Source organism: Microbacterium testaceum StLB037, from assembly GCF_000202635.1.
GTDB classification, from domain to species: domain Bacteria; phylum Actinomycetota; class Actinomycetes; order Actinomycetales; family Microbacteriaceae; genus Microbacterium; species Microbacterium testaceum_F.
In genome coordinates, this window is the sequence record NC_015125.1 from 3,938,118 (window position 1) to 3,982,034 (window position 43,917).

Here is a 43,917-nt window from a genome sequence, read left to right on the forward strand (position 1 = left end):
CAGCGAACGTCCGTTCTTCGGGGTCGGGGATCAGCCAGAGAATGGCCAGCCACCCAGTATAAGACGCGCCCCTGCATGCCCGCCGACAGCCTCGTTTCCGACGACGACGCCCGCCGTCTTCGCCGCCCCGAGCAGACGCGAAAGCCTCGGGCCCGATAGCTCGGCGTCGAGACGATCGCCCGGATTCTCGGCATCCCGGTTTGCGTTCTCACCCGAACCCTGACCTAAACTAAGCCTATCCTTACCTAACACGCAGGAGGCTCTTCGTGTCCCGATTCCGCGCTCTGGCGGCCCTCGCCGTCGGTTCCGCTCTCGTCCTTTCCGGCTGCGCCGGCACATCGGCCGCCTCCGGAGGGTCGGACGCGTCGTCCTCCTCCGCGAGCGACGCCTTCCCGGTCACGATCGACCACGCCTTCGGCGAGACGACGATCCCCGCGGCGCCGAAGCGCGTCGTCACCGTCAGCTGGGGCAACCAGGAAGCCGCGCTCGCCCTCGGCGTCGTGCCGGTGGCCATGCCCAAGGTGACCTGGGGCGACGAGGACGGCGACGGCCTCCTCCCCTGGGTCAAGGACAAGCTCGACGAGCTGGGCGCCGCTACCCCCACCCTCATGGACGAGACGAACGGCTTCGACTACGAGGCGATCGCCGACGCCAAGCCCGACGTCATCCTCGGCGCGTACTCCGGGATGACGCAGGAGCAGTACGACACGCTCAGCAAGATCGCTCCCGTCGTCGCCTTCCCCGAGATCGCCTGGGGCACTTCCTGGGAGCAGATGACCCTGACGGATGCCAAGGCCCTGGGCCTCGAGGCAGAGGGCGAGAAGCTGGTCTCCGACCTCGAAGCCCACGTCACCGACGAGGCGGCGAAGTACCCCGCGCTCGCCGGGAAGAAGACGCTCTTCACGTACCTCGACCCCACCGACCTCAGCACCGTCGGGTACTACTCCCTCAAGGACCCCCGCGCGCTCTACCTCAGCGAGATCGGCATGACGCCGTCCTCCGCCGTCGAGACCTCGAGCAAGGACAGCTCGACGTTCTGGTTCACGCAGAGCACCGAGAACATCGAGACGTTCTCCGACGTCGACGTCATCGTCGGCTACGGCACGTCCGAACTCCTCACCCAGCTGCAGGGCGACCCGCTGTGGTCGCGCATCCCCGCCGTGAAGTCGGGCGCGGCAGCGCTGCTCACCGACAACACCACCCTGGCCGCCGCCGCCAACCCCAGCCCGCTGTCCATCGGCACGAGCTACGGCGACGAGTACATCGCCACGGTCGGCGAGGCCGCCACGAAGGCCGGTTCGTGACCCTCTCGGCACTCCCCGCCCGATGACCGCTGTCATCCCGGCACCGCCCGCCCCCGGCGACGCGCGTTCGCGTCGCCGGGGGCGTCGGCGCGTCGTCTGGGCGGTGGTGCTGCTGGCGGCACTCGTGGGGGCTGTCCTCCTCTCGGTGACCTTCGGTGCCCGCGACGTCGCGCCCCACGACATCTGGGCGGGCCTGACGGGCTCGACCGACACGGCCTCCGCGGCAGCGGTCGGCAAGCGCGTTCCCCGCACCATCCTCGCGATCCTCGTGGGCGCCGCCCTCGCCGTCTCGGGTGCGGTCCTGCAGGGCGCGACGCGCAACCCCCTCGCCGACCCGCAGATCCTCGGCATCAACGGGGGCGCGGCGCTCGCGATCGTGATCGGCATCGCCTTCTTCGGCCTGAGCTCCGCCACCGGTTACATCTGGACCGGCATGGTCGGGGCCGCAGCGGCGGCGATCTTCGTCTACGCGATCGGCTCCCTCGGCCGGGGCGGTCCGACTCCGCTGCGACTCGCGCTCGCCGGAGCCGTCACCGCGGTGGCCTTCAGCTCTCTGCTGAGCGCGATCCTGCTCCCCCGCATCAACGTCATGAACGTCTTCCGCTTCTGGCAGGTCGGGGGCGTCGGCGGGGCGACGGTGGACACGATCCTGCAGGTCCTGCCGTTCCTGCTCATCGGTCTCGTGATCTGCCTGGCCAGCGCGTCCGCGCTCAACACGCTGGCTCTCGGCGATGAGCTCGCCGCCGGTCTGGGCGCCCGCGTGCGCACCGCACGCCTGTTCTCGTCGGCCGGAGCGGTGATCCTGTGCGGTGCCGCCACCGCGGTGGCCGGTCCCATCGGCTTCGTCGGGCTCGTGGTGCCGCACATCTGCCGCCTGCTGGTCGGTGTCGACCACCGCTGGCTGCTGCCCATCTCCGCGGCCGGGGGCGCGATCCTCCTCACCGTCTCCGACGTCATCGGCCGCGTCATCTCGCGCCCGGAGGAGATCGAGGTCGGCATCGTCACCGCGCTCCTCGGCGCCCCCTTCTTCATCGCTCTCGTCCGCCGCCAGAAGATGAGGGCCCTGTGAGCACCGCTACTCTCAGCCCCGGTTCGTCGTCGACCCTCACCGCGGTCGTCGCCGGCCGTCGCCGACGCCGCCGGCGCTGGACGCTGGTGACCGGCATCCTGATCGCGGCCGTCGTGCTCGCCTACGCGGGCTCGCTCATGTTCGGCCAGACGTTCTACTCGCCCGCGGAGGTCTGGGGCGTGGTGACCGGACAGCTCGTGCCCGGAGCCTCGTTCACCGTCGGCGAGCTTCGGCTTCCGCGCGCGACGACCGCGCTGATGACGGGGCTGTGCTTCGGTATGGGCGGTGTCGTGTTCCAGTCGATGCTGCGCAACGCCCTCGCGAGCCCGGACGTGATCGGCATCAACACCGGCGCGAGCGCCGCCGCCGTCATCGGCATCGTCGTGCTCGGGCTCGGCGAGACCGCGGTGTCGGTCATGGCGATGGTCGCCGCCCTCGTCGTGGCCCTCTCCATCTACCTCCTCGCCTACCGCAAGGGCGGCTCGGGGGCACGCCTGATCCTCGTCGGCATCGGGATCGCGGCCATGTGCCAGGCGATCGTGTCGTACGTCATCTCGCGCGCGGCCGAGTGGGACCTTCCCGCCGCCATGCGCTGGATCACGGGGAACCTCAACGACGCGACGTGGGATCGAGCGGTCCCCGTTGCGGTCGCGGTGGTCGTGCTCGGTCCGATCCTTCTCGGACTCTCGGGACGCCTCGAGATCCTCCGCATGGGCGACGACACCGCCGCGGCCGTCGGACTGCCCGTCGAGCGCAGCCGCGTGCTCCTCATCGTCGCCGCGGTCGGCCTCCTCGCCTTCGGCACCGCGGCCGCCGGCCCCATCGCGTTCGTGTCGTTCCTCGCGGGCCCGATCGCCGTGCGCATCCTCGGCCCCGTCGGCTCCCCCGTCCTGCCGGCGGGTCTCGTGGGCGCGCTCCTCGTCCTCGTGGCCGATTTCTGCGCCCAGTTCGCCTTCGGCACCCGCCTGCCCGTCGGCGTGATCACCGGAGTGCTGGGAGCGCCCTATCTCGTCTACCTGCTCATCCGCAGCAGTCGATCCGGAGGGACGTCGCTATGACCGCCTCCTCCCCCACCGAAGGAGTCACGCGATGACCACCGAGCGCACCCTGACCGCGGACGGCGTCACCCTCGGCTACGGCGACCGGACGATCGTGGAGTCGCTCGACCTGGCACTCCCCCCGGGCAAGGTCACGACGATCGTCGGCGCGAACGCGTGCGGCAAGTCCACGCTGTTGAAGTCGATGGCCCGGCTCCTGACCCCGACGTCCGGTCAGGTCCTGCTCGACGGCAAGGCGATCCACCGCCTGCCGACCAAACAGGTCGCTCGAGTGCTCGGTCTGCTTCCCCAGTCGCCGCTCGCTCCGGACGGCATCGCCGTGTCCGATCTCGTCAGCCGCGGTCGACACCCGCACCAGGGCGCTCTCTCGCGATGGACGAGCGCGGATGACGCCGCTGTCGCGCGCGCCCTCGACGCGACCGACACCGCGCACCTCGCCGACCGCCCCGTCGACGAACTGAGCGGCGGGCAGCGCCAGCGCGTCTGGATCGCGATGGCACTCGCGCAGGAGACCGACGTGCTTCTCCTCGACGAGCCGACGACCTTCCTCGACATCAGCCACCAGATCGACGTGCTGGATCTGCTCACCGATCTCAACCGCGAACGCGGCACGACGGTCGCCATGGTCCTGCACGACCTCAACCTCGCCGCACGCTACGCCGACCACCTCGTGGCCATGTCCCTGGGCCGGGTGATCGCCGCCGGCGACCCCTCGGAGGTGCTCACCGAGGCGACCGTCCGCGAGGTGTTCGGCCTCGACAGCCGCGTCGTCCCGGACCCGCTGACGGGCCGCCCCATGGTCGTCCCGATCGGTCGTCACCACACGCTGGTCGAACCGGAGCAGACGCGGATCTGAGCGGCAGGGCGCGGCCCGTCGCTCAGGCCGTACGCTCGCCCTGGCCTTCTCGCCAGTACCCCATGAAGGCGACGCGCTTGCGGTCGACACCGCATCCCTGCACGAGCATCCGGCGCAGCGTCTTCACCATCGACGACTCGCCGGCGATCCAGGCGTAGAACTCGCCCTCGGAGTCGTCGGGGCTGTCCCAGAGCAGGTCGACATCGACGTCGATGTCCTCGAGCACCTGGGGACGCGGCGCCGCCGCGCGCGTGAGGACGTCGCCCGAGACCTTCGTCCACGCCTCGACGGCTTCGATCAGGGCCTCGCCGTGCGAGCGGTCGTCGCGCGCGAGCCAGGTCACGCGCGCGTTCCGGGCGGCGAGGGGAAGCGCGTCGTCGATCGTCGGCACCTCGATGAACGCGTCGACGTCCATCCCGGGCTCGAGTCCTTCGAGGACCGCGCAGATCGCCGGAGCCGCCGTCTCGTCACCGGCCAACAGCAGGCGACGGGCCGTCCCGGGATGGAAGTCGATCCCCTGAGCCGACTCCGGACTCCGGGCATCCGGCCCGACGACGAGGATGCTGTCCCCCGCTGCGGCGACCTCGGCCCATGCTCCCGCCGGGCCGGCATCGTGATGAAGGACGAAGTCGACGTCGAGCTCGCGGGCCACGGGGTCGATCCGGCGCACGGTGTACGTGCGGAACGGCATCCGCTCCCCGTCCGGCAGATCGCGCCACCGGACGTACCACTCGCCGTTGTCGATCGCGGTCGGGTCGTGCTGGCCGATGTCGCACAGCCGTCCGTCCGGCCCGGGCAGCACGATCTTGATCCGCTGGTCGCGCCGATCGGTGCCGAAGACATCGAAGTCGTCGGAGGTGAACGTGATGCGGGCGAAGTGCGGCGAGAGTCGCCGCGCCTCCTTCACCACGGCGACGTACGGGCGGTAGGCAGGACGTGTGGCGGTGGTGGTCACCGAATAAGGATATCCTTACCTATCTCCAGATGCCAGGCGCCCGGCATCCGATATCTCGGAGTCGAGCGACCCGGGCTCACTCCGCGCGTACGAGCCGTCCGATGCGCTCGATCGCGTCGCGCAGCACCTCGGGCGCGCAGCCGACATTGATGCGCACGTGCCCGACACCCTCCGCGCCGAACAGGGGCCCGTGGTGCAGGGCGACTTTCGCCTCGCGTCGGATGAACGGCGCCGGGTTGTCCCCCCACCCGTACGCGGACACGTCGACCCAGGCGAGGAAGCCGGCCTCGGGAACGCGATAGCGAGCGAGCGGCAGGTGCTCGGCGAGCAGGTCGGCGAGCAGCCTTCGGTTGTCGTCGAGGGCCGCGAGCAGCCCATCGAGCCAGGCGTCGCTCTCGGCGGCGAACGCGGCGCGGTTGGCGATCACCCCGAAGAGACCGGCCCGCCACTCGACCTCCCACGGCAATCCCTTCACCACCGCGGCGGTCTCCTCCGACGCGGTCACGATGACCGCGCATTTCAGCCCCGCGAGGTTGTAGGTCTTGCTCGCGCTCGTCACGGCGTACCCGACCGCGGCGGCCTCGGGTCCGGCATCCAGGAACGGGGTGAAGACCGACGGGGCGTGCGTGAGCGGCGCGTGGATCTCGTCGCTGACGACCGTGGCCCCGTAGCGATGAGCCAGGCGGGCGAGGGCTGCGAGCGACTCCCGCGTGTGGACGGTCCCGGTGGGGTTGTGCGGGTTGCAGAGGAGCACCGAGCGCGCTCCCTGGCCCAGGGCTCGCTCGATCCCGTCGAGGTCGAGCGACCAGCGCTCGCCGTCGTCAAGGAGCGGCACGCGTTCGACGACCGCGCCGGCCTCTTCGACGGTGTCGTAGAACGGCGGATACACCGGCGGGGTCACGACCACGCGGTCGCCCGGGTCGGTGACGGCGCGCAGCACCTCGACCACGCCCATCATCACGTCCCCCGTCCACCGGATGCGCTCCGGGTCGGGCCGCCACCCCCAGCGACGCTCCGCGTACGCGGCGAAGTCGAGGTCGATGCCCGGACGCGGCGGGGTGTAGCCCGTGTCACCGATCTCGACCGCCCGGTGCAACGCCGCCGTAATCGCGGGCGCCAGCGCGAAATCGGTCTCGGCCACGAACATCGGGATGACATCGTCGCCGTACGAGCGCCACTTGGTACTGCTGCGCTGACGGAGGAGGTCGAGCGGCAGGGCCTGGAGGGGAGGAACGCTCATCGCAAAAGCCTAATGACGAGCCCGGATGCCGGGGAATCCGGGTGTCAGACGGAGAAACACGGACGGCTCTCGGTACGAAAGAACGCCCACCCCTTGTGCGGGTGGGCGTTCTCGAGACCTCGGATCGGTCCTGTGCTCAGATCGCGAAGCCCAGGGCACGCATCATGTCGCGCCCGTCGTCGGTGATCCGCTCGGGGCCCCACGGCGGCATCCACACCCAGTTGATGCGGAAGCGGTCCACCACGTTGTCGAGGGCCTGAGCCGTCTGCTCTTCGAGCACGTCGGTCAGCGGGCAGCCGGCCGAGGTCAGGGTCATGTGGATGACGAGGGCGTCGTTCTCGTCGTCCCACGCGAGGTCGTAGATGAGCCCCAGATCGACGACGTTGATCCCCAGTTCGGGGTCCATGACGTCTTTCAGGGCCTCGGTGACCTCGTCGTACTTCTCGGGCGCGAGGGTTGCGGTCATGTAACGATCTTACGCGTCGATCGGCGTACCGGCCTCGAGGAAGCGGTCGTAACCCTCTTCCTCGAGTCGGTCGGCGAGCTCGGGCCCGCCCTCTTCGACGATCCGGCCCTTGACGACCACGTGCACGAAGTCGGGGCGGATGTAGCGAAGGATGCGGGTGTAGTGCGTGATCAACAGCACGCCGAGGTCGGTCTGCTCCTTCGCGCGGTTGACGCCCTCCGACACGATCTTGAGCGCGTCGACGTCGAGACCGGAGTCGGTCTCGTCGAGCACGGCGATCTTCGGCTTCAGCAGCTCGAGCTGGAGGATCTCGTGACGCTTCTTCTCTCCACCCGAGAAGCCCTCGTTGACGTTGCGCGCGGCGAACTTCGCGTCCATGCGCAGGTTCTCCATGGCACCCTTGACGTCCTTGGTCCAGCTGCGGATCGCCGGCGCCTCGCCGTCGATGGCCGTCTTCGCGGTACGCAGGAAGTTGGTGACCGTGACACCGGGGATCTCCACCGGGTACTGCATCGCCAGGAAAAGACCGGCGCGAGCGCGCTCGTCGACGCTCATCTCGAGCACGTCCTCCCCGTCGAGCGTGATGGACCCGCTCGTGACGGTGTACTTGGGGTGGCCGGCGATCGTGTACGCCAGGGTCGACTTGCCGGAGCCGTTGGGGCCCATGATCGCGTGGGTCTCACCGGTGCGCATGGTCAGCGTCACGCCGTTGAGGATCGGGGTCGTACCGTTCTCCGTCTCGACCGTCACATGGAGGTCGCGGATCTCGAGGACAGACATGGTGTTCCTTACTCGTAAAGACTGGGGGGTCGTGGGCGTTGTCGTGAGCGGCGCTCAGGCCGTCGCCTTGGTGACGGAAGGATCGATGAGCACGTCGTCTCCGTCGATCACGACCTCGTACACGGGGACCGGCTCGAAAGCCGGAAGGTTCAGGGGGCGGCCGGTCTTCAGCGAGAACGCCGAGCCGTGTGCCCAGCACTCCAGCGTCTCGCCCTCGACGAAGCCGTCCGACAGCGAGATGTCGCCGTGCGTGCAGACGTCGCCAATGGCGTGCACCTCACCATTGCCGTCAAGGACGACGGCGATCGCGACGCCGTCGATCTCGACGCGGTGCGCCTCGTCCTGGGTGAGGTCGCTCAGGCCGCAGGCGCGCGAGGCGCTCACGCCGCAGCTCCCTCGGCCAGCTCGCGCTCGATCGCCGCGATGAGTTCGGTTTCGAGCTCCGGGATGCCGATGCGCTGGACGATCTCGCTCAGGAACCCGAGCACGACGAGCCGTCGCGCCTCTTCCTCGGCGATGCCGCGAGCCTGAAGGTAGAACAGCTGCTCGTCGTCGAAGCGTCCGGTGGCGCTCGCGTGGCCGGCGCCCTGGATGTCGCCCGTCTCGATCTCGAGGTTCGGGATCGAGTCGGCGCGCGCGCCGTCGGTGAGCACGAGGTTGCGGTTGGCCTCGTACGAGTCGGTGCCCGTGGCATCCGGTCCGATGAGGACGTCGCCGATCCAGACGCTGCGCGCGCTCTCGCCCTGCAGCGCGCCCTTGTAGAGCACGTCGCCGACGGTGTGCGGTCCCTTGTGGTGCAGGTAGACCTGCGACTCGAGGTGCTGTCCGGCGTCGGAGAACGACAGACCGTACAAGCGCCCCTCGGCTCCGGCGCCCGAGAGCTCGACCGAGGGGTTCACGCGCACGACACCGCCGCCGAAGCTCACCACGACGTGCGTGAGCTTGGCGTCGCGGTCGACGCGGGCCTGGTGCGACGACGCGTGGATCGCGTCGTCGTTCCAGTTCTGCACCGACACGACGGTGAGCTGCGCACCGTCGCGGACGAGGATCTCGACGTTCTGCGCGTGCTGGGCGGTGCCTTCGTGGCGCAGCACGACGGTGCCGCGCGAGTTCGGCTGCGCCTCGATCACGACGTGCGCGTGCGCAAGGCCACCCGTGCCCGTGAGGCGCACCACGACGGGCTCAGCGAGCTCGACGTTCGCGGGGATGCGCAGCAGGGGCGCCTCGACCTCGTGCGCCCAGGCGAGGGCGGCCGGCAGGTCTTCCGGGCGGAAGTGCTCGCCGCGGGGAGCGTCGCCCACCGCGAGGCGCAGCTGCTCGACCTCGGCGGGTGCCTCGACGTCGACGGCGATGACGCCGGTCGGACCGGCCTCGTCGACGAAGAGCGGCGCGAGCCGGTCGGTCGGGCTGAGCTTCCAGTTGACCTCACGGCCCGTGGGAGTGCCGAAGTCGGCCGGGTCGAACGAGGTCTTCCGCTCCGAGCGCGTCTGCACCGGAACGGCGGATGCCACGAGGGCGGCCGGGTCGATATGACCCGCCGCAGCGGATGCGGGGGTCTGCGTCGCGGTCGTCACTTAACCAACACTGCCTTCCATGCCCATCTCGATGAGCTTGTTGAGTTCGAGCGCGTACTCCATGGGGAGCTCACGCGCGATGGGCTCGATGAATCCGCGCACGATCATCGCCATGGCCTCGTCTTCGGGGAGGCCGCGCGACTGCAGGTAGAACAGCTGCTCCTCGCTGACCTTCGAGACGGTTGCCTCGTGGCCCAGCTGCACGTCGTCGACGCGGATGTCGATCGCGGGGTACGTGTCGGAGCGGGAGATCGTGTCGACCAGGAGCGCGTCGCAGCGCACGGTGTTCGCGGAGTGGTGCGCGTTGGCATCCACTCGCACTTCACCGCGGTAACCGGCGCGACCGCCGCCGCGGGCGATCGACTTCGAGACGATCGACGACTGCGTGTACGGCGCCATGTGGATCATCTTCGCGCCGGCGTCCTGGTGCTGACCGGGACCGGCGAAGGCGACCGAGAGCGTCTCGCCCTTGGCGTGCTCGCCCATGAGATAGATGGAGGGGTACTTCATCGTCACCTTGGAGCCGATGTTGCCGTCGACCCACTCCATGGTCGCGCCCTCGTGGGCGACGGCGCGCTTGGTGACGAGGTTGTAGACGTTGTTCGACCAGTTCTGGATCGTCGTGTAGCGCACGCGGGCGTTCTTCTTCACGATGATCTCGACCACGGCCGAGTGCAGCGAGTCGCTCTTGTAGATCGGGGCGGTGCAGCCCTCGATGTAGTGGACGTAGCTGTCCTCGTCGGCGATGATCAGCGTCCGCTCGAACTGACCCATGTTCTCGGTGTTGATGCGGAAGTACGCCTGCAGCGGGATCTCGACGTGCACGCCCTTGGGGACGTAGACGAACGAACCGCCCGACCAGACGGCCGTGTTGAGCGCGGCGAACTTGTTGTCGCCGGCGGGGATGACGGTGCCGAAGTACTCCTCGAAGAACTCGGGGTGCTCCTTGAGCGCGGTGTCGGTGTCCATGAAGATGACACCCTGCTGCTCGAGGTCCTCGCGGATCTGGTGGTAGACCACCTCGGACTCGTACTGTGCGGCGACACCGGCGACGAGACGCTGGCGCTCCGCCTCGGGGATGCCGAGCTTCTCGTACGTGTTGCGGATCTCCTCGGGAAGCTCTTCCCACGATCCCGCCTGCTTCTCGGTCGAGCGCACGAAGTACTTGATGTTGTCGAAGTCGATGTCCGACAGGTCGGCGCCCCAGGTCGGCATGGGCTTGCGACCGAAGAGCTGATAGCCCTTCAGGCGCGTCTTGAGCATCCACTCGGGTTCGGACTTGAGGGCGGAGATCCCGCGCACCACGTCCTCGTTGATCCCGCGCTGGGCGACCGCGCCGGCGGCGTCGGTGTCGTGCCAGCCGAACTCGTATTGCCCCAGGCTTTCGAGTTCGGGTCGGTCGATGAGTACATCGGACATGGTGATCACTCTCCTTCTCGGGCCTCAACGGTGTCATCCGCCCCGACATTCCAGACTCCGGTCGAAGTCTCAGGAACGTCGCTGGTGGGCCCGCTCGAAGGCGCTGGCTGCGCGCCTAGACTGTCTCTGGTGCCGAACGCGTGAGCGCTGCACCCGGACCCTTTGATTCTACAGGCAAGACCCGCTCCTGGCACGGCAGCATCGCTGCCCCGACGGCCCCGAGCGGCCCGCTGCCAGGAAGCCCGACGCATGTCCTCCGCCTCGACCCCGTCCCCGCTCTCACGTCTGCGTGACGTGCTCACGCGCCTGCGCGACCGACTCCCGACCGCTGTCACGCGCCGTACGCGCGTCCTCGCATGGCTGGTCCTGATCAGCAACGTCGTGATCGTCGGCACGGGCGGCCTCGTCCGTCTGACCGGTTCGGGCATGGGCTGTTCGACCTGGCCCTACTGCACCTCGGACTCGCTCGTCCCGACGCAGGAGCTCGGCATCCACGGGGCCATCGAGTTCGGCAACCGCACGCTCACCGGTGTCCTCGTCGTCATCGCGCTCCTGGCCTTCCTCGCGGTGGTGCGCACCGGCCGACGCGACCTGCGCACGCTCACGCTTGCGAACGGCATCGGCATCATCCTGCAGGCCGTGGTCGGCGGCGTCATCGTGTGGCTGCACCTTCCCCCCACCCTGGTGGGCATCCACTTCGTCATCTCCGCGGCACTCGTCGCGAACGGCGCCGCGCTCGTCGCCCGCGCCTCCTCTCCCGCCGGCCCGCGCGTCCTGGCCGTGAGCCGTCCCTTCGCCGTCCTCTCCCATGTCACGAGCGGTTTCGTCGCGCTGACGGTGCTCGTCGGCATCCTGTTGACCGGCTCCGGTCCCCACGCGGGCGACGACCAGGCCGCGCGTAACGGACTCGACCCCGTCCTCTGGCAGCACATCCACTCCTGGCCGGCCTACGCGACGTTCGCGCTGACCCTGATCCTCGTCGTCGCGTCGTGGCGCACCCCCGCCGCGCTGCGGCTGCGTCGATGGACGGGACTGCTGCTCGGCATCGAAGTGGTGCAGATCGCCGTCGGGCTCTGGCAGGCACGGACCGGCCTGCCGATCGTCCTCGTCAACATCCACATGGTGCTCGCCGTGTCGCTCGTGGCCGCGATGACCGCCGTCCTCATGCACCTGAAGGCCACCGCCTCCGTCGCGGCGTCCGCGGCTCCGCGGGCGGAGACCGCCTCAGCCCGGAGCTGACTGCCCTCCGCGAGACGACCGTTCCGGATGCCGCGACGTCCGACATCCGCGGCGGACACGCCCCTTATACGCTCATAGGTGATTCATCGGCGACCCCTAGCCGACGCCCTGACGTATGCGACACCGTGGAGTGTCCGGTGCACCCCTGCGCCCGGATCCCTGGTGCCGCGGCACCGGAAACCGCATCCGCGCCTCCCCCGGCCGCGGAACGACAAGGAGTACATCTCATGCAGACCCGTCCCCGTCTGGTCACCAACGTCCCGTTCTGGGTCCTCGTGATCGCATCGCTTGCCGCAGTGATCGGCGGACTCGTTCTCGTCCTGCGTCAGGTCGACGCGATCCAGGCCCTGGTCAACGACCCGAACGCCACGGTCGTCACCGTCTACGTCGCCCAGTCGTGGGTGTCCGTCGGTGCCGCCATCCTCGCCGCGGGCGCGATCGGCCTCGCCTCGGCACTCGCCGTCGCCACGGTCGTCTCGACCCGCACGAACCCCGACGTCGCGATCGAGACCATCGATTGGACCAGCGACGACGAATCGGCCGCCGAGCAGATCCCCGCCTTCGCCACGGCCCCCGCTGCGGCCACGCCCGCCGCGCCGATCGCCGTGGAGGACGCCGACATCGAGACGCCCTCGACCGCCCCGGCTCCCGCGCAGGCCGCGCCGCAGAAGGACGACACGGACCCCGCCGCGCGCTGAGCGTCGAGACACGAAAGCGCCCGCCCCGATTCGGGGCGGGCGCTTTTCCGTTGTCAGAACGGCAGCAGCGGGTCGACGGCGATCGCGACGAAGAGCAGCGTCAGGTAGGTGATCGACGCGTGGAAGACCCGCATCGGGCGGGGCTCACCGCCGCGCACCGCACGCGAGTAGAGGCGGTGCGACTCGTAGATGAACCAACCGCCGAAGACCAGGGCCGAGACGGTGTACACGAGCCCCATGGATGCCACCGGGATGAGCAGCAGCGAGCAGGCGACGGTGGCCCACGCGTACAGGATGACCTGGAGACCCACCTGCGATCCGCTGCGGGTCGCGCCGAGCATCGGCACGTCGACCTCGTCGTACTGGTCGGCGTACTTCATCGACAGCGGCCAGTAGTGCGGCGGCGTCCAGAGGAAGACGAGCGCGAACAGGATGAGCGGCGCCCAGGTGAGCGATCCGGTCACGGCCGACCAGCCGATGAGGACGGGGAAGCACCCGGCGATCCCGCCCCACACGATGTTCTGCTCGGTGCGGCGCTTGAGGATCATCGTGTAGATGACGACGTAGAAGAAGATCGCCGCGGCCGAGAGCCCCGCAGCGAGCGGGTTCGTGAAGGCCCACAGCCACACGGTCGAGAAGACCGCGAGCGTCCACGCGAAGATCAGCGCACCGCGCGGTGAGACCTCGCCGGTGACCAGCGGACGGTTCTCGGTGCGCTGCATGTGCGCATCGATGTCGCGGTCGAGGTACATGTTGAACGCCGCGGCGGAGCCGGCGCTCAGCGAGCCGCCGATGACGGTCGCGAAGATCAGCCAGAGGTTCGGCAGACCACCCTGCGCGAGGATCATGACCGGCACCGTCGTGACGAGCAGCAGCTCGAGCACACGAGGCTTGGTCAGGGCGACGTACGCCCGAACGGTTCGTCCGACGGAGCGGCGATCGGTCGTCGCAATGACGTGCGACGTCGTCGAGATGTCCATCGTCCCCCGGGGTAGCGCGTATGAAACCTCAACGATTCTACGTCATGCCCACCACACGACCGGCCGCCTGTCGACCCCCGTCACGGACCGCAACGCACGCGGTCGATCTCGCTATGCTGGCCGTGAACGCGCGCCCCGCGCCGACACCCCACCCCTCTCCCACTCCTACGGTGGTGAGTGCGGCGTCGGAAGTGATCCGGGCGCACAGTATCGAGAAAGGCGACCCTGTTGTCGGACTTCGAATGGGACGAGATCGATCGGCGCGCGGTGGACACCGCTCGCATCCTCGCGGCGGATGCCGTTGAAAAGGTCGGCAACGGCCACCCGGGAACCGCGATGTCGCTGGCTCCCGCCGCGTACCTGCTGTACCAGCGCGTGATGCGGCACGACCCCGCCGACACGCACTGGCCGGGACGCGACCGTTTCATCCTCTCTGCGGGTCACTCCTCGCTCACGCAGTACGTGCAGCTCTACCTCGGTGGTTTCGGCCTCGAGCTGAAGGACCTCGAGGCGCTGCGCACGTGGGGCTCGCTGACCCCCGGCCACCCCGAGTACGGCCACACCGACGGCGTCGAGATCACCACCGGCCCCCTCGGCCAGGGCCTCGCCTCCTCGGTGGGCTTCGCCTACGCCGCCCGCTACGAGCGCGGCCTGTTCGACCCCGAGTCGGCTGCGGGCGAAAGCCCCTTCGACCACTACGTCTACGTGATCGCGGGCGATGGCGACCTTCAGGAAGGCGTGACGAGCGAGGCCTCCTCGCTCGCCGGCCACCAGGAGCTCGGCAACCTCATCGCCATCTACGACTCCAACCAGATCTCGATCGAGGACGACACCAACGTCGCCTTCACCGAGGACGTCCAGAAGCGCTACGAGGCCTACGGCTGGCACGTGCAGACCGTCGACTGGAAGAAGACCGGTCAGTACGTCGAAGACGTCGCCGAGCTCTACGCCGCGATCGAGGCCGCGAAGGGCGAGACGAGCAAGCCCTCGCTCATCATCCTCAAGACGATCATCGGCTGGCCCTCACCCGGCAAGCAGAACTCGGGCAAGATCCACGGCTCGGCGCTCGGTGCCGATGAGCTGCGCGCCACGAAGGAGGTGCTCGGCTTCGACCCCGAGAAGAACTTCGCCGTGGCCGACGACGTGATCGCCCACACGCGCGAGCTCGTCGAGCGCGGCGAGGCCGAGAAGGCCGCCTGGCAGTCGACCTTCGACGCATGGGCCGCCAAGTATCCGGAGCGCAAGCAGCTGTGGGACCGCCTGCAGGCCCGGGAACTCCCCGGTGACATCGCCGACGCACTCCCCGCCTTCGAAGCCGGCAAGGACGTCTCGACGCGTGCCGCCTCCGGAACCGTCATCAACGCCCTCGCCGCCGAGCTCCCCGAGCTCTGGGGCGGTTCGGCCGACCTGGCCGAGTCCAACCTGACGACGATCAAGGATGCCAAGTCCTTCATCCCGTCCGAGTGGTCGACGCACGAGTGGTCGGGCGACCCCTACGGTCGCGTGCTGCACTTCGGTATCCGCGAGCACGCGATGGGCGCGATCCTCAACGGCATCGTCCTGCACGGACCCACTCGCCCGTTCGGCGGGACGTTCCTCATCTTCAGCGACTACATGCGCCCGCCGGTGCGTCTGGCCGCGCTGATGAACATCCCGACCATCTTCGTCTGGACGCACGACTCCGTCGCCCTCGGCGAGGACGGCCCCACGCACCAGCCGATCGAACAGCTGGCCACGCTCCGCGCCATCCCGAACTTCGCCCTCGTGCGTCCCGCGGACGCCAACGAGACGAGTGTCGTGTGGCTCGAGATGCTCCGCCGCACCGCCGGCCCCGCCGGTATCGCGCTCACCCGCCAGAACATCCCCGTCTTCGCTCGTGGCGAGGGCGAGGCATCCGGTGACGAGTTCGCGTCGGCCGCAGGCGCCGTGAAGGGCGCCTACGTGCTCGCCGAGGCGGCCAACGGCGAGCCCGACGTCATCCTCATCGGCACCGGTTCCGAGGTCCAGCTCGCCGTCCAGGCGCGCGAGACGCTCGCCGCCGAAGGGATCCACGCCCGCGTGGTCTCGGCGCCGTCGCTCGAGTGGTTCGCCGAGCAGGACGAGGCCTACCGCGAGTCGGTGCTCCCCGCGTCGGTCAAGGCGCGTGTGTCGGTCGAGGCCGGCTCCGCCCTCAGCTGGCACGGCATCGTCGGCGACGCCGGTCGCTCGGTCGCGATCGAGCACTTCGGCGCGTCGGCCGATTACAAGACCCTTTTCCAGAAGTTCGGCATCACGGCTGAGGCCGTCGTCGAGGCGGCACGCGACTCGCTAGCTGCCGCGAGAGCGGCAGCCGGACAGACGTCCGCCCAGAAGAAGTAATCGAGGAGAACAGACACATGAGCACTCCCACCGAAGACCTGTCCGCCGCGGGCGTCAGCATCTGGCTCGACGACCTCTCCCGCCAGCGCATCCAGTCCGGCAACCTCGCGGAGCTCATCGAGTCCCGCAACGTCGTCGGCGTGACCACCAACCCGACGATCTTCGCCGGCGCGCTGTCGAAGGGCGAGGCCTACGAGGGCCAGGTGAAGGAGCTGGCGGCTCAGGATGCCGGCGTCGACGAGGCGATCTTCTCGATCACCACCGACGACGTGCGCGACGCGTGCGACATCTTCCTGCCCGTCTTCGACGCCACGAACGGCGTCGACGGTCGCGTGTCGATCGAGGTCTCCCCCGACCTGGCCCACGACACCGAAGGCACCATCGCCCAGGCGAAGGACCTCTCGGCTCGCGTCGACCGCAAGAACGTCCTCATCAAGATCCCCGCGACCAAGGCGGGCCTACCGGCCATCACCGAGGTCATCGGCGCGGGCATCTCGGTGAACGTCACGTTGATCTTCAGCCTCGAGCGGTACGCCGAGGTCATCGACGCCTACCTCACGGGTGTCGAGAAGGCACAGGCCGCCGGCCACGACATCTCGACGCTCCAGTCGGTCGCGTCCTTCTTCGTGTCGCGCGTCGACACCGAGATCGACAAGCGTCTCGCCGCTCTCGGCACCGACGAGGCCGCCGCGCTCAAAGGCAAGGCCGGCATCGCCAACGCCCGCCTCGCCTACGAGCTCTACGAGCAGAAGTTCGCCGAGCCCCGTGCCACGGCCCTCCTCGACGCCGGAGCCACCGTGCAGCGCCCGCTGTGGGCCTCGACGGGGGTCAAGGACCCGGCGCTGCCCGACACGCTCTACGTCACCGAGCTCGTCGCTCCCGGCACCGTCAACACCATGCCGGAGAAGACGCTCGAGGCGACCTTCGACCACGGCGTCATCACCGGCGACACCGTCACCGGTGCCTACGCCGAGGCGCACGAGGTCTTCGACCGTCTGGCCGCCGCGGGCGTCGACGTCGCCGACGCGACGCAGACGCTCGAGGACGAGGGCGTCGAGAAGTTCATCGCCTCCTGGCACGAACTGCAGGACACCGTGAAGACCGCTCTCGACGCCGGAAGCGCCCAGGCCGCACAGTGACGTTCGAGGTCAAGGTCACCGGCCACGTCAAGTCGGTCGTCGACGCCGAGCTGCCCGGTCTGGTCGGCTCGCTCGTGGCATCCGGTATCACCGCCGGAGACGCGAGCCTGTGGGGCCCGGCCGCCGAAGACGAGGCGTCTCGTCGGCTCGGGTGGGTGCAGGCGGTCTCCGTCTCGCGCCCGCTCGTGCCCGAGATCACCGCCCTGCGCGACGAGTTCGTCGCGCAGGGCGTGACCCGCGTCGTGCTCGCCGGCATGGGCGGTTCCTCGCTCGCCCCCGAGGTCATCGCCCAGTCCGCGGGCGTCCCGCTGGTGATCCTCGACTCCACGGCCCCCGGCCAGGTGCTGGCCGCGATCGACGGCGACGCCGAAGCCGGCGGGCTCGCCCAGACGCTCCTCGTGGTCTCGAGCAAGTCGGGCTCCACGATCGAGACCGACTCCGCCAAGCGCGCGTTCGAGGCCGCCTACCGCGACCTCGGCATCGATCCCACCGAGCGCATCATCGTGGTCACCGACCCCGGTTCCCCGCTCGAGCAGGCCGCGCGCGCCGATGGGTACCGCGTCTTCACCGCCGACCCCACCGTGGGCGGTCGTTACTCGGCACTCACGGCCTTCGGTCTGGTCCCGGCCGGTCTCGCCGGCGTCGACATCGACGACCTCCTGAACGAGGCGGATGCCACCCTCCTCGAGGTCGCGATCGACTCCCCCGAGAACCCGGCGCTCGTGCTCGCTGCGGCGATCGCGGGCGGCGGCGAGCACCGCCGCGACAAGCTCGGACTCGTGATGGACGATGCTCACCTTCCGGGCCTCCCGGACTGGATCGAGCAGCTCATCGCCGAATCCACCGGCAAGCAGGGAACCGGCATCCTCCCGGTCGTCCTGCTTCCCGTCTCGCCCGAGGTCGAATCCGTCCCCGACGACCTGCAGGTCGCCCGGTTCGTGGACGACGCCCACAAGCTGCACCTCTTCGAGCACCACCACGGCGAGATCCTCGTCAGCGGGTCCCTCGGCGCGCAGTTCGTGGTCTGGGAGTACGCGACGGCGATCGCCGGACGAATGCTGGGCATCGACCCGTTCGACCAGCCCGACGTCGAGTCCGCGAAGGTCGCCACGCGCGGGCTTCTGGATGCGCGCCCCGAGCCCACCCCGCCGGCGTTCGTCGTCGATGGGGTCGAGGTGCGTGTCTCCGACCCCGCTCTGGCCGCCAGTGGAACCGTCGCCGGTGTCCTCGAGGCACTGTGGGCCACGGTTCCGGCCGACGGCTACGTCAGCATCCAGGCGTACGTGAACCGACTGGACGTTCCCCAACTCCCGGGACTGCGCGAGCTCGTCGCGGCGGACGCGGGACGCCCCACCACCTTCGGATGGGGTCCGCGGTTCCTGCACTCCACCGGGCAGTTCCACAAGGGAGGCCCGGCGACGGGCGTGTTCCTCCAGATCACCGAACGCACCGACGTCGACCTCGAGATCCCCGGTCGCCCGTTCACGTTCGGTCAACTCATCCAGGCGCAGGCCGCGGGAGACGCGAGCGTGCTGGCGGACGGTCACGGCCGTCCGGTCGTCACGCTGACGCTGACCGACCCGCAGGTCGACGTCCTCTCACTCTTCGAGGCGGCACAGTAGAGCATGGTCGTAGAGATCACACCGGGTCACAACCCCCTGCGCGATCCTGAGGATCGCCGTCTGAGCCGCATCGCCGGCCCCAGCGCCCTCGTCATCTTCGGCGTGACCGGAGACCTGTCTCGCAAGAAGCTCATGCCGGCGGTCTACGACCTGGCCAATCGCGGTCTGCTGCCCCCGGGCTTCGCGCTCGTGGGCTTCGCGCGCCGCGACTGGGAGGACCAGGACTTCGCCAAGGTCGTGTACGAGTCGGTCAAGCAGTACGCCCGCACGGAGTTCCGCGAAGAGACGTGGAAAGAGCTCCTCGAGGGCATCCGCTTCGTCCAGGGAGAGTTCGACGACCCCGCGGCGTTCCAGCGCCTGCGCGAAACAGTCGATCGTCTCGATGTCGAACGCGGCACGATGGGCAACCACGCGTACTACCTGTCCATCCCGCCGAAGGCCTTCCCGCTCGTCACGACGCAGCTGAAGGCGTCCGGCCTCGTCGGCGAGACCGCGGACGACACCGCCGGCTGGCGTCGCGTCGTCATCGAAAAGCCCTTCGGCCACGACCTCGCGTCCGCGCGCGAGCTCAACGAGGTCGTGGAAAGCGCCTTCCCCGCCGACTCGATCTTCCGCATCGACCACTACCTCGGCAAAGAGACGGTGCAGAACATCTTGGCGCTGCGCTTCGCCAACGAGTTGTACGAGCCGATCTGGAACCGCAACTACGTGGACCACGTCCAGATCACCATGGCCGAAGACATCGGCGTGGGCGGGCGAGCCGGCTACTACGACGGGATCGGCGCGGCGCGCGACGTCATCCAGAACCACCTCCTGCAGCTTCTCGCCCTCACGGCGATGGAAGAGCCCATCAGCTTCAACGCCGCGGATCTGCGTGCCGAGAAGGAGAAGGTTCTCGCCGCCGTCCGAGTGCCCGAGAACCTCGCCGAGGCGACCGCGCGCGGACAGTATGCGGGCGGGTGGCAGGGCGGCGAGCAGGTGCTCGGCTTCCTCGAGGAAGACGGCATGAACCCCGAGTCGGTCACCGAGACCTACGCGGCGATCAAGCTCGAGATCAACACGCGCCGCTGGTCGGGCGTGCCGTTCTACGTCCGCAGCGGAAAGCGTCTGGGCCGCCGCGTCACCGAGGTGGCCGTCGTCTTCAAGCGCGCGCCGCAGCAGCTGTTCTCGCAGAGCCAGACGCAGGAGCTGGGACAGAACGCGCTCGTCATCCGCGTGCAGCCCGACGAGGGTGTCACGATCCGCTTCGGCTCGAAGGTCCCCGGCGACGGTACGCAGGTCCGCGATGTGACGATGGACTTCGGCTACGGTCACGCGTTCACCGAGGCGAGCCCCGAGGCCTACGAGCGGCTCATCCTGGACGTGCTGCTCGGCGACCCGCCCCTCTTCCCCCGTCACGAGGAGGTCGAGCTCAGCTGGAAGATCCTCGACCCGATCGAGGAGTTCTGGGCCGCCGAGGGAGGCCCGCTCGAACAGTACTCGCCCGGATCGTGGGGCCCGGCATCCGCCGACGAGCTCCTCGCCCGCGACGGCCGCACCTGGAGGCGCCCGTGATCATCGACCTGCCCGACACCACCGTCAGCGCGATCTCGAAGAAGCTCGTCAGCGTCCGCGAAGAGGGCGGCGCCGTCGCCCTCGGTCGCGTGCTGACGCTCATCATCGTCACCCACCACGGTGCCGAGGAGGAGGTCATCGAGGCCGCGAACGATGCCTCGCGAGAGCACCCCATGCGCGTCATCGCCGTGCTGTTCGGCGACGAGGACGAGGATCCGCGCCTCGACGCGCAGATCCGCGTCGGCGGTGACGCCGGCGCGAGCGAGGTCGTGGTGCTGCGCGCCCACGGGGCCGCGGGATCGAACGCCGAGAGCCTGGTGACGGGTCTGCTGCTGCCGGACGCGCCGGTCGTCGCCTGGTGGCCCGCCGATGCGCCCGTGAACCCGTCGAAGTCGGCGATCGGGCGGATCGCTCAACGCCGCATCACCGATGCGTCCTCGCAGGAGGACCCCGCGGCCTGGGTCGCCCGCCTCGGCGAGCACTACGCCCCGGGTGACACCGACTTCGCGTGGACGCGTCTCACGCGCTGGCGCGAGCAGCTCGCGGCGGTCCTCGACCAGCCGCCCTACGAGCCGGTGACCGCGATCGAGGTCAAGGGCGCGGCCGACTCCCCGTCGACCGCCCTCCTGGCGGCGTGGCTCGGCCTGAAGCTCGAGGCCCCCGTGGATTACACCTACCTCTCGTCCGAGGAGTGGGCCACCGGCATCAAGTCGGTGCGCCTGACCCGGGCGAGCGGTGACACGCTCCTGGAACGTCCGGAGCCCGCGGTCGCCGTGCTGTCGCAACCGGGTCAGCCCACGCACGACCTCGCGTTCCCCCGACGTACCCTTCGCGAATGCCTCGCCGAAGAGCTGCGTCGTCTTGATCCCGATGTGCTCTACGGGCGGGTCATCACCGAGTGCGCGCACCTATTGCGCACCGCCGACGAGCGGAGCGACGCGTGAGTGAGAACGGGGCGTCCAAGCGCGTCATCATCAAGCGCGATCCCGAGGCTCTCGCCGACTACGTCGCGACGCGCTTCGTCAATCGCATCGTCAAGCGCGTGGCCGAGGGCAAGCGGATGCACATCTGCCTGACCGGAGGAACGATGGGCGGTGCCGTGCTTCGCACCGCCGCCCGCGACCCGCGCCTGGCCGAGATCGACTGGTCGCTCGTGCACTTCTGGTTCGGCGACGAGCGGTTCGTCCCGCGGGACTCCGACGATCGCAACGAGAAGCAGGCGCGCGAGGCTCTTCTCGACGGCCTCGAGATCCCGTCCGCCAACATCCACGCCGTGGCGTCCTCCGACGAGGGGCTCGACCTGGATGCCGCCGCCATCGCCTACGCGGACGAGCTCGCGCAGTTCGCACCGTCGGACCGCAGCGAGACCGGCCCGTGGCCGTCGTTCGACATCTGCTTCCTGGGTGTCGGTCCCGACGCGCACATCGCCTCGCTCTTCCCCGATCGCCCCGAGATCTCGGTGACCGATCGAGCGACGGTACCCGTGCGCGACTCCCCCAAGCCGCCGAGCGACCGCGTCTCCCTGACACGACCGGTCATCAACTCGTCGAAGCGCGTGTGGATGGTCATCGCGGGAGCCGACAAGGCCGCTGCCCTCGGACTCGCCCTCGCCGGCGCGAGCTATCAGAGCGTGCCCGCCGCGGGAGCCAAGGGGCGCCGCCGCACGGCGTTCTTCGTCGACGAGTCGGCCGCCGACCAGGTTCCCCCGCAGCTCATCGACCGCGAGTACTGACCCGAGTCAGGCATGAAGCAGGGAAGAGACCGGATGCCAGTGGCATCCGGTCTCTTCCCTGCTTCCGCGTAGGGCGGGCTGACGTTACTGTCCGCGGCGCTCGCGCAGCTGCTGGAGGGCGTCGTCGAGGAGCGAGGCCGCCTCTTCGTCGGTGCGGCGCTCTTTCACGTACGCGAGGTGCGTCTTGTACGGCTCGGACTTGGCGAGAGCCGGCGGGTTGTTCTTGTCGCGACCGGCGGGGAGGCCGGAGTGCGGAGAGTCGATCGTCTCGGGGATCTCGTCGTCGGGAATCCCGGCGGCGAAGTAGCGGACCGTCTCGTTGCCGAGGGCGTCCCAGTACGACACCGCGACGCGATCGGCGTGGAAGCCGTGGTCCTGCTCGCCCATCGGGCCGGCGCCCACCCGGGAGCCGCGAATCGCGTTGCCGCCAGTAGCCATGTCAGATCTCCGCGAACTTGGTCAGCAGACCGAGACCGACGATGGTGACGAACCACACCAACGCGAGCACGATCGTGAATCGGTTGAGGTTGCGCTCCGCCAGACCCGACGAACCGAGCGCGGAGCTCATGCCGCCGCCGAACATGTCGGACAGGCCACCGCCGCGCCCCTTGTGAAGCAGGATGAGGAGGGTCAGCAGGAGGCTGGTGACACCCAGGAGCACCTGCAGGACGAACTCGAGAATCTGCACTGTCGAAAGCCTTTCACAGCGATCGGTAGACCGCACAAGCGTCAAGTATACGGGGAGGCGGGGCGGGCACACGGATGCCCGCGACGAAGCGCCGCGGGCATCCGGTTCGGGGTCAGACCCCGACGTGCTTCTGGTAGCGGATGATCGCGGCGAACTCGTCGACGACGAGGCTCGCGCCACCCACCAGGGCACCGTCCACATCGGGCTCGCGCATGAACGCGGCGATGTTGTTGGCCTTGACCGAACCGCCGTACAGGACGCGCGTGCGCGCGGCTGCGTCGGCGCCGAGCTTCTCGGCGACGACCGCGCGAAGCTTCGCGCAGACCTCCTGAGCCTGCTCGGGGGTCGCCGCCTGCCCGGAACCGATCGCCCAGACCGGCTCGTAAGCGACGACGATCTCAGCCGCGGATGCCACACCCTCGAGGGCGACCTCGAGCTGACCCACGGGCACGGCGCTGGCGCCGAACTTCTCGAGGTCTTCCGAGGTCTCGCCGACGCAGATCACCGGGACGAGACCATGGCGCAGGGCCGCCTGGGTCTTCGCCGCGACGACCTCGTCGGTCTCGTTGTGGAACTGGCGACGCTCGGAGTGACCGATGATCACGTAGCGCGCGTTGAGCTTCGCGAGGAACTGCCCCGAGATCTCGCCGGTGTACGCACCGGAGTCGTGGGCGGACAGGTCCTGGCCGCCGAGCGCGAACTCGATCTTGTCCGCGTCGAGGAGCGTCTGAACGGTGCGCAGGTCGGTGAACGGCGGGAAGACCGCGACCTCGACACTGCCGTTCTCGTGCTTCGCTTCCTTCAACGTCCAGTGCAGCTTCTGGACGAACGCGACCGCCTGCAGGTGGTCGAGGTTCATCTTCCAGTTGCCGGCGATGAGGGGGGTTCTGGTCACACCCATCCGAGGACCTCCAGTCCGGGGAGCTTCTTGCCTTCGAGGAACTCCAGGCTGGCGCCGCCACCCGTGGAGATGTGACCGAACTGGTCGTCCGCGAAGCCGAGCTGACGCACGGCCGCCGCGGAGTCGCCGCCGCCGACGACACTGAGGCCGTCGACCTCGGTGAGCGCCTGCGCCACGGTCTTCGTCCCCGCCTCGAACGCCTTCATCTCGAACACACCCATCGGGCCGTTCCAGAAGACCGTCCGCGAGGCGCGGATCGCGTTCGCGAAGATCTCCGCGGTGCGGGGGCCGATGTCCAGCCCGAGACCCGCGGAACCGAAGGCGGTGTCCTCGAGAGCGTCCGCATCCGCGACCACGTGCTCGGCGTCGGCCGAGAACGACGCCGCCACGACGGCATCCACAGGAAGCACGATCTCGACGCCGCGCTCTTTCGCCGTGGCGAGGTAGCCCTTCACCGTGTCGATCTGGTCCTGCTCGAGCAGGCTCGAACCGACCTTGTGGCCCTCGGCGACGAGGAAGGTGAACATCATGCCGCCACCGACGAGGAGCTTGTCGACGCGCGGCAGCAGGTGCTCGATGACCCCGAGCTTGTCGCTGACCTTCGAGCCACCGAGGACGACCGTGTAGGGACGCTCCGGGTTCTCGGTCAAGCGGTCGAGGACCTCGAGCTCCTTCTGGATGAGGAGCCCCGCGGCCGACGGCACGATCTGGGCGAGGTCGTAGACGCTCGCCTGCTTACGGTGCACGACACCGAAGCCATCCGACACGAGCGCGTCGCCGAGACGGGCGAGCTCTCGTGCGAAGGCCTGACGCTCGGCCTCGTCCTTCGAGGTCTCCCCCGCGTTGAAGCGGAGGTTCTCGATGACGGCGACCTCACCGTTCTCGAGGGCGGCCACGGCATCCTGAGCCGACTCGCCGACCGTGTCGCGCGCGAACGCGACGGGCTGGCCGAGAAGCTCGGACAGGCGCTGCGCGACCGGCTCGAGGGAGTACTTCGGGTCGGGCGCGCCGTCGGGGCGGCCCAGGTGCGAGCACACGACCACACGCGCGCCGGCGTTGATCAGTGCGTTGAGAGTCGGCAGCGACGCGCGCGCGCGGCCATCGTCCGTGATGACGCCGTCCTTGAGAGGAACGTTCAGGTCACAACGGACGATGACGCGCGTGCCGGCGAGCGACCCCAGCGAATCGAGGGTGCGCAGAGCCATGAAGGGTTACAGGCGCTCGGCGACGTACTCGGTGAGGTCGACGAGGCGGTTCGAGTAGCCCCACTCGTTGTCGTACCACGACGAGACCTTGACGAGGTTGCCGCTGACGTTGGTCAGCTCGGCGTCGAAGATCGACGAGTGCGGGTTGCCCTGGATGTCGCTCGAGACGATCGGGTCCTCGGTGTACTGCAGGATGCCGTTGAGACGGCCCTCGGCCGCAGCCTGCTTGTACACGGCGTTGACCTGGTCGACGGTCAGGCCCTCGGTGGGCGTGACGATCGTGAGGTCGACGATCGAGCCGGTGGGGACCGGAACGCGGTACGACGAGCCGCTGAGCTTGCCGTTCAGCTCGGGGAGGACCAGGCCGATGGCCTTGGCGGCGCCCGTGGAGGCGGGGACGATGTTGATCGCCGCGCCGCGCGCACGACGGAGGTCGCTGTGCGGGCCGTCCTGGAGGTTCTGGTCAGCCGTGTAGGCGTGAGCGGTCATCATGAAGCCGCGCTCGATGCCGAAGGCGTCGTTGAAGACCTTCGCCAGCGGGGCGAGGCAGTTCGTGGTGCACGAGGCGTTCGAGATGATGACGTCCGTCTCGGGGTTGTACGTCTCTTCGTTCACACCCATGACGATCGTGGCGTCGTCACCCGTGGCCGGAGCCGAGATGAGGACCTTCTTCGCGCCGCCGGCGACGTGCTTCTTGGCGTCTTCCGCCTTCGTGAAGCGGCCGGTCGACTCGATGACGATGTCGACGCCGAGCTCGCCCCAGGGGAGGTTCGCCGGGTCGCGCTCTTCGAAGACCTTGATGGTCTTGTCGCCGACCGTGATCGAGTCTTCGGTGTACGAGACGTCCTCGGCGAGCACGCCGCCGACGGAGTCGTACTTGAGGAGGTGGGCCAGGGTCTTGTTGTCGGTGAGGTCGTTCACCGCCACGATTTCGAGGTCGGCACCCTGCGCGAGAGCCGCGCGGAGGTAGTTGCGTCCGATACGGCCGAAGCCGTTGATTCCGATCTTGACGGTCACGGAATATCTCCTGAATCAGTTGTGCGCGAGAAGCGCGTGATTGCGGTGTTCGCTGGCGGACAACGGCGTCCCGGTGAGGTGTCCCACCGGGACGCCGCACCGTTTACGACAGTACCAGCAGACCCGTGGTCTTCTCTCGGGCAGCGGCGAAGCGCTCCTGGGCGTCGGCCCAGTTGGCGATGTTCCAGAACGCCTTCACGTAGTCGGCGCGGACGTTCTTGTAGTCGAGGTAGTAGGCGTGCTCCCAGACGTCGAGAAGCAGCAGCGGCACGGTGCCGGCGACGATCTGGCCCTGCTGGTCGAAGAACTGCTGGATGAGCAGGTTCTGGCCGATCGAGTCCCAGAACAGACCCGCCCAGCCCGAGCCCTGGACACCGAGCGCGGCGGCCGTGAACTGAGCGCGGAAGGCGTCGAACGAGCCGAACTGGTCGTCGATCGCGGCCTCGAGGTCGCCGGTGGGCTTGTCGCCGCCGTTGGGCGAGAGGTTCGTCCAGAAGATCGAGTGGTTCGTGTGACCGCCGAGGTTGAACGCGAGGTCCTTCTGCAGGCGGTTGATGTTGGCGAAGTCGCCCTTCTCACGCGCTTCGGCGAGCAGGTCGAGGGTCGTGTTCGCGCCGTTCACGTACGTCTGGTGGTGCTTGCTGTGGTGCAGCTCCATGATGGTCGCACTGATGTGCGGCTCCAGCGCGGCGTAGTCGTAAGGGAGTTCGGGCAGTGTGTACTTCGCCATGGTCTCTACTTCCGGATCGGTCGCTGCACCGAGGCCTCAACGCAAGAAACGACGTGCAGCGAGGGTGACGTTTTCATCCTACTGACGGGTAACGCCGCACCCACGGGGTTGCTTCCCCACATGACGGAAGATAGGTCGCCCGGGCGCGTCGCGCTCTCGGGAGACGGATGCCGAGGGCCTCGGCATCCGGGAATCTCAGCCCTCGATGCCGACCGGCACCGCGGCCTCGGTGCCGGGGATGCCCTCGGCCTCGGCCTTCTTGTCGGCCATCGCCAGGAGGCGGCGGATGCGGCCCGCGACGGCGTCCTTCGTCAGGGGCGGGTCCGCGTGGTGCCCGAGCTCGTCGAGGCTCGCGTCGCGGTGCGCGAGTCGGAGCTCGCCCGCCTGCTGCAGGTGCTCCGGGACCTCGTCGCCGAGGATCTCCAGGGCACGCTCGACGCGCGCGCAGGCCGCGACGGCCGCCTGAGCCGAGCGGCGGAGGTTCGCGTCGTCGAAGTTGACGAGACGGTTCACGCCCGCGCGCACCTCGCGGCGCTGGCGCATCTGGTCCCACTCCCCCGCGGTGCGACGGGCACCCATCTCGTAGAGGGCGCCGCGGATGGCCTCACCGTCGCGGACGACGACGCGCGGCACCCCGCGCACCTCGCGCGCCTTCGCGGGGATGCCGATGCGGTGACCGGCGCCGACCAGGGCCATCGCCGCCTCGGACGACGGGCAGGAGATCTCGAGGGCGGCCGAGCGACCGGGGTCGCTCAGCGACCCGCTCGCGAGGAACGCGCCGCGCCAGATCGCGCTGAGGTCGGGGCGCGACCCGGTGGTGAGCTTGTTGGGGAGACCGCGCACCGGACGACGGCGCTGGTCGAGGAGGCCGGTCTGGCGAGCGAGGGTCTCGCCTGCCTCGATGACACGCACCGCGTAGTACCCCCCGGTGCGTCCGCCGGAGCCCTGCACGTGGTGCAGTTCGGGGCGGACGCCGTACAGCTCGACGAGGTCGCGGGCGACGCGGCGCGCGAGGACGTCGGAGTCGAGTTCGGCCTCGACCGCGACGCGGTTGGCGATCGAGTGCAGGCCGCCGGAGAAGCGCAGGATGGCTGTGAGCTCCGCGACACGCGCCGTGGGGCGCGGGTCGCGTACGGTGATGAGCTCGGCCTTCACGTCGGCGGTCAGCGGCACGGTACTCCTCAGTTCGGGGGGTGGGAGGCGGGGGACGAGGGTACAGCCTACTCGCGGCCGAGGTCGCGGTGAGCCACGCGAACGGCCACCCCCGGGATCTCCTCCAAACGCTCGGCGAGCTCTCGGGACATGACCACCGAGCGGTGCTTGCCCCCCGTGCATCCGATCGCCACGACCGAGTGACGCTTGTTCTCGCGCTGGTATCCCTCGAGGACCGGACGGAGCGCCGCGGCGTACGCGTCGAGGAACTCGGCCGCGCCCTCCTGGCTCAAGACGTTCTCGCGCACGGCGGGGTCCTCCCCCGTCAGCGGCCGCAGATCCTCGTTCCAGAAGGGGTTCGGGAGGAAGCGCATGTCCGCCACCAGGTCGACGTCGGGGGGCAGCCCGTACTTGAACCCGAAGCTCATGAGCGTCACCGTGTGCCGCGCCGCGCCCTCCTCGCCGAACAGCTGAACGGCCCGGAGCGACAGCTGGTGCACGTTGAACATCGAGGTGTCGATGACGATGTCCGCCGCCTCGCGGATGGGGGCAAGACGCTCGCGCTCGCGTCGGATCCCGTCGAGGATCGTGCCCTCCCCCTGCAGCGGGTGCGGCCGGCGTACGGCTTCGAAACGCCGCACGAGGACGGCATCCGACGCATCGAGGAACACCAGACGGACCTGACGGCCCGCCTGCAGCGCCCGGAGGGCCTCCGGCAGGTCGCTGAAGAGCGTTCGCCCCCGGACGTCGACCACCACCGCGACCCGCGGTACGGCCCCGCCGGCCAGCTCCGCCAGTTCGAGGAGAGGGCGGAGCATCTGCGGCGGCAGATTGTCGACCACGTACCAGTCGAGGTCTTCCAGGGCGTTCGCCACCGTGGACCGACCGGCCCCCGACATGCCCGTGACGATGAGCACGTCCCCTGGTTCGTCGCGGCCCGGTTCCATGGCGGTCGCCTCCCGTCGTCCTTCTCAGCCTACCGAGCCAGATGCGTGTGGATCGCCTCGGCGAGAGCCGGGCCGATGCCGGGAAGCGCGGTGATCTCGTCGGGCGTGGCGTTCTTCAACGCCGTCACCGAGCCGAAGTGACGCAGCAGGGCCTTGATGCGGGTGTCCCCGAGCCCGGGCACTTCGGCCAGCACGCTGGTGATGTCGCGCTTCCGGCGCTTACGCTGGTGCACGATCGCGAAGCGGTGCGCCTCATCGCGCAGGCGCTGGAGCAGGTACAGCGCCTCGGACGTCCGTGGCAGGATCACCGGGTACTCCTCCCCCGGCAGCCACACCTCCTCGAGGCGCTTCGCGATGCCGCACAGCGCGATCTCCTCGTGCCCCGCATCGGCCAGCGCGCGAGCGGCCGCCGTGACCTGCGGTTGTCCGCCGTCGACGACGAGCAGCTGAGGACGGTAGGCGAAGCGCGGACGCTTGCGCGCCGTCACGACCTCCCCGTCCGCCGTGGCCTCGGCCGAGTCGGGCGCGGCGACGATCGCACCGCCGATCGTCTCGGGTTCTTCCTCGTCGGGACGGTCGAGGTACGCCAGGCGTCGCGTGAGCACCTGATACATCGAGTCGGTGTCATCCGTCGTCTCGGCGACCCCGAAGGACCGGTACTGGTCTTTCCGTGGCAGGCCGTCTTCGAACACGACCATGGATGCCACGACGTTGGTCCCCGAGAGGTGCGAGACGTCGAAGCACTCGATGCGCAGCGGCGCCTCGGTGAGCCCGAGGGCTTCCTGCAGGTCCGTGAGGGCCTGCGAGCGGGCCACGTAATCGCTGGTCCGCCGCGTCTTGTGCAGCATGAGCGCCTGCTGGGCGTTCAGCGTCGCGGTCTTCAGGAGGTCGGCCTTGCGCCCCCGCTGGGCGACCTGCAGGGTGACGGGGCGGCCACGTCGCTCGCGGAGCCAGGCCTCGAGCTGCTCGGCGTCGTCGGGCAGCTCCGGTACCAGCACCTGACGGGGGATGTCCGCGGCATCCGCGTCTCCGTAGGTGCGCTGGAGGACCTGGTCGACGAGGTCGGCCCCGGCGATGTCGATCTCCTTCTCGATCGTCGTCGCGCGGACACCGCGCACGCGTCCGCCACGGACGACGAAGTGCTGCACCGTCGCGGCGAGCTCGTCCTCGGCGATGCCGAACAGGTCGGCATCCGTGTCGGGTGCCAGGACGAGGGCGCTCTTGCCCAGAACTGCCTCGATCGCCTGCAGGCGATCGCGATACAGCGCGGCCGACTCGTAGTCCATCGCCGCCGAGGCTTCCTTCATGCGGGCGGTCAGCTGCTTCGCGAAGCGCTGATCACCACCCGACATGAACGCGACGAAGTCGTTCACGATGGCGCGGTGCTCCTCGATCGTCACTTTCATCGAGCAGGGTCCGCCGCAGCGGCCGATCTGTCCGGGGAAGCACGGTCGACCCGACTGCATCGCCTTCTTGTAGGAGGAGTCGCTGCACGTGCGGATCGGGAACACCTTGATCATCAGGTCGATCGTGTCGTGCACCGCCCACACCTTCGGGTACGGCCCGAAGTACTTCGCCCCGCGGATCTTGTGGTTGCGCGTGACGATCACGCGCGGGGCTTCGTCAGCGAGGGTGATCGCCATGTAGGGGTAGGACTTGTCGTCCTTGTAGCGGACGTTGAACGGCGGATCGAACTCCTTGATCCACATGTACTCCAGCTGCAGCGAGTCGACGTCGCTCGGCACGACCGTCCATTCGACGCTCGCCGCGGTCGTCACCATACGCCGGGTGCGCTCGTGCAGGGAGTGCAGCGGAGCAAAGTAGTTCGACAGGCGCGCCCGGAGGTTCTTCGCCTTGCCGACGTACAGCACCCGACCCTCGGCATCCCGGAATCGATACACGCCCGGGTTGGTGGGGATCTCCCCCGCCTTCGGTCGGTAGGGCAGGTGCGACACCCGTTCTCGGGATGCCACGACTCAGACCCCCTGGCCGGCCAGCTCCGGCTCTCGGACGGCGTCGACCTCAGCCGTGTTGCGCTGCGTCCCGGTGCGACCGGTCTCGAGGAGCTCGGCCAGGAAGGCGCCGGTGTGGCTCGCCTCCACCTTGGCGACCTGCTCGGGCGTCCCGGTGGCGACGATCGTGCCGCCGCCCGAGCCGCCCTCGGGTCCGAGGTCGATGACCCAGTCCGAGCTCTTGATCACGTCGAGGTTGTGCTCGATGACGATGACGGTGTTGCCCTTGTCGACCAGACCGTTCAGCACCTTGAGCAGCAGCGAGACGTCTTCGAAGTGCAGACCCGTCGTCGGCTCGTCGAGCACGTAGATGGAGCGGCCGTTGCTGCGGCGCTGGAGCTCGGTCGCGAGCTTGACGCGCTGCGCCTCGCCGCCCGAGAGCGTCGTGGCCGACTGACCGAGGCGCACGTAGCCGAGGCCCACGTCCACGAGGGTCTTGAGGTAACGGTGGATCGCCTGGATCGGCTCGAAGAACTCCGCGGCCTCCGAGATCGGCATCTCGAGCACTTCGGCGATGTTCTTGCCCTTGTAGTGCACCGAGAGGGTGTCGCGGTTGTACCGCTTGCCGTGGCAGACCTCGCAGTCGACGTACACGTCGGGCAGGAAGTTCATCTCGATCTTGAGCGTGCCGTCGCCCGAGCACGCTTCGCAGCGCCCGCCCTTGACGTTGAAGCTGAAGCGTCCGGCCTGGTAGCCGCGCACCTTCGCCTCGGGCGTCTCGGCGAAGAGGCTGCGGATGCGGTCGAACACCCCGGTGTAGGTCGCCGGGTTGGAGCGCGGCGTGCGTCCGATCGGCGCCTGGTCGACGTGCACGACCTTGTCGAGGTTGTCGAGACCCGTGACGCGCGTGTGCTTGCCGGGCACGCGCCGTGCGCCGTTGAGCTTGGAGGCGAGGACTTCGTACAGGATGCCGTTCACCAGCGTCGATTTGCCCGAACCGCTCACGCCGGTCACCGACGTCAGCACGCCGAGCGGGAAGTCGACCGTGACGTTCTGCAGGTTGTTCTCACGCGCGCCCACGACCGTGACCTGACGCTTCTTGTCGATCTTGCGGCGCTTCTTCGGCGCCTCGATCGCGCGCCGGCCCGAGAGGTAGGCACCCGTCAGCGAACGTTCGTCCTCGAGCAGCTCGGCGAGCGGCCCGGAGTGGACGACGTTTCCGCCGTCGACGCCGGCGCGCGGGCCGATGTCGACCACCCAGTCGGCCGCGTGGATGGTCTCCTCGTCGTGCTCGACGACGATGAGCGTGTTGCCGAGGTCGCGCAGGGTCTCGAGCGTCTGGATGAGACGACGGTTGTCGCGCTGGTGCAGACCGATCGACGGTTCGTCGAGGACGTACAGCACGCCCGTCAGCCCCGAACCGATCTGTGTGGCGAGTCGGATGCGCTGCGCCTCGCCTCCCGACAGGGTGCCGGCGGCGCGACCGAGGCTCAGGTAGTTCAGACCGACCTGCAGGAGGAAGTCGAGCCGGGCGCGGATCTCACGCAGCACGGCCGCGGCGATGGTCGCCTCGCGGTCGGTGAGGGTGAGCTGCGAGAAGAACTCTCGCGCATCGGCGAGGCTCATGCGCGAGGCGGCCGCGATCGAGGTGTTGTCGACCAGCACCGCGAGCACTTCGGGCTTCAGACGATCGCCGTCGCAGACGGCGCACGGGACCTCGCGGAGGTACTCCGACCAGCGCTGACGCTGCGCGTCGGACTCGGCCTGCAGGTACTGCCGCTCGATGTAGGGCACGACGCCCTCGAAGCCCGAGGAGTACCGCATCTCGCGGCCGTAGCGGTTCTTCCACTTGACCGTGACCTTGTAGTTCTCGCCGCGCAGCACCGCCTGCTGCACGTCGTGGGGCAGGTCTTTCCAGGGGGTGTCGAGCGAGAAGCCGAGGTCGCGCGAGAGCCCCTCGAGCAGGCGCTCGTAGTACTGGAACAGGCCTTTGCCCTGAGTGGTCCACGGCAGGATCGCCCCGTCGCGGATGGACAGCTCTTCGTCGCCGAGCATCAGGTCGACGTCGACCGACATCCGGGTGCCGAGGCCCGAGCAGACGGGGCAGGCGCCGAAGGGGGCGTTGAACGAGAACGTGCGCGGCTCGATCTCGGTCAGCTGCAACGGGTGACCGTTGGGGCAGGCGAGCTTCTCGGAGAACGACTGCCAGGCGTCGTCGCCCTCTTCGTCGACGTAGTTGACCTGCATGATGCCGCCGGCGAGTCCCATGGCGGTCTCGACCGAGTCGGTCACGCGGCTGAGGTTGTCACCGGATGCCACGAGCCGGTCGACCACCACGGCGATGTCGTGCTTGTAGCTCTTCTTCAGTGTGGGCGGCTCGGACAGCTGGACGAGCTCGCCGTCCACGACCGCGCGCGCGTAGCCCTTCGCGCTCAGCTCCTTGAACAGATCGACGAACTCGCCCTTCTTCTGCGTGACGACGGGAGCGACGATCTGGTACCGCGTCCGCTCCGGCAGCTCCATGAGCTGGTCGGCGATCTGCTGCACGGTCTGCCGCTGGATGCGCGCCCCGCAATCGGGGCAGTGCGGCACGCCGATACGCGCCCACAGCAGACGCATGTAGTCGTGGATCTCGGTGATCGTGCCGACCGTCGACCGGGGGTTGCGGTTGGTGGACTTCTGGTCGATCGAGACCGCGGGGCTCAGGCCCTCGATGAAGTCGACATCCGGGCGATCGACCTGCCCGAGGAACTGACGGGCGTACGCGCTCAGCGACTCGACATACCGGCGCTGGCCCTCGGCGAAGATCGTGTCGAACGCGAGGCTCGACTTGCCCGAGCCCGACAGACCCGTGAAGACGACGAGCGAATCACGGGGGATGTCGAGGTCGACGTCCTTCAGGTTGTGGACGCGAGCGCCACGGACACTCAGCTTGCCGCTGGAGCCGGAAGGGGCCGAAGAAGGGGCGGGAACGACGGGAACGATGGGCACCTGTTAAGTCTAGGTGGGGCCTCCGACATCGGCCCCGGGTTCGCCGCCGGCGCACGGATGTGCGAGGGTTCTCACCCGGTCCACACGCTCGCCGGGACATCTCACCCCTCGCGGGGCAGCCCTCTCGACGGGACTCAGGCGCGAGGAGGGCCCGCGAACGGGGCGAGGCCGTCGCGCAGAGCGACCAGGGCGTCCTCATCGATTCCGACGCGGGCCATGATCTTCCCGGGCACCTCTAGCGCCGCCGCGCGCAGAGCAGCGCCCTCTTCGGTCAAAGCGATGTCGAGCACGCGCTCGTCGTCCGCGCGGCGCGTGCGCACCACTCGACCCTGCGCTTCGAGTCGCTTCACGAGCGGAGACAGGGTGGCCGGCTCCATGGCGAGCTCGGACGCCAGAGCGCCGAGCGAACGCGGGGCCTCCTCCCACAGCGCCAGCATCACGAGGTACTGAGGATGGGTCAGCCCCAACGGTTCGAGCACGGGGCGATAGATCGACACGACATTGCGCGCCGCCGTGACCAGGGCGAAGCACACCTGGTTCTCCAACTTGAGCAGATCGTCCATGCGCCCCTTCCTCTCAAATAGTTAGTACACTAATAATCATGACACGAAGGGATGCCGATCGGCCGCCGCTGCGCGACCGGGTCCGCGAGGCCGGCGGCTGGTACCAGTACGTCAACACGCGACTGATCCGCGTCGCGGGTCCCGCATCCGTGGGACCGTACGAAACGACCCCGGAACCGGTGCGCACCGGCCGACCGTGCCCCCTGTGCGGTCACGCCATGTCGGAGCACAGCGTCGACCGCTCGGGGCCCAAACCCCTCCTGCACTGCCCCTGAGCCCGCGCGCGGATCCGCTCCTCAGAGCTGCGGTCGACCCTCGGCATCCAGAGGCCATCCGGGGTTGACGGCGACCTCCCAGGGGTGCCCGTCCGGATCGATGAACACGCCCGAGTAGCCGCCCCACGGCGTCGACGCTCCCCCACGTGCGAGCGTCGCGCCCGCCGCGACCGCCTGCTCCAGCAGCGCGTCGACCTCGTGTGCGTCGCCCACATTATGGGCGAGAGTGACTCCGCCCCATCCCCCGGCATCTTCGACCCCGGAATCCTCGGCCAGCTTCCTCCGATCCCACAGGGCGAGGACCATGCCGCCGACGTCGAAGAACGCCACCTCGCCCTCGACCGAGGTCGGGTGGGGGCGCCATCCGAGTGCCGAGTAGAAGGCGATGGCGCGCTCGAGCTCGCCGACGCCGAGCGTGACGAGAGTGATTCGTTGTCGCATCCCTGACCGCCTCGAGCTCAGGCGTGCCCGGCCCGCTCCATCGCACGCAGTTCCTTCTTGAGATCCTGCACCTCGTCACGGAGACGCCCCGCAAGCTCGAATTTCAGCTCGGCCGCCGCGGCCAGCATCTGTTGGGTGAGATCGGCGATCGTCGACTCGAGCTGGTCGGCGCCCTCGGCGGCGATCCCCGTCCGACGCAGCTGCGGCGTCGGAGACTTGCCCTTGCCCGCCTTGTCGTTGCGGGCGAGCAGCTTCTTGGTGTCGGTCGCCTCGCGGTTCAGCACTTCGGTGATGTCGGCGATCTTCTTCCGCAGCGGCTGCGGGTCGATGCCGTGCTCTTTGTTGTAGGCCACCTGCTTCTCGCGACGGCGCTCGGTCTCGTCGATCGCGTTGCGCATGGAATCGGTGATCTTGTCGGCGTACATGTGCACCTCGCCGGACACGTTTCGAGCCGCACGACCGATCGTCTGGATGAGCGACGTCCCGCTGCGGAGGAACCCCTCCTTGTCGGCATCCAGGATCGCCACGAGCGAGACCTCGGGAAGGTCCAGACCCTCTCGCAGAAGGTTGATGCCGACGAGCACGTCGTAGACGCCCGCCCGCAGCTCGGTGAGCAACTCCACGCGGCGAAGGGTGTCGACGTCCGAGTGCAGATACCGGACGCGGACGCCGTGTTCGCCGAGGAAGTCGGTGAGCTCCTCCGCCATCTTCTTCGTCAGGGTCGTGACGAGAACGCGCTCGTCGCGCTCCACGCGAACGCGGATCTCCTCGAGCAGGTCGTCGATCTGCCCCTTCGACGGCTTCACGATGATCTCGGGATCGACCAGCCCGGTCGGGCGGATGATCTGCTCGACCACCCCGTCCGCGATGCCCATCTCGTATCGTCCCGGCGTCGCCGAGAGGTACACGGTCTGCCCGATGCGCTCTTTGAACTCGTCCCAGCGCAGGGGCCGGTTGTCCATCGCGCTCGGAAGGCGGAAGCCGTGCTCGACGAGCGTGCGCTTGCGCGAGGCGTCGCCCTCGTACATGGCGCCGATCTGCGGGACCGTCACGTGCGACTCGTCGATCACGAGCAGGAAGTCGTCGGGGAAGAAGTCGAGCAGCGTGTGCGGGGGCTCGCCGGCCACCCGACCGTCCATGTGGCGCGAATAGTTCTCGATGCCGGAGCAGAAGCCGAGCTGCTGCAGCATCTCGAGGTCGAAAGTCGTTCGCATCCGCAGGCGCTGGGCTTCGAGAAGCTTGCCCTGGGACTCGAACTCTTTCAGGCGGTGTTCGAGCTCGTGCTCGATCGTGCCGATCGCGCGCTGGACCGTCTCGGTCCCGGCGACGTAGTGCGAGGCGGGGAAGATCGGGACGGAATCCATCTTCTCGATCACGTCTCCCGTGAGCGGATGCAACGTGTACAGCGCCTCGATCTCGTCACCGAACATCTCGATGCGGATCGCGTACTCCTCGTACACCGGGATGATCTCGATCGTGTCGCCCCGCACACGGAAGTTGCCGCGGGAGAAGTCGACGTCGTTGCGGTTGTACTGCATCGAGATGAACTTGCGGATGAGGGCATCCCGGTCGTACCGCTCCCCCACCTGCAGAGCGACCATCGCGCGCAGGTACTCTTCCGGGGCGCCGAGACCGTAGATGCACGAGACGGTCGACACCACGACGACATCGCGACGCGAGAGCAGCGAGTTCGTCGTCGAGTGGCGCAGCCGCTCGACCTCCGCGTTGATCGAGGAGTCCTTCTCGATGAAGGTGTCCGTCTGCGGCACGTACGCCTCGGGCTGGTAATAGTCGTAGTACGAGACGAAGTACTCGACGGCGTTGTTCGGCAAGAGCTCGCGGAACTCGTTCGCCAGCTGCGCCGCCAACGTCTTGTTGTGCGCGAGCACGAGCGTCGGACGCTGCACCTGCTCCACGAGCCACGCGGTCGTCGCGGACTTACCGGTTCCGGTCGCACCGAGGAGCACGACGTCGGTCTCGCCGGCATTGATGCGCGCGGCGAGGTCGGCGATCGCCTGCGGCTGGTCGCCGGAGGGGCTGTACTCGCTGATGACCTCGAAGGGACGAACGGATCGCGTGGCCTGCATGATTCCAGCGTAGGCGGGGGCTCCGACATCGGGGTCGGGTTGCGTTCGCCCACCACGAACGCCGAGGTCAGCGCGCGGGCGCCACCCGCTCCCACAGGTCGTCGACCTGGCGCCGGGTGTCGTCCAACTCGGTGGCCGTGTCGATCACCACGTCGGCCAGGGCGAGTCGTTCCTCATCCGACGCCTGCGACCCGATCCGCGCGCGGGCATCGCTCTCGCTCATCCCCCGGTTCTCGACCAGACGCCGGACCCGGAGGTCCGCCGGTGCGTGCGCGACCACGACGAGATCCCACGCGTCCCCGCCGCGGGCCTCGGCGAGCAGAGGCACGTCATAGACGACGACCGCGGCGGGATCAGCCCCGAGGGCCGCCCGAAACCGCCGCTCCGACTCCTCCCGGACCGCCGGATGCACGAGAGCGTTCAGGGCGGCGAGGCGCTCGGGGTGGCCGAACACCCGCGCTCCGAGAGCCTGCCGATCCAGATTGCCGTCGGGAGCGATCACCTCCGCGCCGAACTCCCGCGCGATCGCGTCCAGCACGGGTGATCCCGGGGACTGCACCTCGCGGACGATCGCGTCAGCGTCCACGACGACGGCACCGCGGTCACGGAGCATCGCCGCGACGGTGGACTTTCCCGACGCGATACCGCCGGTGAGAGCGAGAAGGGGCACCCGACGAGGATGCCACACACCTCGCGGGCGCGGCCGGTGGTTTACCATTCAAGAGAGCCGCGCTCTGGCTTTCTCGAATCCCCGCGGAAGTCTGATCATGCCCAACCCGAACGTCGCGGTCATCGTCGAAGACGACGCGGACATCCGATCCCTGATCATCGCGGTGCTCGAGCAGGCCGGTTACGTCGTGCACGCGGCATCCGGAGGCCTGGAGGGGATCGACCTGGTCGCTCGGTACGAACCGGCGGTCACGACGCTCGACGTCAGCATGCCCGGCATCGACGGGTTCGAGACGGCCCGCCGCATCCGGGCATTCAGCGACACGCGCATTCTCATGGTCAGTGCCCGTGCGGACGAGACCGAGGAGCGCGCCGGACGCGATGCGGGCGCGGACGACTACCTCACCAAGCCGTTCCGGCCGCGCGAACTCCGCGAACGCGTCCGGTTGCTCCTCGGCGGCGAGTGAGCGTCAGGCGAGTCCGCCGGGGAGCTCTCCCGTCAGCACCGCCTCGGCGGCCGCGGCATCCGCGGATCCGATGAGCCGCTCCGCGTCGAACCCCACCTGACTGGCCAGGGCCAGGCCGGCTCCCACGACGGGGGCCACGGACGTTCCCAGGGCCGAGACGTCCGCCACGACCCGATCGCGGAGAGACCGCGCGACGCGGCGGACATCGGTCACGCTCGTCGTGACGAAGGCCACCGTGACACCCGTGGTGTCCGTCTCGCCGACGAGGGCCATCGTGGGCGCGTGACGCCTCGCCGCCGCACGGAAGGTGCGGAGGATGGCGTCCGCTTCTTCGGGACCGAACGCCATGGACACCCGACGGAGATCGTCGATCCGCAGGCAGATCACGCACGGGTCCTCCCCCGCCGACTCCGCGCGCGGCAGCAGGATGCTGAGCGCACCGCGGAACGAATCGCGGAACAGGATGCCGTCGCCGTCCACCGTCAGGTTCTTCGCGGCCGAGTTCACCCGGGACGCCGTGTCGCTCGACCTCAGCGTCGAGGTCACGACGACCGCAGCCACCACGAGGACGAGGGTCAGGAGCGAGGCGATGCGCGTGTCGAACGCGGCGCGGAAGAGTTCGCTCTCGGGGCCGAGCGTGACGAACACGACGGCGCGCGCCGTGAACCACACCGACTCGATCGCGAGGATCACGGTGAGTCCCGCAGCGCTCCACCGTCCGCGCACGACGCCGCGCCGCGTCTCGATCGCACCGAGGGTCGCGAACAGGGCGTTCCCGAGGAAGAACGGCACGGCACCGGCCCAGGGGCCGCCCTCCGGCCCCGCCGCGAGAGCGGCGACGATGATCGCCAGCACGGCGACGCCCCAGACGATCAGGGGCACCCGCATCGCGCGACCGTTGAACGCGGCGCAGCCGAGCCAGATGAAGCCCGTCGCCCCGACGAACACGCCGTTGCCGATCGCGACGGCGACGAAGGCGTCCGGGAGCACGAGGCCGATGAGGTAGCAGAGCGCAGACAGGCACCCGCTGAGATAGGCCCCCGACCAATAGCGGCCCGCCACGCCGTCCTTGAGCATCAGGGTGTCGAGCACGTACATCGTCGTCGATACGAGGATGACCAGAAGCGCCGCGACCTGCAGGCTCACCGAGTCGAGCGTCACGGGGTGCTCCCCTGAGTCCGCGGCAGGCGCACGATGAAGGTGGCCCCGGTGCCGAGCGCCGAGCTCACCGTGATCTCGCCGCCGTGCGCGCGGACGATGTCCCGGCTGATCGCCAGCCCCAGGCCGCTGCCGTGCGTCGACGAGTTGCGCACCGCGTCTCCGCGGAAGAAGCGGTCGAAGACCCGCCCCTGCTCGGTGCGCGAGATGCCCGGCCCGTCGTCGGCGACAGCGATCTGCACCGCGGTCTCGCTGACGTCCACCGCGACCGTGACGGTGCCGCCCCGGACGTTGTACTTGATGGCGTTCGAGATGAGGTTGTCGACCACCTGCCGAAGACGCCGCGGGTCGACGTGGGCGGAGCCGTCGCGCAGGCCGGAGGAATCGATCCGGATGCCGTGATCGGCCGCCCGCGGTTGCTGGGACTCGATCGCTGCCCGGACGATCGCCGCGATGTCGGTGTCGGTGGGGACGAGATCGAACTCCGCGCCGTGGCGCGACGCGGCGGACATCGAGAGGATGTCGGAGACGAGTTCGCGCAGACGGGTCGCATTGCGCTCGGCCACTTCGAGTCGTTCGCGGGTCTCGGCGATGATCGCGGGGTCGTCGAGGGCGAGGTCGAGGTAGCCGATGATCGACGTCAGCGGCGTGCGAAGCTCGTGCGACACGCTGGCGACGAGGTCGTCGCGTGCGCGGAGCGCCTGCTCTTCGGCCGTCACGTCGCGGGAGACGACGATCGTGCCGGGATCCGCATCCGACCCCGACGGAAGCCGCCGAGCCGTGACGCTGAGCGCCCGGCGGTCCTCCCCGGGGGCGCCGAACCAGACGAGTTCCCCCTCGAACAGCTCCCCGGCCCTGGCCCGCGACAGCGGGGTGGCCTCGGCCGGCACCGGGGTGGTGCCATCCGCCGCGTAGGCCGCGATGGGCGCACCGAGAACGTCGACGGTGGCCTGAAGGCGTGCGTGAGCTTCGTTCGTGACGGCGAGGTCCCCCTCAGGCGTGACCCGGATGACGCCGAAGTCGACGGCATCCAGCACCTCGGTGACGAGATCCTCCTGCCGCCGCGCGCGGTCAGCGGAGCGACGCAGATCGGCGGACTGCTTCTCCAACAGGGCGCGTTGCGCGCGCGCCCGGCGTGCCGTCGTGTGCGCGAGGGCCGACAGCGCCACGACGGTGAAGGGCAGCACGAACGTCGAGGACGTGAGGCGCTGTTCGGCATCGTGCACGAGCTGGAACGTGACGATCGCAGACACTCCGACCAGCACGGCGACCACGCCGCCGACGCCGAAGGTCGAGCCGATCCAGATCGCGGGGAAAGCCCACAGCAGCCCGACGCCGGCGAGAGGAGCGCTCTCGCGCAAGACGGCGATCGCGACCATGTCGATGACCGGGACGAGTCCCAACGCCCAGGCCGGCAGTGCCCTCCACGGTGCCAGGATCGCGAAGACCGCGCCGCCGAAGATGACCGTGACGCTGACGGTGAAGAGGGGCGCATTCCGCACTTGACCGAGCAAGGATGCCGAGACCACGAGCAGCAGAGTCGCGGCGAGCAGCAGCGCCTGATTCGAGAGGATGCTTCGGTGAATCCCGAGTCGCTCCGTGAGTGACAAGCCCGGCATGGCCCTGACCATAGCGCGAGCATAGGCCGAGCGCGCCCCCTGCCTCGGCGCGGCGACTTTTGGAGAGCGCTCTCAGCCGACCCGCCGGGCGATCGCTTCGCTCGTCCATCGTGCGAACTGCTGCCAGGGATCCTCGATACCGGCTCGCAGGGCCTCGACGTGCATCGCAAGCGTGTCACTCAGTCGGAACCACTCCGTTCGCGCGAACCGCTCCTCGGCGAACTGCTCATGTCGTCGACGCTCCACGAGGCGATCGCCTCGCTCGAAAGCGAGGAGTTCGTCATGCCACAGGGCTTGCAGCCGCTGCCGTGGCTGCGCCGTCGTCCCGATCTTGACCCGGTCCTCGAACCGGAGGTAGTACACGACATCGACCCTCGGCGGAGGAAGCTCTCCGTCGACGGGATCACCGACCCGCCACTCGCACACGGCGCAGAGCCACCCGCTCGGCCAACGTACCCCCAGGCGGGCTCCGCACAGGGCGCAGGGCGAAGGAAGAACGTCCGTGACACCGTCGTGAGTCCCCGCCCAGTCCGCCGCGACGGAGTAGTGCCAGTCGCACAGGGCGAGGGGCGCGTCCGCCTCCACCGGTGAGACGCACCCGGAGACGACGCAGACGGTGGATGCCATGAGCACACCGTAGACGCCGCCTCCGACATCGCGGGTCACTCCGCGACGGCATCCTCCATCACCAGGAAGAGACCCGCGTACGGACCGAGCTCGAGGGCGAAGCTCTGCAGCTCGTCCACGCGGCCCACGACGTCTCCGGTGGCCGCGTCGACCGCGGTGCTCTGCGGCACCAGCCACTCCGACCGCACGGTACCCTCGATCGTCTCCCCCGAGAAGTTCAGGACGGTGAGCTGCAGCGGAGCGTCCTCGCGACGACGGTCTCCCCCGTCGAGGCGGTGCACCATGACCAGCATGCTGGGGTGTCCGACCTGGGGGATGTCGACCTGGGATGCCACGGCGATGGCGTTGTCCGTCCGGATCCTGAGCACGTCCCGAAGCCCGGACAGGAACGACGAGGGGTCGTTCTGCTGAGCCGTCAACGACCCGTACAGCGAACGGGCCCGAGGCATTCCGGAGGCGGAGCCGTTGGCATCCGGAGCCACGTCGAGGAGATCGTGTGCGCCGCGCTCGATCCAGCGGGTGTCACCCGAGGCGATCAGGTGCCGCACGTCGTCGACGGGCACGGTCAGCGAGCCCGTGAGATCCCAGCCGGACAGGGCGAAGACGCCCGGCTGCCAGGAGTTGTACTTCGCGAGAAGCAGGTGGGCGTCGCGGATCGCGGGTGCGTCCGCCTCGGTGATGTCCGCCAGGGTCGCCCGTCCCTGCGTCGCCGCGATCAGAGAGGCCGTCGTGCAGGCGATGCCGTTCTGCGTGAAGACCAGGTTGTAATCCGCGTCGACGGTGAGTTTCTCGGTGAGCTCCGCCCGCACCGTCTCGGCGATCTCGGCTCCGGTGGCCTCGCCGTGACGGAAGGGGTACACCGTGTCGTGGTGGGTCGTCGCCCAGTGCACAAGCTCGTATGTCAGCTCATCGTGGTTCTGCATCCCGTGCACCAACTGCGCGGGCTCCACGCCGATCTCGAGCGAGGTCGTGAGGGCGAGCCGCAGGAACTCGGTGTTGGCCGTCGCCAGGGCGTGGTGATACCCCGGCCGCGTGACGAAGTCATAGGACAGGTCGGCTCCGACCGCAGCCGTGTCGCGGATGTCCTCGATCGTGAGGTTGAGCTCCTGGAACGTGAAGCCGCCGACCTTTCGCACCATGCCCGCGATGATGTGGTTGGCCGCGTGCGAGAGGGGGTGTCCCTCCGACCACGCCGGGAGACCCTCGGCGCTCTTCTCCACGCCGAGGAAGCCATTGGCGTCGAGCCGGAGAGCGCTCGTTCCGAGATCGCCGAGCGAGTGCAAGGCATCCCCGATGACCAAGCGCATGCCGGCGAACGTCGGGTCGAGCCAGTTGATGGAGGGCTGCCCCTCCTTGAAGTAATGGAGGTAGACCCAGCGGCGTTCCATGCCGTCGGTGCCGACGACCGGTGCCGTCGCGCTCCAGTTCGTCTCCTTCACCCCCGGCGTGTAGAAGATGACGCGCTGAAGCTCGCCGATGATGTACCCCCGCGCGCTGAGTTCGCGCTCGGTGTCCGCGTCGAGATTCACGGAGTCCCGGCCCGAAGGGACCTCGGGGAGCAGACCCCAGTCCTCGCGCGGGATCTCGACCATGTGGTAGATCCCGGGATAGTCCTTGTACGCCATCTCCGCGAGACGGAAGTCCGCGCCCTTCCCCGTGTGGCCGGGGACGATGTCGTCGATGACGCTCCCCCCGTGCGCGTCCGCGACGTCGGCTACCCGTCGGAAGGCGTTCTCGTCACCGAAGTCCGGGTCGATCTGGGTGCTGATGCGGTCGAAGTGGCCATCGACGCTCGGCGTCTCCTGCCAGCCCGTGATCCCACCGGCGCGCTTGACAGGCCCGGTGTGGATGCCGTTGATCCCGACCCATTCGAAGGCCTCCCAGAGCGTCTCGTCGCCGAGCGCATCCAAGAACGACTCGCCGGGCCGCGTGATCAGCGAGATCGGGTAGGCGGTGAACCACACATCGGTGGACTCGATCGCACGCCGCGCGTCCGGGCGCGCGTACGGATTGCGCCACATCGACGGCTGGCCCGAGAGTTGGCGGCTCAGAACGTCCGCGTCCTTGAGCATCGACTGGCGCACGAGCCATTCCACGTACGACGGGTTGCCGCCGTTCGCGTTCCGGGGGTCCGTCAGAAAACGACGAAGCGTGCCACCGCGGAACTGGTCCCGCGGACGCAGACGCCGCGGTCGCGCCGGATAGCGCTGCTCGTCGTAACTGATCTCCGTCTGCTCCGCAGCGATCGTCTCGTCATCCATCACGGTGCGCTCGTCGGCATCGTCCACCCGCGACCTCCCTCACGTCATCTCCGACGCTAGTCGTTCCTGCCGACATCGCATCTAGGCATTGACCTCGGCGCCGTGCGGACCCACCGTTCCGTCG

At 68.9% G+C, this 43,917-nt stretch carries 41 protein-coding genes (1 of these 41 cut by a window edge); 14 read left to right on the plus strand and 27 right to left on the minus strand.

The genetic code is table 11. The features are described from left to right. Nucleotide 1 carries a 1-nt sliver of an ABC-F family ATP-binding cassette domain-containing protein gene (locus MTES_RS18045; protein ID WP_013586722.1) on the minus strand. 1,598 nt of this gene lie to the left of the window's left edge, so only 1 of the gene's 1,599 nt is visible here; only part of the start codon is in view: it crosses the left edge, with 1 base visible at nucleotide 1; its stop codon lies beyond the left edge, outside the window. Between the two features lie 265 nt (nucleotides 2–266). Here MTES_RS18045 and MTES_RS18050 point away from each other — a divergent pair, with 265 nt between their 5' ends. The 4 genes from MTES_RS18050 to MTES_RS18065 are packed head-to-tail and all read left to right on the plus strand — an operon-like array spanning nucleotide 267 to nucleotide 4,287. After that, on the plus strand, nucleotides 267–1,304 hold the full coding sequence (locus MTES_RS18050; RefSeq protein ID WP_013586723.1) for an iron-siderophore ABC transporter substrate-binding protein: 1,038 nt from the start codon (nucleotides 267–269) through the stop codon (nucleotides 1,302–1,304). Between the two features lie 22 nt (nucleotides 1,305–1,326). Beyond that, nucleotides 1,327–2,373, plus strand: coding sequence for a FecCD family ABC transporter permease (locus MTES_RS18055; RefSeq protein ID WP_013586724.1), 1,047 nt, complete (start codon nucleotides 1,327–1,329; stop codon nucleotides 2,371–2,373). Next, a complete protein-coding gene (locus MTES_RS18060; protein ID WP_013586725.1) occupies nucleotides 2,370–3,431 on the plus strand; it encodes a FecCD family ABC transporter permease in 1,062 nt (353 codons plus the stop codon). Before MTES_RS18055 ends, MTES_RS18060 begins: the two co-directional genes overlap by 4 nt. A gap of 31 nt (nucleotides 3,432–3,462) precedes the next feature. Next, nucleotides 3,463–4,287, plus strand: a complete 825-nt coding sequence (locus tag MTES_RS18065; protein ID WP_013586726.1) for an ABC transporter ATP-binding protein — start codon at nucleotides 3,463–3,465, stop codon at nucleotides 4,285–4,287. Nucleotides 4,288–4,309: 22 nt separating this feature from the next. Here the strand turns inward: MTES_RS18065 and MTES_RS18070 are convergent, their stop codons facing one another. The 7 genes from MTES_RS18070 to sufB all read right to left on the minus strand — a co-directional run bounded on the left by MTES_RS18070 (nucleotide 4,310) and on the right by sufB (nucleotide 10,721). Then, nucleotides 4,310–5,242 carry a siderophore-interacting protein gene (locus MTES_RS18070; RefSeq protein ID WP_013586727.1) on the minus strand — a complete coding sequence of 311 codons (933 nt, stop codon included), beginning with the start codon at nucleotides 5,240–5,242 and terminating at the stop codon, nucleotides 4,310–4,312. A 76-nt stretch (nucleotides 5,243–5,318) separates the two neighbouring features. Beyond that, nucleotides 5,319–6,482 (minus strand): MalY/PatB family protein, encoded by a 1,164-nt coding sequence (locus tag MTES_RS18075; RefSeq protein WP_013586728.1) that lies wholly within the window; start codon nucleotides 6,480–6,482, stop codon nucleotides 5,319–5,321. Nucleotides 6,483–6,618: 136 nt separating this feature from the next. Beyond that, nucleotides 6,619–6,948 (minus strand): metal-sulfur cluster assembly factor, encoded by a 330-nt coding sequence (locus MTES_RS18080; protein WP_013586729.1) that lies wholly within the window; start codon nucleotides 6,946–6,948, stop codon nucleotides 6,619–6,621. A gap of 9 nt (nucleotides 6,949–6,957) precedes the next feature. Continuing rightward, nucleotides 6,958–7,728 carry a Fe-S cluster assembly ATPase SufC gene (gene sufC, locus MTES_RS18085; RefSeq protein ID WP_013586730.1) on the minus strand — a complete coding sequence of 257 codons (771 nt, stop codon included), beginning with the start codon at nucleotides 7,726–7,728 and terminating at the stop codon, nucleotides 6,958–6,960. A gap of 54 nt (nucleotides 7,729–7,782) precedes the next feature. Further along, nucleotides 7,783–8,112 carry a non-heme iron oxygenase ferredoxin subunit gene (locus MTES_RS18090; protein WP_013586731.1) on the minus strand — a complete coding sequence of 110 codons (330 nt, stop codon included), beginning with the start codon at nucleotides 8,110–8,112 and terminating at the stop codon, nucleotides 7,783–7,785. Further along, nucleotides 8,109–9,302 carry a Fe-S cluster assembly protein SufD gene (gene sufD, locus MTES_RS18095; protein WP_013586732.1) on the minus strand — a complete coding sequence of 398 codons (1,194 nt, stop codon included), beginning with the start codon at nucleotides 9,300–9,302 and terminating at the stop codon, nucleotides 8,109–8,111. Before sufD ends, MTES_RS18090 begins: the two co-directional genes overlap by 4 nt. Next, nucleotides 9,303–10,721, minus strand: coding sequence for a Fe-S cluster assembly protein SufB (gene sufB, locus MTES_RS18100; RefSeq protein ID WP_013586733.1), 1,419 nt, complete (start codon nucleotides 10,719–10,721; stop codon nucleotides 9,303–9,305). It abuts the gene before it with no gap. A 249-nt stretch (nucleotides 10,722–10,970) separates the two neighbouring features. Between sufB and MTES_RS18105 the strand changes: the two genes are divergently transcribed. Both MTES_RS18105 and MTES_RS19135 read left to right on the plus strand, forming a co-directional pair. Beyond that, nucleotides 10,971–11,960 carry a COX15/CtaA family protein gene (locus tag MTES_RS18105; RefSeq protein ID WP_013586734.1) on the plus strand — a complete coding sequence of 330 codons (990 nt, stop codon included), beginning with the start codon at nucleotides 10,971–10,973 and terminating at the stop codon, nucleotides 11,958–11,960. A 227-nt stretch (nucleotides 11,961–12,187) separates the two neighbouring features. Then, nucleotides 12,188–12,658 (plus strand): hypothetical protein, encoded by a 471-nt coding sequence (locus MTES_RS19135; protein ID WP_013586735.1) that lies wholly within the window; start codon nucleotides 12,188–12,190, stop codon nucleotides 12,656–12,658. Between the two features lie 53 nt (nucleotides 12,659–12,711). Here MTES_RS19135 and MTES_RS18115 read toward each other — a convergent pair whose 3' ends face one another. Beyond that, nucleotides 12,712–13,638 (minus strand): heme o synthase, encoded by a 927-nt coding sequence (locus MTES_RS18115; RefSeq protein WP_013586736.1) that lies wholly within the window; start codon nucleotides 13,636–13,638, stop codon nucleotides 12,712–12,714. 228 nt (nucleotides 13,639–13,866) lie between these two features. On the opposite strand from MTES_RS18115, the gene tkt reads away from it, so the two are divergent. The 6 genes from tkt to pgl are packed head-to-tail and all read left to right on the plus strand — an operon-like array spanning nucleotide 13,867 to nucleotide 22,043. Then, nucleotides 13,867–15,996: a transketolase gene (tkt, locus tag MTES_RS18120; protein WP_013586737.1), complete on the plus strand. Its 2,130-nt coding sequence runs from the start codon at nucleotides 13,867–13,869 to the stop codon at nucleotides 15,994–15,996. Between the two features lie 17 nt (nucleotides 15,997–16,013). Then, the gene (gene tal, locus MTES_RS18125) at nucleotides 16,014–17,135 is read left to right on the plus strand and encodes a transaldolase (RefSeq protein ID WP_013586738.1); all 1,122 of its coding nucleotides are present in this window, start codon (nucleotides 16,014–16,016) and stop codon (nucleotides 17,133–17,135) included. Further along, nucleotides 17,132–18,757: a glucose-6-phosphate isomerase gene (locus MTES_RS18130; protein ID WP_013586739.1), complete on the plus strand. Its 1,626-nt coding sequence runs from the start codon at nucleotides 17,132–17,134 to the stop codon at nucleotides 18,755–18,757. The genes tal and MTES_RS18130 overlap by 4 nt, the downstream gene beginning before the upstream one ends. 3 nt (nucleotides 18,758–18,760) lie before the next feature. Next, a complete protein-coding gene (gene zwf / locus MTES_RS18135) occupies nucleotides 18,761–20,311 on the plus strand; it encodes a glucose-6-phosphate dehydrogenase (RefSeq protein WP_013586740.1) in 1,551 nt (516 codons plus the stop codon). Continuing rightward, entirely contained in the window at nucleotides 20,308–21,255 is a 948-nt protein-coding gene (locus MTES_RS18140; RefSeq protein ID WP_013586741.1) for a glucose-6-phosphate dehydrogenase assembly protein OpcA, read from the plus strand. Before zwf ends, MTES_RS18140 begins: the two co-directional genes overlap by 4 nt. After that, entirely contained in the window at nucleotides 21,252–22,043 is a 792-nt protein-coding gene (gene pgl, locus MTES_RS18145) for a 6-phosphogluconolactonase (protein ID WP_013586742.1), read from the plus strand. The genes MTES_RS18140 and pgl overlap by 4 nt, the downstream gene beginning before the upstream one ends. An 84-nt stretch (nucleotides 22,044–22,127) precedes the next feature. Here pgl and MTES_RS18150 read toward each other — a convergent pair whose 3' ends face one another. From MTES_RS18150 to MTES_RS18200, 11 genes are all read right to left on the minus strand, one after another. Continuing rightward, a complete protein-coding gene (locus tag MTES_RS18150) occupies nucleotides 22,128–22,481 on the minus strand; it encodes an RNA polymerase-binding protein RbpA (protein ID WP_013586743.1) in 354 nt (117 codons plus the stop codon). A 1-nt stretch (nucleotide 22,482) separates the two neighbouring features. Then, nucleotides 22,483–22,731, minus strand: coding sequence for a preprotein translocase subunit SecG (secG, locus tag MTES_RS18155; RefSeq protein ID WP_013586744.1), 249 nt, complete (start codon nucleotides 22,729–22,731; stop codon nucleotides 22,483–22,485). Nucleotides 22,732–22,843: 112 nt separating this feature from the next. Then, nucleotides 22,844–23,632 (minus strand): triose-phosphate isomerase, encoded by a 789-nt coding sequence (gene tpiA / locus MTES_RS18160; RefSeq protein WP_013586745.1) that lies wholly within the window; start codon nucleotides 23,630–23,632, stop codon nucleotides 22,844–22,846. Further along, complete coding sequence (locus tag MTES_RS18165) at nucleotides 23,623–24,837, minus strand: phosphoglycerate kinase (RefSeq protein ID WP_013586746.1); 1,215 nt, start codon at nucleotides 24,835–24,837, stop codon at nucleotides 23,623–23,625. The genes tpiA and MTES_RS18165 overlap by 10 nt, the downstream gene beginning before the upstream one ends. A gap of 6 nt (nucleotides 24,838–24,843) precedes the next feature. Continuing rightward, complete coding sequence (gene gap, locus MTES_RS18170; protein WP_013586747.1) at nucleotides 24,844–25,854, minus strand: type I glyceraldehyde-3-phosphate dehydrogenase; 1,011 nt, start codon at nucleotides 25,852–25,854, stop codon at nucleotides 24,844–24,846. Nucleotides 25,855–25,957: 103 nt separating this feature from the next. Beyond that, nucleotides 25,958–26,584, minus strand: a complete 627-nt coding sequence (locus MTES_RS18175) for a superoxide dismutase (protein WP_013586748.1) — start codon at nucleotides 26,582–26,584, stop codon at nucleotides 25,958–25,960. 195 nt (nucleotides 26,585–26,779) lie between these two features. After that, on the minus strand, nucleotides 26,780–27,757 hold the full coding sequence (whiA, locus tag MTES_RS18180) for a DNA-binding protein WhiA (RefSeq protein ID WP_013586749.1): 978 nt from the start codon (nucleotides 27,755–27,757) through the stop codon (nucleotides 26,780–26,782). 47 nt (nucleotides 27,758–27,804) lie between these two features. Further along, on the minus strand, nucleotides 27,805–28,683 hold the full coding sequence (gene rapZ / locus MTES_RS18185) for an RNase adapter RapZ (protein WP_013586750.1): 879 nt from the start codon (nucleotides 28,681–28,683) through the stop codon (nucleotides 27,805–27,807). A 29-nt stretch (nucleotides 28,684–28,712) separates the two neighbouring features. Continuing rightward, nucleotides 28,713–30,656: an excinuclease ABC subunit UvrC gene (gene uvrC, locus MTES_RS18190; protein WP_013586751.1), complete on the minus strand. Its 1,944-nt coding sequence runs from the start codon at nucleotides 30,654–30,656 to the stop codon at nucleotides 28,713–28,715. Between the two features lie 3 nt (nucleotides 30,657–30,659). Next, nucleotides 30,660–33,626, minus strand: coding sequence for an excinuclease ABC subunit UvrA (gene uvrA, locus MTES_RS18195; RefSeq protein WP_013586752.1), 2,967 nt, complete (start codon nucleotides 33,624–33,626; stop codon nucleotides 30,660–30,662). A 134-nt stretch (nucleotides 33,627–33,760) separates the two neighbouring features. Beyond that, nucleotides 33,761–34,189, minus strand: a complete 429-nt coding sequence (locus MTES_RS18200; RefSeq protein ID WP_013586753.1) for a MarR family winged helix-turn-helix transcriptional regulator — start codon at nucleotides 34,187–34,189, stop codon at nucleotides 33,761–33,763. A 38-nt stretch (nucleotides 34,190–34,227) separates the two neighbouring features. Here MTES_RS18200 and MTES_RS19010 point away from each other — a divergent pair, with 38 nt between their 5' ends. Further along, nucleotides 34,228–34,464: a hypothetical protein gene (locus tag MTES_RS19010; protein ID WP_013586754.1), complete on the plus strand. Its 237-nt coding sequence runs from the start codon at nucleotides 34,228–34,230 to the stop codon at nucleotides 34,462–34,464. Between the two features lie 21 nt (nucleotides 34,465–34,485). Here the strand turns inward: MTES_RS19010 and MTES_RS18205 are convergent, their stop codons facing one another. From MTES_RS18205 to coaE, 3 genes are all read right to left on the minus strand, one after another. Next, nucleotides 34,486–34,905 carry a VOC family protein gene (locus tag MTES_RS18205; RefSeq protein ID WP_013586755.1) on the minus strand — a complete coding sequence of 140 codons (420 nt, stop codon included), beginning with the start codon at nucleotides 34,903–34,905 and terminating at the stop codon, nucleotides 34,486–34,488. 17 nt (nucleotides 34,906–34,922) lie between these two features. After that, the gene (gene uvrB / locus MTES_RS18210; RefSeq protein WP_013586756.1) at nucleotides 34,923–36,992 is read right to left on the minus strand and encodes an excinuclease ABC subunit UvrB; all 2,070 of its coding nucleotides are present in this window, start codon (nucleotides 36,990–36,992) and stop codon (nucleotides 34,923–34,925) included. 67 nt (nucleotides 36,993–37,059) lie between these two features. Continuing rightward, nucleotides 37,060–37,662 (minus strand): dephospho-CoA kinase, encoded by a 603-nt coding sequence (gene coaE, locus MTES_RS18215; RefSeq protein WP_013586757.1) that lies wholly within the window; start codon nucleotides 37,660–37,662, stop codon nucleotides 37,060–37,062. A gap of 97 nt (nucleotides 37,663–37,759) precedes the next feature. On the opposite strand from coaE, the gene MTES_RS18220 reads away from it, so the two are divergent. Continuing rightward, nucleotides 37,760–38,128, plus strand: a complete 369-nt coding sequence (locus MTES_RS18220; protein ID WP_013586758.1) for a response regulator transcription factor — start codon at nucleotides 37,760–37,762, stop codon at nucleotides 38,126–38,128. Between the two features lie 3 nt (nucleotides 38,129–38,131). Here MTES_RS18220 and MTES_RS18225 read toward each other — a convergent pair whose 3' ends face one another. The 4 genes from MTES_RS18225 to treS all read right to left on the minus strand — a co-directional run bounded on the left by MTES_RS18225 (nucleotide 38,132) and on the right by treS (nucleotide 43,820). Continuing rightward, nucleotides 38,132–39,289: a diguanylate cyclase domain-containing protein gene (locus tag MTES_RS18225; protein ID WP_013586759.1), complete on the minus strand. Its 1,158-nt coding sequence runs from the start codon at nucleotides 39,287–39,289 to the stop codon at nucleotides 38,132–38,134. Continuing rightward, nucleotides 39,286–40,905, minus strand: a complete 1,620-nt coding sequence (locus MTES_RS18230; protein ID WP_013586760.1) for a sensor histidine kinase — start codon at nucleotides 40,903–40,905, stop codon at nucleotides 39,286–39,288. Before MTES_RS18230 ends, MTES_RS18225 begins: the two co-directional genes overlap by 4 nt. Before the next feature lie 72 nt (nucleotides 40,906–40,977). Further along, complete coding sequence (locus tag MTES_RS18235; RefSeq protein ID WP_043363302.1) at nucleotides 40,978–41,532, minus strand: GIY-YIG nuclease family protein; 555 nt, start codon at nucleotides 41,530–41,532, stop codon at nucleotides 40,978–40,980. Nucleotides 41,533–41,567: 35 nt separating this feature from the next. After that, nucleotides 41,568–43,820, minus strand: coding sequence for a maltose alpha-D-glucosyltransferase (gene treS / locus MTES_RS18240; RefSeq protein WP_013586762.1), 2,253 nt, complete (start codon nucleotides 43,818–43,820; stop codon nucleotides 41,568–41,570). Between the last annotated feature and the right edge of the window lie 97 nt (nucleotides 43,821–43,917).

Coding starts and splice junctions, on each gene's coding strand:
- MTES_RS18055 (WP_013586724.1), top strand. CDS start 1,327: ATGACCGCTGTCATCCCGGCACCGCCCGCCCCCGGCGACGCGCGTTCG.
- MTES_RS18065 (WP_013586726.1), top strand. CDS start 3,463: ATGACCACCGAGCGCACCCTGACCGCGGACGGCGTCACCCTCGGCTAC.
- MTES_RS18075 (WP_013586728.1), bottom strand. CDS start 6,482: ATGAGCGTTCCTCCCCTCCAGGCCCTGCCGCTCGACCTCCTCCGTCAG.
- MTES_RS18080 (WP_013586729.1), bottom strand. CDS start 6,948: ATGACCGCAACCCTCGCGCCCGAGAAGTACGACGAGGTCACCGAGGCC.
- sufC (WP_013586730.1), bottom strand. CDS start 7,728: ATGTCTGTCCTCGAGATCCGCGACCTCCATGTGACGGTCGAGACGGAG.
- sufB (WP_013586733.1), bottom strand. CDS start 10,721: ATGTCCGATGTACTCATCGACCGACCCGAACTCGAAAGCCTGGGGCAA.
- MTES_RS18105 (WP_013586734.1), top strand. CDS start 10,971: ATGTCCTCCGCCTCGACCCCGTCCCCGCTCTCACGTCTGCGTGACGTG.
- MTES_RS19135 (WP_013586735.1), top strand. CDS start 12,188: ATGCAGACCCGTCCCCGTCTGGTCACCAACGTCCCGTTCTGGGTCCTC.
- MTES_RS18115 (WP_013586736.1), bottom strand. CDS start 13,638: ATGGACATCTCGACGACGTCGCACGTCATTGCGACGACCGATCGCCGC.
- tal (WP_013586738.1), top strand. CDS start 16,014: ATGAGCACTCCCACCGAAGACCTGTCCGCCGCGGGCGTCAGCATCTGG.
- zwf (WP_013586740.1), top strand. CDS start 18,761: ATGGTCGTAGAGATCACACCGGGTCACAACCCCCTGCGCGATCCTGAG.
- MTES_RS18150 (WP_013586743.1), bottom strand. CDS start 22,481: ATGGCTACTGGCGGCAACGCGATTCGCGGCTCCCGGGTGGGCGCCGGC.
- tpiA (WP_013586745.1), bottom strand. CDS start 23,632: ATGGGTGTGACCAGAACCCCCCTCATCGCCGGCAACTGGAAGATGAAC.
- MTES_RS18165 (WP_013586746.1), bottom strand. CDS start 24,837: ATGGCTCTGCGCACCCTCGATTCGCTGGGGTCGCTCGCCGGCACGCGC.
- MTES_RS18175 (WP_013586748.1), bottom strand. CDS start 26,584: ATGGCGAAGTACACACTGCCCGAACTCCCTTACGACTACGCCGCGCTG.
- rapZ (WP_013586750.1), bottom strand. CDS start 28,683: ATGGAACCGGGCCGCGACGAACCAGGGGACGTGCTCATCGTCACGGGC.
- MTES_RS18200 (WP_013586753.1), bottom strand. CDS start 34,189: ATGGACGATCTGCTCAAGTTGGAGAACCAGGTGTGCTTCGCCCTGGTC.
- MTES_RS19010 (WP_013586754.1), top strand. CDS start 34,228: ATGACACGAAGGGATGCCGATCGGCCGCCGCTGCGCGACCGGGTCCGC.
- MTES_RS18205 (WP_013586755.1), bottom strand. CDS start 34,905: ATGCGACAACGAATCACTCTCGTCACGCTCGGCGTCGGCGAGCTCGAG.
- uvrB (WP_013586756.1), bottom strand. CDS start 36,992: ATGCAGGCCACGCGATCCGTTCGTCCCTTCGAGGTCATCAGCGAGTAC.
- MTES_RS18220 (WP_013586758.1), top strand. CDS start 37,760: ATGCCCAACCCGAACGTCGCGGTCATCGTCGAAGACGACGCGGACATC.
- MTES_RS18230 (WP_013586760.1), bottom strand. CDS start 40,905: ATGCCGGGCTTGTCACTCACGGAGCGACTCGGGATTCACCGAAGCATC.
- MTES_RS18235 (WP_043363302.1), bottom strand. CDS start 41,532: ATGGCATCCACCGTCTGCGTCGTCTCCGGGTGCGTCTCACCGGTGGAG.